General features: G+C 62.8%; 52 protein-coding genes and 4 tRNA genes (1 of these 56 cut by a window edge). 24 read left to right on the top strand and 32 right to left on the bottom strand.

What is annotated here, in order from left to right; genetic code table 11:
• Both AAHB08_RS17635 and cyoE read left to right on the top strand, forming a co-directional pair.
• Positions 1–683 carry the 3' portion of a COX15/CtaA family protein gene (locus AAHB08_RS17635; RefSeq protein WP_342059649.1) on the top strand. It extends 334 nt beyond the left edge of the window, so 683 of the gene's 1,017 nt are visible here — the last part of the coding sequence; its start codon lies off the left edge, out of view; its stop codon occupies positions 681–683.
• Complete coding sequence (gene cyoE / locus AAHB08_RS17630) at positions 680–1,585, top strand: heme o synthase (protein WP_342059648.1); 906 nt, start codon at positions 680–682, stop codon at positions 1,583–1,585. The genes AAHB08_RS17635 and cyoE overlap by 4 nt, the downstream gene beginning before the upstream one ends.
• A gap of 75 nt (positions 1,586–1,660) precedes the next feature.
• Here cyoE and AAHB08_RS17625 read toward each other — a convergent pair whose 3' ends face one another.
• The 7 genes from AAHB08_RS17625 to nhaC all read right to left on the bottom strand — a co-directional run bounded on the left by AAHB08_RS17625 (position 1,661) and on the right by nhaC (position 9,961).
• Positions 1,661–3,091: a gamma-aminobutyraldehyde dehydrogenase gene (locus AAHB08_RS17625; RefSeq protein ID WP_342059647.1), complete on the bottom strand. Its 1,431-nt coding sequence runs from the start codon at positions 3,089–3,091 to the stop codon at positions 1,661–1,663.
• A gap of 29 nt (positions 3,092–3,120) precedes the next feature.
• On the bottom strand, positions 3,121–3,948 hold the full coding sequence (locus tag AAHB08_RS17620; RefSeq protein ID WP_342059646.1) for an ABC transporter permease: 828 nt from the start codon (positions 3,946–3,948) through the stop codon (positions 3,121–3,123).
• Positions 3,938–4,906 (bottom strand): ABC transporter permease, encoded by a 969-nt coding sequence (locus tag AAHB08_RS17615; RefSeq protein ID WP_139433913.1) that lies wholly within the window; start codon positions 4,904–4,906, stop codon positions 3,938–3,940. Before AAHB08_RS17615 ends, AAHB08_RS17620 begins: the two co-directional genes overlap by 11 nt.
• Complete coding sequence (locus AAHB08_RS17610) at positions 4,903–5,916, bottom strand: ABC transporter ATP-binding protein (RefSeq protein ID WP_342059645.1); 1,014 nt, start codon at positions 5,914–5,916, stop codon at positions 4,903–4,905. The genes AAHB08_RS17615 and AAHB08_RS17610 overlap by 4 nt, the downstream gene beginning before the upstream one ends.
• A 263-nt stretch (positions 5,917–6,179) precedes the next feature.
• Complete coding sequence (locus AAHB08_RS17605) at positions 6,180–7,325, bottom strand: ABC transporter substrate-binding protein (protein ID WP_342059644.1); 1,146 nt, start codon at positions 7,323–7,325, stop codon at positions 6,180–6,182.
• A gap of 197 nt (positions 7,326–7,522) precedes the next feature.
• Positions 7,523–8,446 carry a LysR family transcriptional regulator gene (locus tag AAHB08_RS17600; RefSeq protein WP_025328378.1) on the bottom strand — a complete coding sequence of 308 codons (924 nt, stop codon included), beginning with the start codon at positions 8,444–8,446 and terminating at the stop codon, positions 7,523–7,525.
• Positions 8,447–8,551: 105 nt separating this feature from the next.
• Positions 8,552–9,961 (bottom strand): Na+/H+ antiporter NhaC, encoded by a 1,410-nt coding sequence (nhaC, locus tag AAHB08_RS17595; RefSeq protein ID WP_139433917.1) that lies wholly within the window; start codon positions 9,959–9,961, stop codon positions 8,552–8,554.
• A gap of 304 nt (positions 9,962–10,265) precedes the next feature.
• On the opposite strand from nhaC, the gene AAHB08_RS17590 reads away from it, so the two are divergent.
• A complete protein-coding gene (locus AAHB08_RS17590; RefSeq protein WP_041206801.1) occupies positions 10,266–10,475 on the top strand; it encodes a hypothetical protein in 210 nt (69 codons plus the stop codon).
• Between the two features lie 7 nt (positions 10,476–10,482).
• Here the strand turns inward: AAHB08_RS17590 and AAHB08_RS17585 are convergent, their stop codons facing one another.
• The 8 genes from AAHB08_RS17585 to rsmC all read right to left on the bottom strand — a co-directional run bounded on the left by AAHB08_RS17585 (position 10,483) and on the right by rsmC (position 15,325).
• On the bottom strand, positions 10,483–10,749 hold the full coding sequence (locus AAHB08_RS17585; protein ID WP_139433918.1) for a late competence development ComFB family protein: 267 nt from the start codon (positions 10,747–10,749) through the stop codon (positions 10,483–10,485).
• Between the two features lie 103 nt (positions 10,750–10,852).
• A tRNA-Leu gene (locus AAHB08_RS17580) sits at positions 10,853–10,938 on the bottom strand.
• A gap of 71 nt (positions 10,939–11,009) precedes the next feature.
• Positions 11,010–11,095: transfer RNA gene (locus AAHB08_RS17575), tRNA-Leu, on the bottom strand.
• Between the two features lie 46 nt (positions 11,096–11,141).
• Positions 11,142–11,227, bottom strand: a tRNA-Leu gene (locus AAHB08_RS17570).
• 51 nt (positions 11,228–11,278) lie between these two features.
• A tRNA-Leu gene (locus AAHB08_RS17565) sits at positions 11,279–11,364 on the bottom strand.
• A 116-nt stretch (positions 11,365–11,480) separates the two neighbouring features.
• Positions 11,481–12,941: a glycogen synthase GlgA gene (glgA, locus tag AAHB08_RS17560; RefSeq protein ID WP_342059643.1), complete on the bottom strand. Its 1,461-nt coding sequence runs from the start codon at positions 12,939–12,941 to the stop codon at positions 11,481–11,483.
• Entirely contained in the window at positions 12,931–14,190 is a 1,260-nt protein-coding gene (gene glgC, locus AAHB08_RS17555) for a glucose-1-phosphate adenylyltransferase (protein WP_264358400.1), read from the bottom strand. The genes glgA and glgC overlap by 11 nt, the downstream gene beginning before the upstream one ends.
• A 106-nt stretch (positions 14,191–14,296) precedes the next feature.
• Positions 14,297–15,325 carry a 16S rRNA (guanine(1207)-N(2))-methyltransferase RsmC gene (gene rsmC, locus AAHB08_RS17550; protein ID WP_342059642.1) on the bottom strand — a complete coding sequence of 343 codons (1,029 nt, stop codon included), beginning with the start codon at positions 15,323–15,325 and terminating at the stop codon, positions 14,297–14,299.
• A 278-nt stretch (positions 15,326–15,603) separates the two neighbouring features.
• Between rsmC and dapA the strand changes: the two genes are divergently transcribed.
• From dapA to AAHB08_RS17535, 3 genes are all read left to right on the top strand, one after another.
• Positions 15,604–16,476, top strand: a complete 873-nt coding sequence (dapA, locus tag AAHB08_RS17545) for a 4-hydroxy-tetrahydrodipicolinate synthase (protein ID WP_042648184.1) — start codon at positions 15,604–15,606, stop codon at positions 16,474–16,476.
• 95 nt (positions 16,477–16,571) lie between these two features.
• Positions 16,572–18,212, top strand: a complete 1,641-nt coding sequence (locus AAHB08_RS17540) for a GGDEF domain-containing protein (RefSeq protein WP_202047284.1) — start codon at positions 16,572–16,574, stop codon at positions 18,210–18,212.
• A gap of 159 nt (positions 18,213–18,371) precedes the next feature.
• Complete coding sequence (locus AAHB08_RS17535) at positions 18,372–18,962, top strand: HAD family hydrolase (RefSeq protein ID WP_342059641.1); 591 nt, start codon at positions 18,372–18,374, stop codon at positions 18,960–18,962.
• Between the two features lie 135 nt (positions 18,963–19,097).
• Here the strand turns inward: AAHB08_RS17535 and hfq are convergent, their stop codons facing one another.
• Positions 19,098–19,457 carry an RNA chaperone Hfq gene (gene hfq, locus AAHB08_RS17530; RefSeq protein WP_005327536.1) on the bottom strand — a complete coding sequence of 120 codons (360 nt, stop codon included), beginning with the start codon at positions 19,455–19,457 and terminating at the stop codon, positions 19,098–19,100.
• Positions 19,458–19,780: 323 nt separating this feature from the next.
• On the opposite strand from hfq, the gene AAHB08_RS17525 reads away from it, so the two are divergent.
• Genes AAHB08_RS17525 through AAHB08_RS17515 form a run of 3 tightly spaced genes read left to right on the top strand, consistent with a single transcriptional unit; the run spans position 19,781 to position 23,260 of the window.
• Positions 19,781–21,052, top strand: coding sequence for a paraquat-inducible protein A (locus tag AAHB08_RS17525; RefSeq protein WP_342059640.1), 1,272 nt, complete (start codon positions 19,781–19,783; stop codon positions 21,050–21,052).
• The gene (gene pqiB, locus AAHB08_RS17520) at positions 21,045–22,691 is read left to right on the top strand and encodes an intermembrane transport protein PqiB (protein WP_171273185.1); all 1,647 of its coding nucleotides are present in this window, start codon (positions 21,045–21,047) and stop codon (positions 22,689–22,691) included. The genes AAHB08_RS17525 and pqiB overlap by 8 nt, the downstream gene beginning before the upstream one ends.
• Positions 22,691–23,260 carry a PqiC family protein gene (locus tag AAHB08_RS17515; protein ID WP_342059639.1) on the top strand — a complete coding sequence of 190 codons (570 nt, stop codon included), beginning with the start codon at positions 22,691–22,693 and terminating at the stop codon, positions 23,258–23,260. Before pqiB ends, AAHB08_RS17515 begins: the two co-directional genes overlap by 1 nt.
• A gap of 65 nt (positions 23,261–23,325) precedes the next feature.
• Here the strand turns inward: AAHB08_RS17515 and ompA are convergent, their stop codons facing one another.
• Together ompA and AAHB08_RS17505 are read right to left on the bottom strand one after the other, a co-directional pair.
• Positions 23,326–24,357, bottom strand: coding sequence for a porin OmpA (ompA, locus tag AAHB08_RS17510; RefSeq protein ID WP_342059638.1), 1,032 nt, complete (start codon positions 24,355–24,357; stop codon positions 23,326–23,328).
• Between the two features lie 300 nt (positions 24,358–24,657).
• Positions 24,658–25,665 (bottom strand): SGNH/GDSL hydrolase family protein, encoded by a 1,008-nt coding sequence (locus AAHB08_RS17505; RefSeq protein WP_342059637.1) that lies wholly within the window; start codon positions 25,663–25,665, stop codon positions 24,658–24,660.
• A gap of 237 nt (positions 25,666–25,902) precedes the next feature.
• Here AAHB08_RS17505 and AAHB08_RS17500 point away from each other — a divergent pair, with 237 nt between their 5' ends.
• Positions 25,903–26,283, top strand: coding sequence for a YgiW/YdeI family stress tolerance OB fold protein (locus tag AAHB08_RS17500; protein WP_202047278.1), 381 nt, complete (start codon positions 25,903–25,905; stop codon positions 26,281–26,283).
• A 64-nt stretch (positions 26,284–26,347) separates the two neighbouring features.
• Here AAHB08_RS17500 and mltC read toward each other — a convergent pair whose 3' ends face one another.
• The 5 genes from mltC to AAHB08_RS17475 form a co-directional block, all read right to left on the bottom strand.
• Positions 26,348–27,448, bottom strand: a complete 1,101-nt coding sequence (gene mltC / locus AAHB08_RS17495; protein WP_139433929.1) for a membrane-bound lytic murein transglycosylase MltC — start codon at positions 27,446–27,448, stop codon at positions 26,348–26,350.
• 179 nt (positions 27,449–27,627) lie between these two features.
• Positions 27,628–27,900 carry an oxidative damage protection protein gene (locus tag AAHB08_RS17490; protein ID WP_139433930.1) on the bottom strand — a complete coding sequence of 91 codons (273 nt, stop codon included), beginning with the start codon at positions 27,898–27,900 and terminating at the stop codon, positions 27,628–27,630.
• Complete coding sequence (gene mutY, locus AAHB08_RS17485) at positions 27,897–28,970, bottom strand: A/G-specific adenine glycosylase (RefSeq protein WP_202047277.1); 1,074 nt, start codon at positions 28,968–28,970, stop codon at positions 27,897–27,899. Before mutY ends, AAHB08_RS17490 begins: the two co-directional genes overlap by 4 nt.
• Positions 28,971–29,177: 207 nt before the next feature.
• Positions 29,178–29,864, bottom strand: coding sequence for a GspB family T2SS assembly factor variant ExeB (gene exeB, locus AAHB08_RS17480; RefSeq protein ID WP_342059636.1), 687 nt, complete (start codon positions 29,862–29,864; stop codon positions 29,178–29,180).
• Complete coding sequence (locus AAHB08_RS17475) at positions 29,864–31,507, bottom strand: ExeA family protein (protein ID WP_342059635.1); 1,644 nt, start codon at positions 31,505–31,507, stop codon at positions 29,864–29,866. The genes exeB and AAHB08_RS17475 overlap by 1 nt, the downstream gene beginning before the upstream one ends.
• Before the next feature lie 219 nt (positions 31,508–31,726).
• On the opposite strand from AAHB08_RS17475, the gene AAHB08_RS17470 reads away from it, so the two are divergent.
• On the top strand, positions 31,727–32,965 hold the full coding sequence (locus AAHB08_RS17470; RefSeq protein WP_342059634.1) for a multifunctional CCA addition/repair protein: 1,239 nt from the start codon (positions 31,727–31,729) through the stop codon (positions 32,963–32,965).
• Between the two features lie 104 nt (positions 32,966–33,069).
• Here the strand turns inward: AAHB08_RS17470 and AAHB08_RS17465 are convergent, their stop codons facing one another.
• The gene (locus tag AAHB08_RS17465) at positions 33,070–34,335 is read right to left on the bottom strand and encodes an inorganic phosphate transporter (RefSeq protein WP_106885734.1); all 1,266 of its coding nucleotides are present in this window, start codon (positions 34,333–34,335) and stop codon (positions 33,070–33,072) included.
• A gap of 25 nt (positions 34,336–34,360) precedes the next feature.
• Positions 34,361–35,041 carry a TIGR00153 family protein gene (locus AAHB08_RS17460; protein WP_025328355.1) on the bottom strand — a complete coding sequence of 227 codons (681 nt, stop codon included), beginning with the start codon at positions 35,039–35,041 and terminating at the stop codon, positions 34,361–34,363.
• Positions 35,042–35,210: 169 nt separating this feature from the next.
• On the opposite strand from AAHB08_RS17460, the gene AAHB08_RS17455 reads away from it, so the two are divergent.
• On the top strand, positions 35,211–36,155 hold the full coding sequence (locus AAHB08_RS17455; protein ID WP_342059633.1) for a CYTH domain-containing protein: 945 nt from the start codon (positions 35,211–35,213) through the stop codon (positions 36,153–36,155).
• An 80-nt stretch (positions 36,156–36,235) separates the two neighbouring features.
• Here the strand turns inward: AAHB08_RS17455 and AAHB08_RS17450 are convergent, their stop codons facing one another.
• From AAHB08_RS17450 to hslR, 7 genes are all read right to left on the bottom strand, one after another.
• Entirely contained in the window at positions 36,236–36,706 is a 471-nt protein-coding gene (locus tag AAHB08_RS17450; RefSeq protein WP_139433935.1) for a glycine zipper 2TM domain-containing protein, read from the bottom strand.
• Positions 36,707–36,837: 131 nt separating this feature from the next.
• Positions 36,838–37,290: a GNAT family N-acetyltransferase gene (locus AAHB08_RS17445; protein WP_342059632.1), complete on the bottom strand. Its 453-nt coding sequence runs from the start codon at positions 37,288–37,290 to the stop codon at positions 36,838–36,840.
• A 162-nt stretch (positions 37,291–37,452) separates the two neighbouring features.
• Positions 37,453–39,255, bottom strand: a complete 1,803-nt coding sequence (locus AAHB08_RS17440) for an aminopeptidase P family protein (protein WP_342059631.1) — start codon at positions 39,253–39,255, stop codon at positions 37,453–37,455.
• 33 nt (positions 39,256–39,288) lie between these two features.
• Entirely contained in the window at positions 39,289–39,954 is a 666-nt protein-coding gene (locus AAHB08_RS17435) for a GntR family transcriptional regulator (RefSeq protein ID WP_139433938.1), read from the bottom strand.
• A gap of 173 nt (positions 39,955–40,127) precedes the next feature.
• Positions 40,128–41,753 (bottom strand): phosphoenolpyruvate carboxykinase (ATP), encoded by a 1,626-nt coding sequence (gene pckA / locus AAHB08_RS17430; protein WP_139433939.1) that lies wholly within the window; start codon positions 41,751–41,753, stop codon positions 40,128–40,130.
• 149 nt (positions 41,754–41,902) lie between these two features.
• Positions 41,903–42,787 carry an Hsp33 family molecular chaperone HslO gene (gene hslO / locus AAHB08_RS17425; RefSeq protein WP_202047270.1) on the bottom strand — a complete coding sequence of 295 codons (885 nt, stop codon included), beginning with the start codon at positions 42,785–42,787 and terminating at the stop codon, positions 41,903–41,905.
• A gap of 105 nt (positions 42,788–42,892) precedes the next feature.
• Positions 42,893–43,291 carry a ribosome-associated heat shock protein Hsp15 gene (hslR, locus tag AAHB08_RS17420; RefSeq protein WP_342059630.1) on the bottom strand — a complete coding sequence of 133 codons (399 nt, stop codon included), beginning with the start codon at positions 43,289–43,291 and terminating at the stop codon, positions 42,893–42,895.
• A gap of 217 nt (positions 43,292–43,508) precedes the next feature.
• Between hslR and exeC the strand changes: the two genes are divergently transcribed.
• From exeC to exeN, 12 genes are all read left to right on the top strand, one after another.
• Positions 43,509–44,360 carry a GspC family type II secretion system variant ExeC gene (exeC, locus tag AAHB08_RS17415; protein ID WP_330847517.1) on the top strand — a complete coding sequence of 284 codons (852 nt, stop codon included), beginning with the start codon at positions 43,509–43,511 and terminating at the stop codon, positions 44,358–44,360.
• A gap of 21 nt (positions 44,361–44,381) precedes the next feature.
• Positions 44,382–46,436 carry a GspD family T2SS secretin variant ExeD gene (exeD, locus tag AAHB08_RS17410; RefSeq protein ID WP_202047267.1) on the top strand — a complete coding sequence of 685 codons (2,055 nt, stop codon included), beginning with the start codon at positions 44,382–44,384 and terminating at the stop codon, positions 46,434–46,436.
• A complete protein-coding gene (exeE, locus tag AAHB08_RS17405) occupies positions 46,436–47,941 on the top strand; it encodes a GspE family T2SS ATPase variant ExeE (protein ID WP_342059629.1) in 1,506 nt (501 codons plus the stop codon). Before exeD ends, exeE begins: the two co-directional genes overlap by 1 nt.
• 1 nt (position 47,942) lies before the next feature.
• A complete protein-coding gene (gene exeF / locus AAHB08_RS17400) occupies positions 47,943–49,163 on the top strand; it encodes a GspF family T2SS innner membrane protein variant ExeF (RefSeq protein WP_025328343.1) in 1,221 nt (406 codons plus the stop codon).
• 232 nt (positions 49,164–49,395) lie between these two features.
• Positions 49,396–49,827 carry a GspG family T2SS major pseudopilin variant ExeG gene (exeG, locus tag AAHB08_RS17395; protein WP_202047265.1) on the top strand — a complete coding sequence of 144 codons (432 nt, stop codon included), beginning with the start codon at positions 49,396–49,398 and terminating at the stop codon, positions 49,825–49,827.
• 44 nt (positions 49,828–49,871) lie between these two features.
• Positions 49,872–50,435, top strand: a complete 564-nt coding sequence (gene exeH, locus AAHB08_RS17390; protein ID WP_342059628.1) for a GspH family T2SS minor pseudopilin variant ExeH — start codon at positions 49,872–49,874, stop codon at positions 50,433–50,435.
• Positions 50,432–50,845, top strand: a complete 414-nt coding sequence (gene gspI, locus AAHB08_RS17385; RefSeq protein ID WP_429108488.1) for a type II secretion system minor pseudopilin GspI — start codon at positions 50,432–50,434, stop codon at positions 50,843–50,845. Before exeH ends, gspI begins: the two co-directional genes overlap by 4 nt.
• Positions 50,846–50,994: 149 nt before the next feature.
• On the top strand, positions 50,995–51,639 hold the full coding sequence (gene exeJ / locus AAHB08_RS17380) for a GspJ family T2SS minor pseudopilin variant ExeJ (protein WP_342059627.1): 645 nt from the start codon (positions 50,995–50,997) through the stop codon (positions 51,637–51,639).
• An 89-nt stretch (positions 51,640–51,728) separates the two neighbouring features.
• Positions 51,729–52,754, top strand: coding sequence for a GspK family T2SS minor pseudopilin variant ExeK (gene exeK, locus AAHB08_RS17375; RefSeq protein WP_342059626.1), 1,026 nt, complete (start codon positions 51,729–51,731; stop codon positions 52,752–52,754).
• Positions 52,755–52,868: 114 nt separating this feature from the next.
• Positions 52,869–54,053, top strand: a complete 1,185-nt coding sequence (gene exeL / locus AAHB08_RS17370) for a GspL family type II secretion system protein ExeL (RefSeq protein WP_202047261.1) — start codon at positions 52,869–52,871, stop codon at positions 54,051–54,053.
• Positions 54,050–54,541, top strand: a complete 492-nt coding sequence (exeM, locus tag AAHB08_RS17365) for a GspM family type II secretion system protein ExeM (RefSeq protein ID WP_106885752.1) — start codon at positions 54,050–54,052, stop codon at positions 54,539–54,541. The genes exeL and exeM overlap by 4 nt, the downstream gene beginning before the upstream one ends.
• Positions 54,542–54,638: 97 nt before the next feature.
• The gene (gene exeN, locus AAHB08_RS17360) at positions 54,639–55,397 is read left to right on the top strand and encodes a GspN family type II secretion system protein ExeN (protein WP_342059625.1); all 759 of its coding nucleotides are present in this window, start codon (positions 54,639–54,641) and stop codon (positions 55,395–55,397) included.
• The last annotated feature ends 8 nt before the right edge of the window (positions 55,398–55,405 follow it).

Here is a 55,405-nt window from a genome sequence, read left to right as displayed (position 1 = left end):
TTGGGCAGGCGGCGCTGGGCATGTGGACGGTGACGCTGGCGCTGCACCCTCTGGTGGTGACCACCCATCTGCTGGGTGGGTTCGCCATCCTGACCCTGCTCTGGCTCTATCGGGTCGAGCTTGCGCGCTCCCCCGCGAACGCGCCCGTCTGCCGCGGTCAGGGCTTGCCCTGGCTGGGCAATGCGGCCTGCGGCGTGCTGCTGCTGCAGATAGCGCTGGGGGGCTGGACGTCGGCGAACTATGCGGCCATGACCTGCGTCGAGCTGCCTCTCTGCCAGGGGGGCTGGCAGGCGCAGTTGAACTGGGAGGAGGCCTTTCATCTGCCGCTCGGCCACGCCAGCTATGAGTTCGGGGTGCTGAGCAAGGAGGCGCGCCAGACCATCCATATCGCCCATCGTCTGGGAGCCCTTGCCACCGCCCTGCTGGTGGGGGGCTTTGCCCTCGCCCTGATCCGTCAGGGGGCCCCGTTGCGCTTCCTGGGGGGGCTCTTGCTGGCCCTGCTGCTCGTGCAAATTGCCTTGGGGCTGGCGAATGTCCACCTGGCCCTGCCGTTGGCCAACGCCCTCGCACACAACCTGGTGGCGGCGCACCTGCTGGTGTGTTGTGTGCTGGCCCGTGGGCGACTCTCCCGCCCCCGGCTTTCCCCTTCGCTGTCGCCTGAGGCGATCAGGAGTCAGACATGAACAGCAAGCCCTTGGCCCGCTTCATCGACACCCGGCTGCTGCGGGACTACTACCAGCTGACCAAGCCCAAGGTGGTGGCCTTGCTGTTGCTGACCGCCTGGGTCGGCATGCTGCTGGCCGAGCCGACCCAGGGCTCCCTGGACGAGATGGTGCTGGGGCTGGCGGGGATAGGGCTGCTGGCGGCCGGGGCGGCGGCCATGAACCACTCTCTGGATCACGGCATCGATGCCCAGATGCGCAGAACGCGCTGGCGACCGGTCGCCATGGGGCGGATCGGGCCCAAGTCTGCGATGGCGTTTGCACTCTGGCTGGCGTTGATGGGCTTCGTCCTGCTCTATCGGGGTGTGAATCCCCTGACCGCCTGGCTGACCCTGGCCAGCCTGTTTGGCTATGCGGTCGTCTATACCCTGCTGCTTAAACGGGCCACGCCACAGAACATCGTGATCGGCGGGCTGGCGGGCGCCATGCCACCGTTGCTGGGCTGGACCAGCATCACAGGAGGGCTCTCGGCCGAACCCTGGCTGCTGGTGATGATCATCTTTACCTGGACGCCGCCCCACTTCTGGTCCCTGGCCATCCACCGGCGTGACGAGTATGCCGGTGCGAACATTCCCATGCTGCCCGTCACCCACGGCATAGCGTTCACCAAGACGGCCATCCTGCTCTATCTGCTGATCCTGACCCTGGTCTGCCTGCTGCCCTACCTGATCGGCATGTCCGGGCTGCTCTATCTGATCGGCAGTCTGGCGCTGAACCTCGGGTTCTGCTGGCATGGCTGGTTGCTGAAGTATTCGGAGCGCCCCGGTCAGGCGATGCGCACCTTCCGCTTCTCCATCTATCACCTGATGTTGCTGTTCGGTCTGCTTGTTCTGGATCACCACTGGCTGTGGCGGTTGTCGTAGGAGGAGGTATCTGGCGGGGGATTTGGGTCGTTGTTTACGCATTCAGGCTGGCCCCGGGGCCAGCCTGAATCATGTTCAGAGCTTGACCATGATGTGGCGCGGTACAGTGTAATCCTCCAGCGCGTAGAGGGAGAGATCCTTGCCGTAGCCGGACATCTTCATGCCGCCGTGGGGCATCTCCGAGGTGAGCATGAAGTGGGTGTTGATCCAGGTGCAGCCATATTGCAGGTGGCTGGCCACTTTGCTCGCCAGACTCAGATCCCGGGTCCAGACCGAGGAGGCGAGGCCGTAGTCCGAATCGTTGGCCCACTGCACCACCTGTTCGGCGTCGCCAAAGCGGGTCACCGACACCACGGGGCCGAACACCTCCCGGCGCACGATCTCATCCTCCTGGCGGGCATGGGCTATCAGGGTCGGCTCGAAGAAGAAGCCGTTGCCGGCGCGGATCTTGCCGCCTGTGGTCACCTCAACATGGCCGCTGCTCTGGGCACGCTCCACGAAGCTGGCGACCCGGTTGCGCTGGCGGTCCGAGATGAGCGGTCCCATCTCCACCCCCTCCTCGCGCTGGCTCCCCACCTTGATGGAGGCCACCGCCTCCGTCATGGCGGCGACGAACTTGTCGTAGATCTTGCCCTGGGCATAGATGCGGCAGGCGGCGGTGCAGTCTTGCCCTGCGTTGTAGAAGCCGAAGGTGCGAATGCCCGCCACCACGGCTTCCAGATCCGCATCGTCGAAGATGATGACGGGCGCCTTGCCCCCCAGCTCAAGGTGGGTGCGCTTCATGGTGCGGGCGGCGCTCTGCAGTATCTTCTGGCCGGTGGCGATGTCACCGGTCAGCGACACCATGCGCACCAGCGGGTGCTCCACCAGCGGCGCCCCCACGCTCTCGCCCCGGCCGCAGACGATGTTGATGACGCCGCGCGGGAAGAGCTCGCTGGCGAGCTCGGCCAGGCGCAGGGCGGTGAGCGGGGTCTGCTCCGAGGGCTTGAGCACCACTGTATTGCCTGCCGCCAGCACGGGGGCCATCTTCCAGGCCGCCATCATCAGGGGGTAGTTCCAGGGGGCTATGCTGCCCACCACCCCTATGGGATCGCGACGGATCATGCTGGTGTGTCCCTCTATGTACTCCCCCGCCAGCGGTCCCTGCAGGCAGCGGGCCGCTCCGGCGAAGAAGCGGAAGCAGTCCACCACAGCCGGCAGCTCGTCATTGAGCACCGCCAGATAGGGCTTGCCGCAGTTGAGGGACTCGAGCGCCGCGAACTCCTCGGCATGGCGCTCGATGGCATCGGCCAGGCGCAGCAGCAGGGTGCTGCGGCTTGCCGGGGTGGTGCGGCTCCACTGGGCGAAGGCGCGCTGGGCACCGTTGACCGCTCGGTTCACCTGCTCGAACGACGCTTCGGGCACGGAGGCTATGAGCTCGCCGGTGGCGGGGTTGAGGATGGGCTCGGCCTGGCCGTCACCGGTGACGAACTGGCCGTCGATCAAGAGTTGGGTAGAGAATTTCATGGTTGCATCCTTGCGCAGGCGTTGAGTCGTTATTTGCCACTGCCGGCGACGTCCTGGCCGTCGCGGGTGAGGTAGTAGGCAAGCAGAATGGGAATGGTGGTCACGGCCACTATGATGAGGGCCACCACGTTGGTGACGGGCCTATCCCGTGGACGGATCAGCTCCTGATACATCCAGATGGGCAGCGTGGTCTGCTGGCCCGCGGTGAAGGTGGTGACTATCACCTCGTCAAAGCTGAGGGCAAAGGCCAGCATGCCCCCCGCCAGCAGCGCCGTGGCGAGGTTGGGCAGGATGACATAGCGCAGGGTCTGGAAGCCGTCGGCCCCGAGATCCATCGACGCCTCGATCAACGACTGGTTGGTGCGGCGAAAACGGGCCAGGGCGTTGTTGTAGACCACCACCACACAAAAGGTGGCGTGGCCGATAACGATGGTCCAGAAGCTGAACGGGATCTCCATCATGCCGTAGGCAGAGCGCAGCGCTATACCGGTGACTATGCCGGGCAGTGCGATGGGCAGCACCAGCAAGAGCGACACCACCTCCTGGCCGAAGAAACGGCTGCGGGCGATGGCCCCTGCCGCCAGGGTGCCGAGCACCATGGCCGCCAGGGTCGCCAGCCCCGCCACCTCCAGCGACAGCTGGATGGCGCGCCACACGTCGGGGCGGTTCAGGGTCACCTCGAACCACTTGAGGGTGAGCCCGGGGGGCGGGAACTGGTAGCTCTTGCTCTCGCTGGTGAAGGCGTAGAGGAAGATGAACAGGATCGGGAAGTGCAGAAACAGCAGCCCGCCGATGGCGGCGTATTTGAGCAGGCCGGAAGGTTGCTGACTTTGACGCATGGATTGATTAGAGCGCATCGAAGGCCCCCAGGCGTTTTGCGATCGCCAGATAGACGGCGATGATAAGGATGGGCACCAGGGAGAAGGCGGCGGCGAAGGGCAGGTTGCCCGCCGTGCCCTGCTGCATGTAGACCACCTGACCTATGTACATGGTCGAGTTGCCTATGATGCCGGGGATGATGTAGTCCCCGAGCGTCAGGGAGAAGGTGAAGATGGAGCCCGCCACCACGCCGGGCAGCGCCAGCGGCAGGATCAGGGTGCGGAAGGTCTGGGCCGGGGTCGCCCCCAGATCGCTGCTCGCCTCCAAGAGGGATCGCGGGATCCGCTCCACCGCCGCCTGGATGGGCAGGATCATGAAGGGCAGCCAGACGTAGACGAAGACGATGAAGGTGCCGAGCCGCGAAAACGACAGCGAAGGGCCGCCGATCACCGGCAGGGAGAGGATGCCGTCCAGCAGCCACTCCAGCCCCAGGCTGTCCGCCAGCCAGCTCACCACCCCCTCCTTGGCCAGGATCAGCTTCCAGGCATAGACCCGCACCAGATAGCTGGACCAGAGCGGCAGCATGATGCCCACATAGAACAGCGCCCGGGTCTTGCCGCTGGTGTAGCGCGCCATGTAGTAGGCGATGGGGAAGCCGAGCAGGGCGCAGGCCAGGGTCACCAGCAGCGACATGCCGACGGTACGGCCGATGACGTCCAGGTTTTCCGGCCGCAGCAGGGCGATGAAATTTTGCAGCCCCAGCTCGTGGCGCACCTGACCGCTGAACTCGTCCAGCCCGAAGAAGGCGTTGGAGAGCAGCATCAGCAGGGAGCCCACATAGATGATGCCGAGCCACAGCAGGGGCGGTCCCAGCAGTATCCCCAGCAGCAGGCCGGGACGGCCGTAGAGCAGGGTGGAGAGGCGCCGCAGCGGCCGCAAGCGTGCAGGTTCGATGGCGTGGCTCATGGCTAGACTCGCACTGTGGGGGAGGCTCATGGCTGAGCCCCCGATCCTGAGGCGCTCAGGCGGTGGATGGCCTGCTCAGGCCAGCTGAGGCTGACCCGGGTACCACGGGCCAGGCGGGCCTGCCCCTCGTTGGGATGGTTGACGATAAGCTCGAGCTGCTCACCGAGGTCGACCCGGTAGCGCACGAAGGGGCCGAGGTACTCCACCTCGCGGATCTCGCCGGACCAGCCCGGCATGCTGGCCTCGGTGAGCCGGATCCGCTCCGGGCGCACCATCATCTGCCGTGCATCGCCGCACAGGCGTTTGGCCTGCTCACCCTCGAACAGGTTGACTGTGCCGACGAAGCGGGCCACAAACGGCGTCGCCGGGGCATCGTAGATGGTATCCGGCGCGGCTATCTGCTCGATCTTGCCCTGACTGAAGATGCAGATGCGGTCGCTCATGGAGAGCGCCTCCTGCTGATCGTGGGTGACGAAGATGAAGGTGATACCGAGCTGGCGCTGCAGCGCCTTGAGTTCGAGCTGCATCTGCTCGCGCAGCTTGAGGTCCAGCGCACCCAGGGGTTCGTCCAGCAGCAGGATGCGCGGTTGGTTGATGAGGGCCCGGGCGATGGCGATGCGCTGGCGCTGGCCGCCGGAGAGCTGCCCTGGCTTGCGGTTGCCGACACCGGGCAGGCGCACCAGATCCAGCATCTCGTCCACCTTGCGGTGACGCTCCGCCCTGGGCACTCCCCTGATCATCAGGCCGTAGCCGATGTTGTCCCGCACATCCATGTTGGGAAACAGGGCGTAGTCCTGAAACACGGTATTGAGGTTGCGATCATAGGGCGGCACCCGGGAGCAGGGCTCGCCGAACAGGCGGATCTCCCCCTCGCTCGGGTACTCGAAGCCGGCGATCATCCGCAGGCAGGTGGTTTTGCCGGAACCGCTCGGCCCCAGCAGGGTGAAAAATTCTCCGGACGGGATCTGGAAGGAGATGTCGTCGACCGCCTTCACCTCGCCATAGTGGCGGCTGACCCGGTCAAATTGTACGGCTGTCATGGCACGTCCTTGTCACTAGAGGTGCGGGCCGGACTCCTGTCCGGCCCAATATCGGCCTTGATTCAGCAGCCTCAGCGGCCACCCAGGATGGCGATATGGTCCGAGACCCAGCGGTAGTGCAGAGGACACGCGGGTCCTCCGCTGGCTGCCGTGCTGAACCACCCGCCTCAGCGGCCACCCAGGATGGCGATATAATCGGAAACCCAGCGGTAGTGCAGAGGACACGCGGGTCCTCCGCTGGCTGCCGTGCTGAACTACCCGCCTCAGCGGCCACCCAGGATGGCGATATAGTCGGAAACCCAGCGATAGTAGGGCACGCAAGTCCCCTGGCTCTTGCACTGGGAGACGGGGGTGCGCCAGAAGTGCACCTTGTCGAAGTTGTCTATGCCGTTGGTCTTGCAGCCTTCTTTGCCCAGCAGGGCATTGCCCTCGCAGGCGGCAGGCACCACGGGCACGGAGCCGAACCAGGAGGCGAGATCCCCCTGCAGCTTGTTGTTGAGGGAGTGCTCCAGCCACTTATAGGCACAGGTGAGGTTCTTCGCCTCGCTGTGCACCATGCTGGTGTCGGCCCAGCCGGTGACGCCCTCCCTGGGCACAGTGGTGGCGATGGGCTGCTTGTCGGCGATCAGGGCATTGGCCTGGAACGGCCAGGAGCCGGAGGCCACCACCCCCTCGTTCTTGAAGTCATCTATCTGGACGAAGGCATCGTGCCAGTAGCGCCCCACCAGTTGGCGCTGCTTGCGCAGCAGATCGAGAGAGGCCTTGTACTGCTCCTCGTTCAGCTCGTAAGGATCCTTGATGCCGAGCGCCGGCTGGTGGGTCATCAGATAGAGGGCGGCATCGGCGATGTGGATGGGGCCGTCGAACGCCTGCACCCGCCCCTTGTTGGACTTGCCGTCCGGCAGGGTCTGCTCCTCGAACACCACGCCCCAGGAGTCGGGCGCCTTGGGGAATACCTTGGTGTTGTACATCAGGATGTTGCCGCCCCACTGGTAGGGGACGCCGTAGTGCTTGCCCTCCACAGTGTGCCAGGGGGCATTCTGCAGGCGGGGGTCTATCTTGCTGTAGCTCGGGACAAGCGCCAGATTGAGCGGTTGCACCTTGCCCCCCGCGATGAGGCGCAGGCTGGCGTCGCCGGAGGCAGTCACCAGATCGAAGCCCCCCTCGTTCATCAGGGCCACCATCTCGTCCGAGGTGGCGGCCGTCTTGACGCTGACCTTGCAGCCGGTCTCCTTCTCGAAGCCGGTCACCCAGTCGTAGTTCTTGTCGGTTTCACCACGCTCCACGTAGCCGGCCCAGGCCACGATATTGAGCTGGCCTTCACCCTTGCCGAGCTCGGTCGGGGCGGCCTGGGTCTGGCCTGCCAGCAGGGCGGGGATCAGGGCCAGGGTGAGGGGGGTCAGTTTCATCTTGCTCTCCTTGCATGATCTGGAGCCATGCGATGCCGCAATGGCGCTTAACATCCTGTTAACCAGTCATGAGCGTAGGAGAAGGCAGTGGTAATGAGAATTTCAATTTTTAACGCCAGAGGTATCTGCCAAATCTATATCGAGTGCAGATGAATCTTATTTTGATGGCGGCGCAACGATCACCCTGAGGGCGCTGGCTAGCGGGAGGCCGGCTGGCGGGCCCGCAGTCGGCTCTGATCCCGCGCTATGTCGATGAACTCGCGGGCGGTCCAGTCTAGCCGCGAGCCGCGACGCCACACCAGGCCGATGTCGATGGCAGGGATGGGTTCCTTGATGGGGCGGGCCTCCACCCGCTCCTGCTCCAGCGACCAAGGGCGATAGGCAAAATCCGGCAGCAGGGCGACCCCGAGCTGGCTCGCCACCAGGCTGCGCACCGCCTCCACCGAGGCGGTGCGCAGCACAGTGCGGGGGGAGATGCCGTAGCGGCGCAGGCCGGCCCCGATGATCTGATCCAGCTGATCGGCAGTGAGGGAGATCATGGGCTCGTCACCCAATGCCTTGAGGGAGAGGGTCGATTCCGCGCAGAGGGGGTGATTGGCGGCGAGCCAGAGCCGCAGGGGGGAGCGGGTCAGCAGCTCGGTATCGAACGCCTCCTGGCGTATGGTGCGGTTGGTCATCAGTATCCCCACGTCCACCTCGCCGTTGACGATCTGATGCTCCAGAAACGGCTGCTCGTCCTCCTTCACCTCGATGCGCACCGCCGGAAAGGCGCGGCGAAAGCGGCCTATGGCCTCCGACAGGTAGTAGCCGGCCACCAGCGTCGTCACCCCTATGGTGAGCTGCCCCTGATCCTGCTGGGCCACCGCCTTGAGGGACTGGCCGGCTTCGGTCATGGCACCGAGAATGCGCCTGGCATGGAGCAGGAACTGGTGGCCCTGGGCCGTCAGGGTGACACCACGCGGGTTGCGCTCGAACAGGGCGGCACCGAGCTCGGTCTCCAGCTCGCGGATGGCGCTGGTGACCGCCGACTGGGAGATGTGCAGTTCGGCGGCGGCGCGGCTCACGGAGAAGCTGTCGGCCACGGCCACGAAGTAACGGATTTGGCGAAAGGTAAAATTCATCTGGGCATCCTGCCACGGGCGACGAGGTTGGCTGCCAGCTTAACCCCGAACTTCCCCCAAGCAAAAGGCGCCGTGATGGCGCCTTTATCATTATTTTTCCTGCTGTTAGCGGGAGCTGGCCGCCTCTATCACCGGCACCCGGTTCACCGCCTTGCCCAGATAGGCGAGGGTGATGGTCACTATGATGCAGGTGAAGCTGAGCCACATGTATGGCAGGTAGTCGAGTGTGGCCACCCCCAGTACCCCTGCCATGAAGATGCCGTTGTCGCTCCAGGGCACCATGCCGCAGGTGAGGGTGCCGCCGAATTCGGCGTTGCGGGAGAGGTTCTTGCGCGCCAGTCCCAGCCGATCGTAGTTCTTGGCCATGATCTTGGGGGTCAGGATCAGGGACACGTACATGGCGGAGCCGAACACGTTGGCCAGGAAGGCGGTGCCTATGGTGTGGCTGGTCAGGCTGCCGACGCTGTTGATGCGCTTCTCGAAGGCGCTGGCGATCACCGCCAGTATGCCGACCTTCTCCAGCAGGCCGCCAAACCCCAGGCCGAAGATGATGACGGCCACCGAGCCCAGCATGGACTCCATGCCGCCGCGACCCAGGATGTTGTCGATGAAGTCGACGCCTGAGGTGATGGCGAACGGGCTGTAGGCGGAGTGCATCGCCTTGACCGGGTCCATGTCCTGGAAGGCGATGGCCCAGACAAGGCCGAGCAGGGCGCCGAAGCTGATCACAGGGAACGCGGGTTTGCGGTTCGCCAGCAGGCCCAGCACCAGGATCACCGGTACTATGGCCAGCGGCGTGATGTTGAACTGCTTGTCGAGGGCCTCCATCACCAGATTGACCTGCTCCAGGCTGACGTTGCCGGAGTACTGCATGCCGACCACGGTGAACAGGGCCGCCGTGATGACATAGGAGAAGAGGCTGATGGGCAGCATCCCCTTGATGTGCTCCACCACATCGACGTTGGACATGGTCGACGCCAGCACCACGGAGTCGGAGAGGGGGGAGAGCTTGTCACCGAAGTAGACGCCGGAGAGCACGGCACCGGCCACCAGGGGGGCAGGCACTCCTAGGCTGTGACCTATGCCCATCATGGCGATCCCCGCCGTGGCGGCAGAGCCCCAGGAGGTGCCGGTAGCCAGCGAGGTGAGGGAGCAGATGATCAGGGTCGCCAGCAGGAAGATGGAGGGGTGTATCACCTTGAGGCCGAAGTAGATGATGCTGGGGACTATGCCGCCGGCGATCCAGGTGCCCACCAGGGCACCGACGGAGACCAGTATCAATATGGCTCCCATCCCCTTGGCGACGCCGTCGACGGCCGCCTGCTCCAGGGACTTGTAATCATGGCCTAGCCGGATGCCGAGCCCCATGATGACGAACCAGGCGATGAACAGTGCCAGCTGGATCGGCAGATCGAGCACGCTGGTGAACGAAAAGGCCAGGGCCAGGAAAATGGCCAGGCAGGCAAAGACCTGCGCCATGCCAGGCAATCGGATGTGGTTTTGTTGGTTTTGCATAGATACTTCCTAAACTCTTGCTCGCCAAGGTCGGTCCCTCTCGTCCTGTGGATACACGTATCCCGAGGGGCCGGCCCAAAAAGAGGCCGCAATCTACCACAAACCCGGGGCACGAAATCCCAACTTATTTAGCAAAAATGCATTAATGTTTGATAAATCTACTCATTAGTTGATCTCATCGGCGCTTTTTTTGAATATCAGGCCGAGACAGGGCAAATAGCCAAAACCCATAGAGAAGTCCGATTGCACTCTCCATAATCACAAACGATAATCGTTATCGTTTGGTTCTATGGGTAGCATCATCATGATCTGGATAGTGCGGTGTCTCTTGCTGGCAGCCTTGCTGGCGGTGTTGGGCTGGGGTCAGGACAAGGCATACGGCCTGTGGAGTCTGGGCTTCTTGCTGGCCGCCTGGGTCATGCTGGAACCCAGGCTGAGGCCAGCGCTGATCCTGCTGCCGGTCGCGGGCATGACGGGGGTCGTCACCCTGCTCTGGCAGCAAAGCTGGCTATAGGAGCCGTTCAGCGGGAAGGGACGGCCTGGATCTTGTCGTAGGCCAGGCGCAGTGAGGTCATGACCTTCTGCTCCATCTCGGTGCGTTCGACATCCGTGGTGAAGTAGATCATGTCGACATTGTGGCGTATGTAGTGAGAGGGGAGCTGGTTCAGGGTCAGGCAGCAGAGATCGGCCAGCTGGTAAGGGGTCAGTGTCTGGTTAAGCCCTTGTTTTTCTATCTCTTTGAGCACCAGATGCTCATAGAAGTTGTGAATGTCGGTATCCAGGATCATGGGAAAACCCCTGTGGTGGCATGGCATCCTCAACAGCATAGCCATGGCAGGGGCAAAAACAAAAGGCCCGTCACTTTCGTGATGGGCCTTTTTGCATGATGAATGGTGCGAAGAGAGGGACTCGAACCCTCACATCCGTGGGACACTAACACCTGAAGCTAGCGCGTCTACCAATTCCGCCACCTTCGCACACTGATTTTCTCCAGCTGGTTTTTAAATGCGGTTGGAGCGCATTGCTCTGTGTTTACATGTCAGAATCATGGTGCGAAGAGAGGGACTCGAACCCTCACACCCGGGGGGCACTAACACCTGAAGCTAGCGCGTCTACCAATTCCGCCACCTTCGCACATTCGGGTTATCAGTCTGGATTTACATGCTGTCTGATAAAAGCATGGTGCGAAGAGAGGGACTCGAACCCTCACATCCGTGGGACACTAACACCTGAAGCTAGCGCGTCTACCAATTCCGCCACCTTCGCACATTGTCATCAATCTTGTTTTACATGCCATCGATGAAGCATGTTGCAGTATGGTGCGAAGAGAGGGACTCGAACCCTCACATCCGTGGGACACTAACACCTGAAGCTAGCGCGTCTACCAATTCCGCCACCTTCGCATCACTGCGGTGGGGGATTCTATAGAGTTTTGGGGGGGCGTCAACAGCCAAAGGGGACTTTTTTCGCTGTTGACGGATAAAGCCGTATCAAGGGCACAAAACTTCAGCAATCTGGGTCACGCCGGGGCCAGTGCGTCCTGATACATCTGCTCGTACAGGGGGACGGAGTTGGCCCAGTCGAAGCGGGTGTGCATGGCATTTTGCTGCACGCGAGCAAACCGCTCGGGTTCCTGCAGGTAGTGGAGCAGGCTGCGGCGCATGGCATCGAGCAGGGTGCTGGCGGTGGGATCGTTGAAGCAGAAACCGGTCGCCTTGGCGGGATCGGCATCCCAGTCCACCACAGTATCCTTGAGTCCGCCGACGGCTCTCACCAGCGGCAGGGTGCCATAGGCCAGGCTGTACATCTGGTTGAGGCCGCAGGGCTCGAACAGGGAGGGCATCAGGAAGAAGTCGGCGCCGGCTTCCACCAGGTGGGCCAGACGGTCGTCATAGACGTTGATGAAGGCGAACCTGTCGGGATGTTGCTGGGCTATGGTCTGCAGCTGGGCGGCGAGGGAGGGATCGCCGGAACCCACTATCACCACCTGCACCTGGTGCTGCAGGAACTTGTCCAGCGCCGGGATGAGCAGGTGCACCCCCTTCTGCTCGGTCAGACGACACACCATGCCATAGATGGGCAAGTTGCCGACGGGCAGCCCCGTCTCCTGCTGCAGGGCCCGTTTGCAGGTGTGTTTGCCGGCCAGGTGGTCGGCGTCATAGGTGGCGGGCAGCAGAGGATCGAAGGCGGGATCCCAATCCTGATAGTCACAACCGTTGAGGATGCCGCGCAAGTCGCTCGCCCGTTGCTGGAACACGCTGGCCATGCCGTGAGCCCCCAGGTGCGTCAGCAGCTCGCTGGCGTAGTTGGGGCTGACCGCATTGATCTTGTCCGCGTAGAGCACGCCGCACTTGAGCAGGTTGATGTGACCGTAGTCGTAGTTGATGCGCTGCTCGTAGTCCTGGATCTCCGGCACGGCCCAGAACTGCTGGCGATCGAACACACCCTGGAAGGCCGCATTGTGGATGCTGATGACCGACCGGGTGTGCTGGAAGAAAGAGTTGTGAGCGTGGCGCGTCTTGAGCAGCAGCGGCAGCAGGCCGGTGTGCCAGTCGTTGCAGTGAACTATGTCAGGGGCGAAGTTCAGCTGCTCGCAGGCGTGCAGGGCAGCCGCCGCCAGGAAGGCGAAACGCTCGCCGTTGTCGGGATAGGCCTGATTGTTCTCGGCATAGAGCTGTGGCCGCTCGAAATAGGGCGGGCAGTCGAGCAGATAGACGCAGATCCCGTCCAGTTCCAGCTGATAGATGCGATAGCTGATGTCGTCCCGCCCCTGGGGGGTGGGCAACCAGCGCGAGGCGAGGAGGGTGGCTTCGTCCCGTCGCTTGAGTGTCTTGTAGAAGGGCAGGATGATGCGAACGTCGTGGCCCTCCCGGGCGAGATGCTGCGGCAGGGCCTTGGCCACATCCGCCAGGCCCCCGGTCTTCACCAGCCCCTCAACCTCCGAGGCTACAAACAGGACTTTCAGTGGGTTAATAGCCAACTCTTGCTCCCTTAGGTACCACGACGATACCGCCTTCGGATACGGTAAATCGCTCTCTGTCATGGTCCAGATTCTCACCGATCACGGTGCCGGGTGCAATTTCAACGTTTTTGTCGATGATGGCGCGTCGAATTGAGCAGCCTTCACCTATTTTCACATCCCCGAGCAGCACGGATTCGCTGATGTGGCTGCAGGGGCCTATGTTGCAGCGGAAACCCAGGATGGAGCGCTGGATCTGGCTGCCCTGAATGAAGCAACCGCCGGAGATCAAGGAGTTGGCAATCTTGACCTTGCAGTCATCGGTGTCGATGAAGGTGGCGGGGGGCAGGGGCGGGTAGTGGGTGTGCAGCGGCCACTTGCGATTGTAGAGGGAAAAGGGGGCGTCGTCGGCCACCAGATCCATATGTGCCTGCCAATACGAATCGAGGGTCCCCACATCGCGCCAGTAGACGTTGGGCTTCTCACCCGGGATGACGTTGGTGCTGTAGTCGTAGACATAGACGGGGGCGCGGGGGAACAGGCTGGGGATGATGTCCTTGCCGAAATCGTGGCTGGAGTTCTCCTCGGCGGCATCGCGCTTGAGCTCGCGGTAGAGCGCCTCGGTCTCGAAGATGTAGTTGCCCATGGAGACCAGTGCCTGGGTGGGATCCCCGGGGATGGGCTTCGGATGCCTGGGTTTCTCTTCGAAGCCTATCATGCGGCCCTCCTGATCCACCTCTATCACCCCGAAGGCGCTCGCCTCCTCGATGGGCATGCGCAGTGCAGCCACGGTCAGGGCGGCGGCCTTCTGCTTGTGGAAGCTCACCATCTGGCTCACATCCATCTTGTAGATGTGGTCGGAGCCGAAGATGCAGACGTGCTCGGGGTCGGAGATCTCGATGAAGCGCAGGTTCTGGTAGATGGCATCGGCGGTGCCGTCATACCAGCGTTTGCCCATCCGCATCTGGGCCGGAATGGGATCGATGAAGCGATCCGTGATGCCGACTATGTTCCAGCCCTTCTTCATGTGCAGGTAGAGAGACTGGGACTTGAACTGGGTAAGCACATAGATGCGCAGGAAGTCGGCGTTGACGAAGTTGTTGAGCACGAAGTCGATCAAGCGGTAGCTGCCGCCAAAGGGGACAGAGGGCTTGCTGCGGGTGGTGGTCAGTGGCTGGAGTCGGGTTCCTTCGCCGCCTGCCAATATCATGGTGAGTATGCCTGCCATCGTATTTCTCTCCCTGAATTCATACTTTGAAAAGGTTTTCATGTTGCCGCGAAAAAACACCCCTAAAGGGGTGGTAAACGTTTTCTTGGTACCTTAGCAGATCCCGTCTGGCACTCTCTACTTGTTTTATTACAACCGTTGCACTTATTTAGGCTTTGCTCAGATACACCTTGAATTTGCCATCGCCGGCGATCACTTCGGTTCGTTTGAAGTGCGTCTCCAGTATAGGTTGGTAACGCAGGAAGGCATTGGCGACTATGGTCAGGGCGCCATCGGCGGTCAGAAACTCGGGGGCCCTTGCCAGGAAGGTTTCGGTGGCGGCATAGAAGGTCTTGAGCCCGGCATGGAAGGGGGGATTCGAGACGATATGTTGGAATCTTTCGGCAATATCTGAATAGACATCAGAGGCATAGACCCGCCCGCTCAGGCCGTTGACCGCCAGGGTGCGGCGACTTGACTCCAGCGCCAGGGCGCTGATGTCCACCATGTTCACCGTCAGTGCCGGGTTGCGTTTGGCCAGGATGGAGCCGATGACGCCGGCACCACAGCCAAAGTCGAGCAGCTTGCCCGTCATGGGGGGCAGGCTCGCCAGCAGCATCTGGCTGCCGAGATCCAGACCGTCGGCGCTGAAGACCCCCGGCAGAGCCATGACGGTCAGCTCGGTATCGCCGGCCTGGCACTCATAGCGGCTGAACCAGGCATCCAGCTCGAAGGGGGCGACCGGCTTGCCGAGCTCGCCATGATAGAGAGAGCAGCGGCGGGCGGAGTCGCGCTTTATCGGCTTCTCGCCATAGGGGGCCAGCAGCTTGTCGGCCCCGTTGATGCCGCCCCGGTTCTCGCCGGCGAGTAACAGATCGGCACCGCTTTCGAGCAGCGGCGCCATCATGGCCAGCAGATATTGCGCCTCGGCCTTGGCCTTGGGCAGCAGCAGCAGCAGGGCATCGAAACGAGGGGCACCGCCGAGCTGGTGATCGAACAGGATGCGCTCACCCAGGGCTGCCTGCTGGCTCAGGAAATAGCAGTAGTCTGTGGTGAAGACCGTCAGGGAGTCGGCCAGCTCGGCCAGCTGACGAGGGTAATCATCTTCCAGGGCGCCACACACCAATAGCCGTTTGCCGACAAAGAGGGCTTGATTACGTTCCAGCATCTGGCTGACGGCACTGACAGGACGGCTCATTGGGACTCTCCACGCTTTTTTGGGCGGCCATTATACATGGCCGCTTTCGCCTTGACATTTATGCTGTGTTCCCGAAATATGCCCAGACACCTTATTTATCCAGAGATGATGCAATGCGGTCATGCGTATCGAAACGAAAGCATAAACACAGCCTGACATTCGGGCCTGCTGGCGTGCGCGCGTAACCTCTCATCTCTGAGACGATTCAAGCCCCGGTAGCGACCCCCGTACCGGGGCTTTTTATTGACCAATCCATCTGTTTAGGAGAAGGAAATCCCATGTTTCAAGGTTCGATAGTTGCCCTGATCACCCCATTTCGACAGGGCCAGCTGGACGAGGCCGCACTGGCTCGCCTGGTGGAGTGGCACATAGAGCAGGGGACCCATGGCATAGTGCCGGTCGGTACCACGGGGGAGAGCCCGACCCTGACCCACGACGAGCATTGCCGGGTGGTGGAGCTGGTGGTCAAGCAGGTGGCGGGACGGATCCCTGTCATCGCCGGCGCGGGGTCCAACAACCCGGTCGAAGCCATCGAATACACCCGTTTCGCCGAGCAGATGGGGGCGGACGCCACCCTGCATGTGGCCGGTTACTACAATCGCCCGAATCAGGAAGGCTTGTTCCACCACTTCAAGGCGGTCCATGACGCCACCACCAAGCCCATCATCGTCTACAACATTCCGCCCCGCGCCATCGTCGATGTGCAGCCGGCGACCCTGGCCCGCCTCGCCGAGTTGCCGCGCATCGCCGGCGTGAAGGATGCCACCGGCGATCTGGCCCGCCCCTGGACCGAGCGCCAGCTCATCAAGAAGCCGTTTGCCTGGCTCTCCGGTGAAGATGCAACCGCCGTCGCCTACAACATTGGCGGTGGTCAGGGCTGCATCTCGGTGACCGCCAACGTGGCCCCCAAGCTGGTGGCCGAGGTCCAGAACCTGACCCTGGCCGGCGAGTGGCAGGCCGCCCGCGAGCTGCAGGACAAGCTGATCCCGCTGCATCAGGCCATGTTCGCCGAGCCGAGCCCGGCGGGCGCCAAATACGCTGTCTCCCTGCTGGGACTGTGCAGCGAGGAGTGCCGTCTGCCGGTGATGCCGCTGTCTGACGCCACCCGCGAGCGGATCCGCGCCGCCATGCAGGCATTGAATCTGTTGTAAAAACTGGGCTCTGGATCTCGCTTTTGACTGCCCGGTCAATTAATGGCCAGGCTTTGCCGATATACTCGCTTGGATACAACCAAGGATGATTTGGCATGCAAGAATGGGATCCGGAGCACTTCACCAGTTTTGAACATCTCTGTGAAGTGACCTTGGCCGCGGTCAGAGAAAAGACCGAGGCCGAGCAGATCTATCTGTGGCTGCGGGCGCCGACGCCCCAGCTCTATCACTACAGGCCCGAGCAGGGCTTGCTCTGTCTGAGCGCCGACCTGCTCAGCTCCCTCGACCTGCCCCTCCTCTTCATAGAGCGCTCCCTCGATCTTGGCCAGTTGCTGGTGGAGCCCATCGCGCCGACCAGCGCCATCTGGGAGAGCGTCGAGCCTGAGGTCCCGCGCCTGCGTGCCTGCTTCCCGCTCAAACGCCACAAGGGGCTGGAGGCCGTGGTCTATCTGGAAACCCGGCGTCGCCTCGATCGTCTGCCAAGGCGTCAGCAGCAGAGCATACAGCTGCTCATGCACTACCTCGCCGCCGAGCTGGAGAGCCGGCGGCTCGCCGGTCAGGTCGATCTGGAGCGGGATCAGCGGATCCATACCCAGGCCGACCTCGTCCGCAGCCAGGCCCTGCAGGACTCCTTCCTCAGCATGCTGCAGGCGCTGCACCAGGTGGGGGTCAAGCTGTCGCGCTGTGACAGCGAGGATCGCCTGCTGCACGATGCCGTGGTGCTGGCGCGCCAGGAGCTGCAGTTCGATCGCATCGCCATCTTCCTGACGGACAGTGAATTCAAGACCATGCACGGGACCTGGGGCACCAACGAGGCGGGCGAGCTCATCGACGAGCGCCATTTCATCAGCGCCATTCCGGATCACCCCACGGTGCAGGAGGCGCTGCGCCGCAAGGACTATGTGCTGGTGCTGGAAGATACTCCGCTCTACTACGAGAAGCAGGAGGTGGGGCGCGGCTGGAATGCCATGGTGTCGCTCTGGGACGGGGGCACCCCCATCGGCTGGATCGCCGCCGACAACCTGCTCTGGCGTCGTCCGCTCAAGGCGTATCAGAGCGAGATCTTCAAGCAGTATGCCGCCGTGCTCTCCCAGTTGCTGATCCGCCAGCGCACCCAGGCGGCGCTCGAGCGTTTCAACCGTGACCTGGAGCTGCGGGTGCAGGAGCGGACCCGGCAGCTGGCCGACACCAACCGGGCGCTGGAGGAGGCCAACCGGCGTCTCTCCCTGCTGTCGCTGGAGGATCCCCTGACCGGGATCGCCAACCGCCGTCAATGGGACATCACCATGGAGCGGGAGTGGGAGCGGGCGCGTCGCCATCAGGGGGTCTTGGCGGTGCTGATGATAGACGTGGACGAGTTCAAGTCCTACAACGACCACTTCGGCCACGGCAAGGGGGATCAGTGCCTGCAACGGGTCGCGGCCCTGCTGCAGGAGACGGAGCGGCGGCGCACCAATCTGGTGGCCCGCTATGGCGGCGAGGAGTTCGTGATCCTGCTGTGCGCCCCGCAACCCGGGGAGGCGGAGCGACTGGCAGAGCAGATCCACCAGGGACTGGAAGCCCTGCAGATCTCCCATCCGGCCTCCCGGGTGGCGACCATGCTTACCGTCAGCATCGGCTTCAGCTATCTCATCCCCTCCTCGGACAAGGGGTGGCAGACCCTGACCGAACAGGCGGATCAGGCGCTCTATCACGCCAAGTCGCAGGGGCGGGCCTGTACCCTGGCCTATCGCTGACCCGGGCCTGCTTCTCTCACCTTCACCGCTGCCTCAGGGCGGCGGCCCTCTTGCCCGGCATAAATGTGGTGGCAAGCGTTTCTCGCCCTCTGACGCATGGCGATGGGGTCGGGGTCTGGCTAGAATGGGGGCCCATTTTTCACAGACAGATCCTGCACCATGACCCTATCCGGATTTCAAGGCCTGGTCTTCGACCTCGACGGCACCCTGGTTGACTCCATGCCTTTGCACCTGGCCGCCTGGGAACATACCGCCCGCGAGTTTGGCTTTCAGTTCGATGCCGACTGGTTTTATGAACTAGGTGGCATGCCCAGCCGCAAGATAGCCTTGCTGGTGGCCGAGGTGCAGCAGATCGCGCTGGACCCGCTGTTGGTGACGCGCTGCAAGACGGAGCACTATGTGACCAACCTGCACAAGGCGACCCCCTTCCCGGCCATGCTGGATCTGGTCAGGCGCTATCACGGCCGGATCCCCATGGGGATAGGCACGGGATCACCTCGTATCAATGCCGAGGCGGTGCTGCGCAATACCGGGCTGGATCGCTACTTCTCCGTGGTGGTGACCGCCGACGATGTGGCGCTGCACAAACCCCACCCGGATACCTTCCTGCTGGTGGCACGGCGACTCGGGGTCGAGCGTGAGGGCTGTCTGGTGTTCGAGGACACGGGCATAGGGGCGCAGGCCGGTGAGGCCGCGGGCATGCAGGTGTGCATGGTCAAGGAAGGGAAGCCGGTCGGATTGACCTACTGAGCAAACGGGCTGGCCGTCGAGGCTGGCTGGGGGAGAAGACCCACTCTCATACGGGACAGGCATGACATGAGAGTGGGGATGTGCGTCGTCACCGATTGACGCAGCGGCAAGCTCAGAGTCAGGAGGAGGCGAGCATCACTGCTCGCTGCTACCGCCCTGATTGTCGTCATAACGGCTCGGACCGCCGTGGGGGCGCGGGGCCATGGAGACCCGTGGCTTGCGGGCGCGCTGGATGCTGACCTGGGGGCGGCCGGAGTGCATGGCGATGGTGGAGATCTTGGCCTTGTAGACCAGTTGCTGATTGCCATGAGCATCGGTCAACAGCACGCTGTACTGGTCGAAGCCACTGATGGTCCCCTCCAGCTTGATGCCGCTCACCAGGAAGATGGCGACCTGACTGCGGTTCTTGCGCAACCAGTTGAGGGCAGAATCTTGCCCGTTCCCAAGGGAGAAAGCCTGCTCGATGGTGGAGTAGCTTGGGGATTCAGTTGTCATAAATTATTGTCCCGCGGAAAAAAAGTGGCGTTTGATTGTGCTAAATGGTCACAGGCTTGTCAAAGTCATTCTCACCCCGTCGCCAAAGCATCGGTGAACGGGGGCTGCGGTGTGGGAGCTTGCGCAAATCTGCAGATAAATATGCCCCTCTTTCCTTGATGCCGGGTCGGACGATGTCACCAGCCCCCTTTCCAGGCCATGGGCTATGCCCATCTATCTCCCGTCCCTTAAGGCTCTGTACATGAACAGGGCTGGTGGTTAGCGGCGGTGGCTGCAATAATTGGCGCCTCTGGCCGTTCGCGGCCTCATGCTGGGGTCCTATCTTGCATCCGGTTTCACACCAACACCCAATTACCTATACCCATGACGCGACCGCGTGCGAAGAGTGTGACCTGCTGGTGCCGGCCACCGAGCTGGCCATGGGGGAGACGAGCAGTTGTCCCCGTTGTGGTCACGTCTTGAGCCGATACTTGCCGCAGCAGGAGCGCAGGCCCATCGCCTACGGCTTTGCGGCGCTCATCATGTTCGTGCTCTCCAACGCCTTCACCTTCATGTCCTTCTCGGCCAAGGGGGTGGGGCAGGAGATGACCTTCCTGCAGTGCATCACCACCCTGGTGGATCAGGGCTATCTGTTTCTGGGGGCCGTGCTGAGCCTGACCCTGATCGGCCTGCCACTGGTCTATATCGGCTCCATCATGCTGGTGCTGTGGCGGCTCGACAAGGATCTGCACAGCAATGCCCTGCGCTCTCTCGGCCGACTGCTGTGCCGGATCAAGCCCTGGCTGATGGTGGATGTCTTCCTCATCGGGGTGCTCATCTCCCTGGTCAAGCTGATGGGCATGGCGGACGTCAAGATGGGGCTGTCGTTCTGGGCCTTCGTGGGCTACACGGTGCTGCTGATCAAGATGATCTCGTCCCTGGACCGGATGTGGCTGTGGCAGCGGCTGTTCGGCCCGACCGAGGCGAGGGAGCTGGATCCCGAGGCCAGCGCCCTGGCGTGCGGGCTGGTGGGTTGCCACATCTGCGGCGCGCTCAATGACGGCGATGCCCACAGCTGTTCCCGTTGCGGCGATCGTCTGCATCACCGCAAGCCGGGCGGCCTGAACCGCACCTGGGCACTGCTCATCACCTCGGTGATCCTCTATATTCCTGCCAACCTCTATCCCATCATGGACACCGTCTTTCTGGGGGACGACAGCCCCTCGACCATCATGGGGGGGGTGGTGTTGCTCTGGGCCATGGGTTCATACCCCATAGCCGCGGTGATCTTCTTCGCCAGCGTGGTGGTGCCTCTGGTGAAGATACTGGCACTACTGTGGCTCTGCTACATGGTGCAGCGTGGCCGGGTCGGCTCTCCCCTTGGCAAGCTCAAGCTCTATCGCATGACCGAATTTGTGGGGCGTTGGTCGATGATCGACGTCTTCGTGGTGGCCATATTGGCTGGCCTCATCCGGCTCGATAATCTGATGACCATCTACCCGGGCCCCGCGGCCATTGCTTTTGCCGGGGTCGTTTTGATCACCATGGTGGCCGCCATGAGTTTCGATTCCCGCCTGATCTGGGATTTACAACAAGGAGAGCGCGAACGTGAGTGAGCGTAAGACGAGGTGGAAACCGGGCTCTGACTTTATGAGCTCGGCCGCCGCTATCTGGATGGTGCCGCTGCTGGCGCTGTTCATCGGAGTCTGGATGCTGTTCCAGCACTGGTATTCACAAGGCCCCAGTTTCACCCTGACGGTCGCTACCGCCGAGGGCATAGTGGCGGGCAAGACGGTGATCCGCTCCCGCGAGGTGGAAGTGGGTCGCATTGAGGCGGTGGAGCTCAGCGATGACTACAGCCATGCGGTGCTCAAGGCCCGTCTGACCAATGCCGCCGCTGGCATGCTCAAGAAGGACAGCCAGTTCTGGGTGGTCAAACCCAGGGTCGGGCGGGAAGGGGTGTCGGGTCTTGGCACCCTGCTCTCCGGGGCCTACATCGAACTCGCTCCGGGCAAGAAGGGCAAGGCGCGCGGTGAATACGCCATGCTGGACAAGCCCCCGCTCGCCTCGGTGGACGCCAAGGGGCTGAGGCTCTCCCTCAGCAGCCGAGATGCGCGTGCCCTGGGGATCGGCTCCCCCATCAGCTATCAGGGCTTCACCATAGGCCAGATAGAGGAGGCCAAGTTCCTGCCCGAGAAGAGCGAGATGCAGTACCAGCTCTTCATCAATGCCCCCTACGACATCCTGGTGAGCAGCAACTCCCGCTTCTGGCTGACCCCGGGTTTCGAGGTCTCCATGAGCAGCGAGGGGATGAAGGTGAAGATGGATTCGCTCGAGAGCCTGCTGGACGGCGGCATCACCATGGGGCTGCCACCGGGCTGGACACCCGGTGAGCCGGTCAAGCAGATGGACAGCTTCACCCTGTTCCAGGACGAGGCGAGCGTGCTGGCCGGTAGCCTGGATCAGTTCATCGACTACGTCTTCCTGTTCGAGGACAACGTGGGTGGCCTGCACCCCGGGGCGGCGGTGCAGTATCGCGGCATCCGGGTCGGCACCGTCATCTCTGCCCCCTACCTCATCGACGACAAGGGGGTGCAGATCTTCAAGAGCCGGCAGATCCCCGTGCTGGCCCGCATCGAGGTACAGCGCCTCTCCCATCGCTACGCCAATGCGGAGCGGGAGCAGTGGCGTGCCCTGTTCAGCAAGCAGTTCAAGGAAGGGTTGCGGGCCAGCCTCAAGACGTCCAGTCTGCTGACCGGCGGCAAGGTGGTGGATCTCAATTTCTATCCGGATGCCCCGGCCTATGAGCCCATCAAGCTGGCAGGCTATCAGGTGTTCCCGACAGTGCAGGCCGGGCTGGATCAGATAGAGCGCAAGGTGAACCTCATCCTCGACAAGTTCGTCGACATGGACATGGCCACCACGCTGACGCAGGTGAATACCACCCTGGCGACTCTGGACAAGACCCTCAAGCACATCAAGGCGGTGAGTGCCAATCTGGAGCAGTTCACCGGTCAGCGTTCGACCCAGCAGTTGCCCGAGTCACTCAACCAGAGTCTCAAACAGCTGCAGGAGACGTTGCAGACCTATGATGCCGGTTCCCAGACCAACCAGGAGCTGCGTCAGTCGGTGCAGTCTCTCAATCAGCTGATGGGGGAGTTGCAACCCCTGGTCCATTCCCTGAACGAGCAGCCCAGTTCGCTGATCTTCGACCGCTCCCGTCCCCAGGATCCTGAGCCCAAGCGAGGAAAATGATGAAAAAACGGATGATGACCCTGGCCTTGCTGGGCCTGCTGGCAGGATGCAGCGCCGCCCCGACGGCACTGCACTACTACTCGCTGGATGCGGAGATCCCGCAGTCGAACGGCATCACGGCGCAGCCCCGGCACCAGTTGGTGCTGCGTCCCGTCGTCCTCTCAGGCCAGCTGGATCGGATGAGTCTGGTCTATCAGCTGGAGGGCAAGGAGCTGCACTTTGCCGAGTACCATCGCTGGGCGGGTTCGCTGGATGCCCAGCTGAACCAGCTCACCCTGAATGGCCTCTCCAGCAGGCTGCCGGGCTGGGTGATACGGCAGGACGGGGCCCGCAAGGGGCCCGTGCTGACCATCTCGGTCGAACGCTTCCAGGGGCGGCACGATGGTCGCGCCCTGCTGAGCGGCCGCTGGCGCTTGCTGACGGAGGAGGGGGTGGTGCTGCGGGACGTGCCCTTCCAGCAGGAGCGGGTCTTGCCGGCCGATGGTTATGGCGTCCTGGTCGACGAACTGGGACTGGGCTGGCAGCAACTGCTCGATCAGATAGCGGCGGATGTGCGTACCCGCGGCTGAACGGGACAATGAAAAACGGGAGGCCTGGGCCTCCCGTTTTGTTATCCATTGCGGGTGGGGTGAGGTTATTGCTGAACCTCGGAGACCCCCTGCACCTTGACCTCAACCCGGCGATCCGGGGCCAGGCAGACGATCAGCTCATTCTTGGTGCCGCTGCTGCAGCTGTCGCCGGTGACCGGTGAGCTCTCGCCACGACCTTCCACGTTGACCTTGCCGGCGGGCAGTCCCTTGCCAACCAGATAGTCGGCGACGGTCTGTGCGCGCTGCTCGGAGAGCTTCTGGTTATAGGACTCCGAGCCGAGGCGGTCGGTGTAGCCGATGACGGTGGCCGAGCCATCCTTGGGTCTGGCTGCTTCGATATCGCTGTAGAGGGTATCCAGCGCCTGACCAGCTTCCGGCTTGAGCGTCGCCTTGTTGAAGTCAAACAGCACATCCGAACTCAGGGTGAACTGCTTGTCGACCATCACGGGCTCGGGGGCCGGCGCCGGGGCGGCGACCGGCATAGCTTCCGCTACCTGACCGAAGCGGTAGACGGCGGCCAGTGAGAGCAGGCCGTTGTCCATGCGCAGGCCGGTGTCGTCACGGCTGCCATAAGGAGAGCTGTACTGGTACTCGAGGCGGGCAGCCCAATCCAGGTTGAAGGCGTATTCGGCACCGAGTGCACCGACGAAGGTGAAGTCGTTGTCACTGTCCAAGTTGTCGCTGCTGGTCCAACCATAACCGCCACCGAGGCGACCATAGAGATCCAGGTTCTCTGCCACCGGGAAGCCGAGCTTCAGGGTCAACTGGGCCAGTTGCGCCTCAACGGAGTCGTTGAAGACGGCGGAATTTCTGGTGCCGTTGTACTTGAGCTTGCCGAGGTAGTCGTAACCGAGCTCGATCCCCAGGTTCTGGTTGATCTGGTAACCGGCGAAGACACCGGCCCCCACCTCATCGTCGTCCTTGTCTTCGGTGGTGATGCTGTTGCTCTCGTCGACGCCATAGAAGTTGGACCAACCCAGTTTGGCACCGCCATACCAGGTGTTGTCTTGTCCGGCTGCCTGAGCGTTGGCCGCAAGCAAGCCTGAAACCAGCAAGGTAATCAGTGTTTTGTTCATATGAAGCCTCTGCAATTTGTCTGTGGGGGAGATCGAACCTTGTGTCGTCTCACCTCATGGGTTGGGCCTGTATCCAGCCACAACATGTTTAAACCTAGCTCGCTTTTTAAAATCCACAAGCAACTGATATAAAACATATTGTGATAACCATCTGCATCATAGAGGAGTCGGCTGATGACTGTAGGGGCATGACCCGATTCTGTGATGAGTGTCATACGAGTTTCATTTGTTCGTTGTGGGAAACAACTGACTCCAATAAAGAGGCCGACGTGAAGTCGGCCTCTTGCATCAGTCTGCTCATCACTGGGGGATGAACTCGTACTCCCGTTCGATGAAGGTGGCGGCGCGCTCGCTCAGGGCGGCGTGCACGGCCGTGGTCGGATGGACCTGATCCCAGAACATCTTGCCTTCACAGTCGAGCTCGCTGGCGCTGCGGCGAGCCATCGGGCTGGCAACGGCCTGAGCCAGCAAGGGGTTGCCGGCGATGGCGAGGCGCTCCTGCGCATTGAAGGGAGCAAGCTGGCTGTCGGTGGCGGCGCTGCGGGAGGAGAACGGCTTCCACACATAGCCCCCGCCGTAGCAGGCGTTCTCGGTATCGCTCAGGCCGAAGTACTGCGGATCCCGCAGCATCTCGGCGAACTGCTTGTCGATCTCGAACAGCTTCACCATGCCGGTAGGGGCCAGCTGGCGTGCCAGGTTCAGCAACAGCTCGTTGTGATAGCGGGAGACATGGCTGGCCGCCTCCACCACCTTCTGGCTGCGGGCCGAGGGGTTCTGGCCCAGATCCGGCAGGTTGAACAGCAGGATCTGCTTTGCCCCATGGAGCACCATGCGGTTGGCCGAGTCGCTGATGACGTCGCGCACCCGCCTGGCGTCCAGCTCGGTATTCCAGCCGTAGGCCAGATAGTCGTTGGCGCCGACCCAGAGGATCACCAGATCGTCCTCCTTGAAGCTGTCCTTCTCCAGGAACTGGGTGATCTCGTAGTCCAGGTTGTTGATGACCTGGTACTTGGGGTTCCAGGAGATCTTGTTGTAGGCCACCGCAGTGGCGCCCCCTTCCGCCTCGTTGACTATTTTCAGCCCCGGGAACGGCTGGGTCAGCCGCTCCAGCCAGACGGGGCCGTTGGAGAAGCGGCCCTGATAGTAGGGCGGGCTGGAGGGGAGATAACCGCGCATCTTGCCGTACATCTTGCCGGTGTCGGAGAGACTGTCGCCGAACATCACTATGCGGGAGAAGGGGGGGCGCGTCTCGGCGGCATGGGCCGTCAGGGCGAAGAGTCCCAATAAACACAGAAGCCATTTGTTCATCTTGCTGTTCTCATGGAGTGGATGCAGGCGCTGCCTGCGGGCTGTTCCTCGAAGGCAAGGGGCTGGGGACCCCTGTTGCCAGGCTGCACGGTATCCACTCGAATACAATCTTGCAGCAAGCCATGGGCATTAAATCGATTGCGGTCACACTGGCCTCCCCTGGATGGGGGAGGCTTCACGTTTGTTTCACGCCGGCCCGGGCAAGATGCCTGCATACCCAATGACAGGAGCGTGAAAATGAACAAAGCAAAGGTAATCGGCCTGGTGGCCCTGATGTCCGTCTCTTCTTTCGCCATGGCGGCCTACACAGGCCCCCAGGAGCAGAACAAGGTCTCGGTCGCGCAGTTGAAAGACGTGGCAGATGATCAGTGGGTGACCCTGGAAGGCAAGCTGGTCAAGCACCTTGGCGGCGAGAACTACAGCTTCCGCGATGACAGCGGCGAAGTGGAAGTGGAAGTGGACGGGGACGTGTGGCGCGGCGTCGAAGTGGGCCCGAACGACCTGATCCGCATCCGCGGCGAGGTTGACCACAGCTGGAACAAGACAGAGGTCGAGGTCGAGCATCTGGAAAAGGTCGGTGCCGCTCCCCAGAGCAAGGGCGGCTTCATCGCCAAGTAAGTTTGCAGACCATGCTGATGGGAAGGGCGCTAGATAAGCGCCCTTCCTGTTTTTGTGGCTGCCGTCAGCCGGCCCGGACGGCGACGGTGCGCTTGAACCCTTTCTCGGCCTGATTGACCTTGTAGAGGTAGCGACGGGCCTCCGCCTTGGGGTGCTGCTCGGTCAGCACTTGATAGACAGCCTCGGGGGAGAGCCGGTTGATCATGTCAGGGGCCGCCTTGCGGTTGCTGGAGAAGGTGTTGAGCACCCCGCCCGCACCACCGTTGTAGGCGGAGATCACCGCATAGCGACGGGATTGGGGATCCTGGATATCCGCCAGATAGACGGTCTGCAGCAGGTGCAGATAGGCAGTTCCCACGTCTATGTTGTAGGCCGGATTGAACAGATCTTCCCGGGTTGGTTGACCGTTCTTGCCCTTGACCCGCACATAGACGTCCCGTCCGGCGGTGGCCGGGATCACCTGCATCAGGCCATAGGCATTGGCATGGCTGACCGCATAGGGGTTGAAGCTGCTCTCTGTCTTGATCACCGCATAGATGAGGCTCTCGGCGACGCCGTACTTGCGGGAGGCCTCGCGGATGATGCTGGCGTACTTGTAGCCGCGCTTGTCCTCATGGTTGGCCACCATGGGGATGTCGACGAAGAAGATGGTGCGGATGCCGAGGGTGCGCTTCTTCATCGCGCTGGCCAGCAGGTAGTCGGCATAGCGCTCCGCGCGCCAGCTGGAACGGATGGCCTGACCCTGGGTGTCCAGCACCTGGCCATAGAGGAAGGGCTCGCCACCCGGCATGATCTCTCTATCCGAGTAGAGATCCACTTCCGCCGGATCGTCCGGGGTCAGCAGCGTCTCTATGATGGCGCGGCGCAGGTGGGCGCGGGGATCGATGCCCGAGACAGTCTCCACCATGATGTGGCCGCTGGAGAAGTCGACGTGGGCCCGGCTCTTGTATTGATCCGTGTATTTGACGTAGTCAAACTTGCCCGCAAACAGTGCCTCGCGTCCCCATATTTCGTTCACGTTATGGGAGAGCGCACTGATCATGTGTTCGAAGCCGCGGATGTCCTTGCCGTTGACCAGATCCTCGTCTTCTGCCCCGGGTTTGGGAGAAGAGGAGCAGGCAGAGAGAAACAGCAGGGCGCACAGCAGCCAAAAAATTCGACCCATAAGATCCTCAAACTGGGCGGTGGGGCCGCCCGTCACTCATTTGCCTTGAACCAGAAGAGGGCCAGCCGTCGAGGGCCGCTCAGCCTGGATCACAGGGACAACTCATTGGCACCGGGGCGGGAGCCGCATGGTCGCAGATGCCGGGCTTTGGCACTCTGCGCCCTGCTCGCCGACCCGGATTACTGGCTGGGAGGGGTGTAACCGTCGATGGCCACTTCACCCGCTTCAAACAGGTAGCTCACCATCTCCTTCTCCAGTAGCTGGCGATGCTCGAGATTCATCATGTTCAGCTTCTTCTCGTTGATCAGCATCACCTGTTTCTTCTGCCATTCGGTCCAGGCTTCCTTGCTGATGTTGTCGAAGATCCGCTTGCCGAGTTCACCGGGATAGAGTTGGAAATCCAGGCCAGGAGCCTCTTTTTTCAGACGCTGGCAAAATACGGTACGGCTCATGTTGACCTCTGTGGTTGTAAGTCCGGGTAGGCGAGCAGGCGGGCCGTGGCGGCCGCCAATCCCACCTCGGCAGGATGGCGTAAGTTATACCAGAGTCGGGAATCCGCTTCCATGAGCAAGGGGGGGGGCGGGGCAGCCATTTCGATCAGCAAGGGCCGAATATCGAGGTGGAAGTGACTGAAAGTGTGGCGAAATCCAGCGAGCTCCCGGTAGTCGGTCTCATCGAGTCCCAGCCCCTGCAGGCGCCCTTCGATCTCGGCCAGGGACGCCACCTGGGGGAAGCAGTAGAGGCCGCCCCAGATCCCCTGGGGGGGGCGCTTCTCCAGCAGCAGCTGGTCGCCGTGGCGAATGATCAGCATGATGCCGTTGCGGGCCGGAATGCTCTTCTTCGGTTTGCTGTTGGGGTAGGCGGTGGGGTTGCCCTGCGACAGCCCCTGGCAATCGGCCTGCACCGGGCAGCGATCGCAGGCAGGCTTGCTGCGGGTGCAGACGGTGGCCCCCATGTCCATCATGGCCTGGTTGTAGTGGGCCACACCGAGCCTTGGGGTGAGGCGGGTCGCCAGCTCCCAGAGATCGTTCTCCACCTGCTTCTGCCCTGGCCAGCCCGGCAGCGCCAGCCAGCGGGTGAGCACCCGCTTGACGTTGCCGTCCAGAATGGCGTGGGGCTGACCGAGGGAGAGGGAGAGCACGGCGCCAGCGGTGGAGCGACCTATCCCGGGCAGGGCCATCACCTCGTCCAGTCGCTCCGGAAACAGGCCGCCGTGCAGATCGCGGATCTGCTGGGCCGCCTTGTGCAGGTTGCGGGCACGGGCGTAGTAGCCAAGCCCGGTCCAGTGGTGCAGCACCTCGTCGATGGGGGCGTCGGCCAGCGCCAGCACATCGGGGAAGCGGGCCATGAACCGCTGATAGTAGGGGATGACGGTGGCGACCTGGGTCTGCTGCAGCATGATCTCGGAGATCCAGACCCGGTAGGGGGTCTTGTCCTCCTGCCAGGGCAGAGTCTTGCGGCCGTGGATCTGGTACCAGTCCAGGATCCGGGTGGCGAAAGTGCTGTTATCTGAATTGCTCACATTATTCTCATACTATTGATTCAAAAAACTAAATTGACCAACGTGTAGCAGTCTTGGCGCTGATACCAGTACAACGCCCGGGTGGTGAAAGTGCTGTTATCTGAATTGCTCACGGGGTTCTCATGTTTTGATTAAAAAGGGGAGCTCTCGGGCTCCCTCTTGAACTGCCGGCCAGGCCCGCAGGCCCGGCTTGCCATTGTGGTTCGTTCAGCCGCGCCAGTCCTGCAGCGCCTTGAGGCTGACATGCTGACCGCCGACCTGCAGGATGATGTAGTCCTGGGCGATGGCGACTAGCTGCACCCCGGGGGCGACCTCACTGCCCTCGTGCAACTCCCGCCCGTTGAGCACCACGGCGCGTTTGGCCGGGTCGGAGGAGAAGTTGTGGGCACCATAGGTCAGGGGAGGCACCTGCTGTTTGAGCGCGGGATCCAGGGCGCTGATCGGCATGGCGCCGGCCTGGGGCTGGGCCTGGGGCGCCGTCTCTTCCACCAGGGGGGTGTTGTTGAGGGCCATCATGATGCGCTCTGCCAGGCTCTGGGTGCCGTTGCCGGCGGTCGCCGTCGCGGGGGCCGCAGCAGCGGGTTTGGGCTGCACCACGGGCTCAGGCAGGGGCGGAGGCAGCGGGCGGGTGATCATGGGTCTGGGCTCGACCCGCACGAAGGGAGGCGTCACCACCTCCTTCACCTCGATCTGCTGTTCTATGGGCTTGAGATGATAGAGGTGCCAGCCATAGTTGGCGGCCGCCCCCATGATCAGGGCAAGGGGGGCCAGCATCCACCAGATCCAGCGGCGGTTCGGTTCCTCTTCCTGGCCCACGGGCAGGCCCATGAGGGGCATGTGGGGAGTGAACTGGGATTGGTCGGCGCGGCGCAGGGCCTTGAGAAGGGTAGACATCAGGAGGCATCCTCCATCAGGGGATCCATGGCGTCGTCCGCCACGGCATCCAGATCGACAGGGGTGCTGGCACGCAGGGATTCATCCTCCAGCCTCGGCATGGGTTCACCGGCCACGGCATTCAGGCGCAGCAGGGTATTGCTGCCGGCGATGCCGTCCGGGGTCAGCCCCTGCTCGCGCTGGAACTGCTGCAGCTTGCTCTTGAGGGTGGCATCGAAGCGGCTCACCTTGCGATCCGGTTGCTGCATGGCGCGGCTCAGCGCATTGTCCAGCCACTGGGCCTGGGCCGCGCTGGCATTGCTGCCTATCAGGGGTACGCCGCCCTTGGGCATGCGCCACAGCAGGGTATAACTGCCCCCCCAGGCATCGGACAGCCACTGCCTGTCCACCTGCCAGCTCTGATTGCCGATGAGCAGGGAGGCCTTGTCCGGCCCCAGGCTGACCAGGGTGGCGTAATAGAGTCCTCCCGTTTCATCGGTCAGGCTGATGAGGGCGGGATATTGCAGGGCCTGCAGCTCGGCCAAGGTGGCTTCCCCCTCCTGGCAACGCAGACCGGCGCGGGGGGCGTCGTCACAGGTCGCTTCCTCCAGCTCGGTCTGGTAGCCCCACACCCTGTAAAGGTTCTGCATGGCCACGTCGGGTGAAATCGCCTGATTGATGGCGCGGGTCAGCTGTTCCAGCTGCTCCGGCGTCTCATCCACCTTGACCGGCACCTCCACCTTGACCAGGGGGCGAGCAGGGAAGACGCCGAAGAACTGCCAGCCCCACCAGCCGGCGGCGACCAGCAGGGCGCCTGCCAGGGTCACGGTGAGGCCGGACTGCCAGCTTCCCTCGTCACGAATGCCGCTCACTTCATAGGCCGCCAGGCTGATGTCGCCGTGGGCTATCTTGTGGCTGCCGCGGGCGAAGGCGGCGATCAGGGCGCGGTCGCAGATGAGGTTGATGAGACGCGGGATGCCGCCGGAGAGGCGGTGCAGGGTCTGGATTGCCCTGGGGGTGAAGATGGGTTGGACACAGCCCGCCACCTGCAACCGGAAACGCACATAGGCGTCCACATCCTGACAGGAGAGTGGCAGCAGGTGGTAGCGGGCCGTGATGCGCTGGGCCAGCTGGCGCAGCAGGGGCTGGCGCAACATCTGTTGCAGCTCCGGCTGGCCGATGAGCACCACCTGCAGCAGCTTCTTCTCGTCGGTCTCCAGGTTGGTGAGCAGGCGCAACTGCTCCAGCACGCCGGGGAGCAGATGCTGGGCTTCATCCACCAGCACCACGCTGCGCTTGCCCGCCGCCAGGTTGGCCAGCAGGTGATCGCGAATGAGATCGAACAGCTGCTTGAGGCTGGCCTCCTCGGCATAGGGCAACTGGAACTCGTCACAGATGGCCGCCAGCAGATCCCGCTCGGTCAGGGAAGGATTGAGGATGTAGGCGATCTCGGTCTCGGCGGGCAGTTGCTGGAGCAGGCAGCGGGAGACAGTGGTCTTGCCCGTGCCCACTTCCCCCGTCAGCAGCACGAAGCCGCCGCCGTCCTGCAACCCGTAGTTGAGGTGGGCGAGGGCCTCCCCGTGGCGTTCGCTCATATAGAGATATTTGGGGTTGGGCGAGATGGAGAACGGGGGCTCCGACAGACCGAAGAACTGTGTGTACATAAGGATCCATTCCATTGTTATGGCGGCAGGTTAAAGCCTCCCCAGAGGGATGTCAAAGACCCGGATACCATAAGAGGGGCATCCCGGTCACCGGCTCAAACGGCAATGAGACGCGGGGTCGAATGATCAGAGGGTAGTCGCTCTTCCCGAGCCGGGATCCGTCGTGTCTGTCGGCCAAAAGCGGTATCATCGAGGCAGGTTTATCGATGGAGAGTGCGCGTGCAGATTTATCTGGTTGGGGGGGCGGTCCGTGATCGCCTGTTGGGCTTGCCCCAGGGGGACAGGGATCACCTGGTGGTCGGTGCCACTGTGGAAGAGATGCTGAGCCTGGGGTTCACTCAGGTCGGCCGCGACTTTCCGGTGTTTCTCCACCCCAGCACCCAGCAGGAGTACGCCCTGGCGCGCACAGAGCGCAAGCAGGGGCAGGGCTATACCGGTTTCGTCTGCCACGCCGCCCCCGAGGTGACGCTGGAGCAAGATCTGCTGCGCCGGGATCTCACCATCAACGCCATCGCCGAAGACGAGAGCGGGCAACTGCACGATCCCTACGGCGGCCTCCAGGATCTGGAGGCGCGGCTGCTGCGCCACGTCTCCCCGGCCTTCGCCGAGGATCCCCTGCGCATCCTGCGGGTGGCCCGCTTCGCCGCCCGTTTCCATGAGCAGGGCTTCGCGGTGGCCCCCGAGACGTTGGCGCTGATGCGGGAGATGATCGACGCCGGCGAACTCGCCCACCTGACCCCGGAGCGGGTCTGGAAGGAGCTGGAGAAGGTGCTGCTGGGACGGACCCCCAGGGTCTTCTTCGAGGTGTTGCGCGACTGCGGTGCCCTCAAGGCGCTCTTCCCCGAGCTGGACGCCCTGTTCGGGGTGCCGGCCCCCGCCAAGTGGCACCCTGAGATAGACACCGGCATTCACACCCTGATGGTGCTGGATCAGGCCTGCCAGCGCTCCCCGGATCTGCCGGTCCGCTTCGCCGCCCTCTGCCACGACTTTGGCAAGGGCCTGACCCCCCCTGCGTTCTGGCCGAGCCACCACGGCCACGGCCAGAAAGGGTTGCCTCTCATCCGGGACTTCTGCGAGCGGTTCAGGGTGCCGAACGACTGCCGCGATCTGGCCCTGCTGGTGAGCGATCTGCACACCCACATCCACATCGCCTTCGATCTCAAGCCGCCGACTCTGCTCAAGGTGTTCGACAAGGCGGATGCCTGGCGCAGGCCGGAGCGCTTCGCCCAGCTGCTGGATGCCTGCCGCGCCGACTTCCACGGTCGTACCGGTTTCGAAGAGAAGGTCTACAGCCAGCCGGACTATGTGGCCCAGGCCCTGGCGGCGGCCCAGGCGGTACCGGTCAAGGAGATAGTGGCGGCGGGTTTCAAGGGGGAGGGGATCCGCGAGCAACTCGCCAAGCGGCGGCTCGATGCCATTAGCCGGGTGCGCGACGAGTGGACCTTTATCGAGGAATAAGCGCTTCTGCAGGGTCGATGAGCGAAGCGTCATCGACCGTTTGAGGCAACGCAGAGACATAAAAAAGCCCGAGTCACCGACCCGGGCTTTTTGCTGTTAGGTGCTTAAGAGAAGCAGGCCTGCAGCACGTAGAAGATGGCGATGGCCAGGATGGCGCCGGCGGGCAGGGTGATGACCCAGGAGACCACGATGTTGCGCAGCACGCCCAGGTTCAGGGCGGCGATGCCACGGGCCAGACCCACCCCCATCACGGCACCGACCAGAGTCTGGGTGGTGGAGATGGGCAGACCCGTGCCCGAGGCGATCACCACGGTGGCGGCGGTCGCCAGCTGGGCGGCGAAGCCACGGCTTGGGGTCAGGTGGGTGATGCCGGTGCCGACGGTGGCCATCACCTTCTCACCCATGGTGGCCAGACCGATGACGATACCTATGCCACCAAGGGGCAGTATCCACCAGGCGATGTGGGAATTGCCGGTGATCTGGCCGGCACTCTCGACTGTGGATACCACGGCGGAGAGCGGGCCTATGGCGTTGGCCACGTCGTTTGAGCCGTGGGCGAAGGCCATGGCACAGGCGGTGATCACCATCAGGATGCCGAACACCTTCTCCACGTTGGCGAAGTGCATCTTGTTGTCATCCTGCGGGTTGTACTGCTGACCGCGAATGTAGAACCAGCCGCCGATGGAGAGGGTCACCGAGATGGCGATGGAGAGCAGGATGCCCTCGCCGTCGCTCAGGTGCAGACCGACGTGGGTCAGACCCTTCTTGATGGTCACCAGGCAGATGACCAGCGCGGTCAGGAACATGTAGAAGGGGACATAGCGCTTGGCGTTGGCCAGCGGGTTGTCGGTGTTGAAGATGAGCTTCTGCACGCTGATGAACATGAAGTAGGCGATGATGCCCGAGATGGCCGGTGTGACCACCCAGGAGCCGACTATGCCGCCAAACTTGCTCCACTGCACCGCTTCCGGGCCGACGCTCACCACGGCGAAGCCGACGATGGCCCCTATGATGGAGTGCGTGGTGGAGACGGGCCAGCCGAAGTAGGAGGCCAGGATCAGCCAGAGGCCGGCGGCCAGCAGGGAGGCTATCATGCCGAGCACCAGCAGATCCGGGGTATCGGTGAAGGCATTGGTATCTATGATGCCGTTGCGGATGGTCGCCGTGACTTCGCCACCGGCCAGATAGGCACCGGCGAACTCGAAGATCATGGCGATGATGATCGCCTGACGTATGGTCAGAGACTTGGTGCCGACCGATGTGCCCATGGCGTTGGCGACGTCGTTCGCACCTATGCCCCAGGCCATCAAAAAGCCGAACAAGGCCGCCACGAGCACCAGGGTGGTGCCGTAATTTGCGATAATGTCCATTAGTAGTGTTTACCCAGTCAGTCGATTACGAACGAGCCAGCATCAGTTCCAGACGGGCGCCAACGCGCTCGGCCTGATCAGCCAGGTCACCTACCCATTCGAGGATCTTGTAGAGGAACATAACGTCGATCGGATTGTACTTGTGCTCAACCGCTTGCAGCTGTTGGCGCAGCCCGATCTGCATGGTGTCAGTATCGTCCTCGATAAGATCCAGCTGGTGGATCATCTCGGCAACCATTTCAACTTCACGTCCTTTAAAGCCGGTTTCGAGCAGCTCATCGAGTTCTCCGATAGCTTTTTCGGCTTGGGCGGTCGCATCGATACAACGTTTGAGATAGGCCATGAAATCGGCTCGCATCTCGGTGGGGAATTCCATCTTGCGGCCAAGCATGCGGCCGGAAATATCCTTGGCACGATTGGCAATCTTGTCCTGCTGAGTCAGCAGTTCCAGCAGATCGGTACGGGCGACCGGCAGAAACAGACCGCGAGGCAGTTTGAGGCGAATTTCGCGTTTGAGAATATCCGCTTCTTTTTCCAGCTGGGCTATCTGTTGCCGGATTTTTTCGGCATCTTCCCAACGGTCTTCGGCAACGGCATCAAAGAAGGGAACCAGCTGCTGGGAGCACTGGTGAACCTTGACGATATGCTTCTGCAGCGGCTTGATGGGGGACTTGGCAAAAAGACCCAAAATAGTATTTACTGGCATGGCCAAACCTGTGTCGGTGAAAAAACACTCGATACGATTTTATGAGGGGCGCAGGATAACCGAACTGTGCCATCAATAAAACCGTGAATTAATCCTTATCTATCGCTGGCATTATATCCTCGCGACCCGGATCATGCCCCCCAAAGTTGCCTGCCTGCCCGGAATGACTATGCAAACTGAGATCGAGATAAAGTTTTTCGTCACCAGCAATATTCAAGAATCTCTCTCCAACTTTCTGAATTCACTTGAAATTATCTCCTATGAGCAGGTTAGCCTCGGCAATGTCTATTTCGATACGCCCAAGCTGGATTTACGCCGGCTCGACATGGGATTGCGGATCCGCCGCAGCGACCAATTTTCCGAACAGACCATCAAATGTCGTGGCCAGGTGGTCGGCGGGCTGCACGCCAGACCCGAATACAATGCCCCGGTGAGCGGGGATCTGCCGACCCTGTCCGCCTTCCCTGATGCCATCTGGCCGGGTCTGACCGTGCGCGACGAGATCCAGTCTGCTCTGGTGGCACAATTCAGCACCGACTTCCTGCGCCGACACTGGCTCATCGCCTTCGAGGGGGCCCAAATAGAGCTGGCCTGGGATAGAGGGGAGATCGTCGGCACCCTGGGGCGCACCGACATCGACGAGCTGGAGCTGGAGCTCAAGTCCGGCGAGGCGAGGGCCCTGTTCGGGCTGGCCGCGCGCCTGGCGGAGCTGGGGGGCGTCAGGTTGGGGGCCCAATCCAAGGCGCAGCGGGGCTATCGGCTGGCGGGGCTCGGCAAGCCCCTGGCGGCGCAGCCCTTGCCGGATGTCGGCGGGCTCGATGGCAAGGCCTGCATCACGCTCGGCCTGCAGCTCTGGCAGCATCACGAGCAACTCTGGCTGGAGTGCGGGGATGAGGAGCGGCCGCTGGCGCTGCAAGGGATGCTGCAGGGTTGCGACCTGGTGGTCGAGGCCGCCGAGAACCTGGCGCCGGTCCCTGCCTGGTTGCCCGCTCTTCGGGGGCAGCAGCGTTTGCTGGCGGAGGCGGGGGAAGAGCGGCTGTCGGCCCTGCTGCACGGCGCCGATCTCGTGGGCCTGCAACTGGCCATTGCGGCCTGGCTGCACCTGGATGCTTGAGGGGCCAGGTTTGCACTGAATGCAAAAAAGGTGAGCCCAGGCTCACCTTTTTGTTTGCTGATGGAAAGCGTCCGTCGGGATCAGTTCACCACGGCCACGTTGATGCTGCCATTGCCCTGGGTCATGCGGACCCGGGCGCCGGGCACGAAGGTGGGGCTGGCCTTTTGCACCACGACGATGGATTCGCCGTTCTCTTTCTTGATCTCGAGCTCGACGCCATCCACCTGGTTGAGCTTGTCACCGGCAGCCTTGCCGGCGGCGGCGCCCGCGATGGCCCCCCCGGCGGCGGCGATGTCGCTGCCGCGACCGCCCCCTATGGTGCTGCCGAGCAGGCCACCGACCACGGCGCCGCCTATGGTGCCGATCAGGGAGTTCTCATCGGCTTGGATCTTGACCGGGCGGGTGGAGATGATGGTGCCGTAGCTGACGGTCTGAACCTGCTTGGCGCGATCCTTGGTGTAGACATCGCCGGAGTAGACGTCGCTGTTGGCGCAGCCGGTGATGGCGGTGGTGGCGGCCAGCAGGGTGACGAGAGCAATACGTTTCAACATGATGGGCCTCCTGGGCGGGCATCGGGTTAATCGGTTTGATGCATTCCACTCTACGCCAACCGGATTGTGCATTAAACCCGCAAAGTGTAACCAATTATGTGGCCTGAACGGCGGTCAGTCCCCGATGCGGGTCAGCTCAGGGCCTTCTCCAGCAGCAGGCGATCCTCCCCGGGGCCGAAATAGCCGGGCTCCTCGGCCAGCAGGACGTAGCCGAGGCGCAAGTAGAGGCGCTGGGCCGGATTGACCGGATCCACGGTCAGCCTGACTCGTGCCACCTGCAGCTCTGCCAGTGCCTGCTCCACCCGCAGCATCATGCGCTCGGCTAGGCCAAAGCCGCGGGCCTCGGGCCGCACCGCGAGAGAGAGCAGCCAGCCCTGCGACCGATCCTGACCCAGGCCTCCCAGGGCATAGCCCAGCAGCCTGCCCTCCAGCTCCGCCACGACCAGCAAGGCGGGCCACAGATCCATGGCCTGACGGAAGAAGAAGGCGGGGTAGACATCCTCCCCGAAGACGTCGGCGTCGATCTGCCAGATGGCGTGCATGTCGGCGTGGGTGGCAAGGCGTAATACGGGGGACGAGTGCATCAGGGCTCCTCTCATCGAGTTTCTGCTGCGGGGCAGCCAAAAAAGGAGGCACAGGGTAGAAGGCCAGAGGAGTCGATGCAAGGGGGTCGGCTGTGGCAGACCACGGATAAAGAAACAGGGCCCGCAGGCCCTGTTTCACCGGACAACCTCGATTGTCTGCGATCAGATGAGGCGGGTCGCCTGCTCCAGCCAGGCGAGATCCTCGCCCTCCAGCAGCGGGCTCAGGCGGCGGTAGACCTCGGCATGGTAGTCGTTGATCCAGCGGAACTCGGCCTGGCTCAGCAGGCTGCGATCGATGAGACGGATATCGAACGGCACATAAGTCAGCCGCTCGAAGCCCAGCATCGCCAGCTCGCCCAGCTGCTCCAGCTCGGTCACCACCACCAGGTTCTCGCAGCGGATGCCGAAGCCGTTTTCCCGGTAGTAACCCGGTTCGTTGGAGAGCACCATGCCCGGCTGCAGGGCCACCAGGCTGCCCTTGGGGGCGATGCGCTGCGGGCCTTCGTGCACGCTCAGGAAGTGGCCGACCCCGTGCCCTGTGCCGTGGTCGTAGTTGTAACCGGCTTGCCACAGGGGCATGCGGGCCAGCACGTCGAGCTGGATGCCGGCGGTGCCGCGGGGGAAGCGGGCCTGATCCAGGGCGATGTGACCCTGCAGCACCCGGGTGAACATGGCCTTGTGCTCGTCGGTGACCTCACCCACCTTGACGGTGCGGGTGATGTCGGTGGTGCCGTCCAGATACTGGGCGCCGGAATCCACCAGGTAGATGCTGTCCTGACCGAAGGGGCGCGGGGTGCCGTTGGTGTGACGGTAGTGGCACATGGCGGCGTTGGGGCCCAGCGCCGAGATGGTGTCAAAGCTCGGCTCGACGTAGTGATCCTGCTCGCGGCGGAAGGCTTCCAGGCGATCGGCCAGGGTGCCCTCATCCATATCCTGATAGTCGCCGGAGGCGATCAGGCGATCCAGCCAGGCGAGGAAGCGGGTGACGGCGACGCCGTCGCGCAGATGGGCGCGCTGCATGCCGGCCAGCTCCACGGCGTTCTTGCACGCCTTGGGCAACATGGTCGGATCCTGCCCTGCCACCAGGATGGCGCCCGCCTCTTCCATGGTGAGCTGGGTCCAGGCGTTGGCGGTGTTGGGGTCGGCCAGCACCTTCTGCTGATCCTCGCCGATGCGCTGCAGCACGTCACCCAGCTTGTCGATGGGGTAGACGGAGACATCCTGCCCCACGTGGCGGGTGAAGGCGATGCAGTCGATCTTGTCGGTGTCGACGAAGAAATCCATGCTGGTGTTGGCGTAGAGCACGGCGAAGCCCAGCACCACCGGCAGCCGCTCCACGTCGCGGCCGCGCAGGTTGAGCAGCCAGTTGATGGGCTCGGCCTGGGTCAGCAGCACCGCATCCAGCCCACGCTTGCGCAGGTCCGCCGCCAGCAGCTCGCGCTTGGCCTGGCTGGACTGGCCCGCCAGCTCCTCGCTGTAGAGGATGACAGGGGTCTTGGTCGGGGCGGGGCGATCGCTCCAGTGCAGATCGATGGGGTTCTCATCGACCCGAACCAGCGCTATGCCGCGCTCGGCCAGTATTGGCTTGGCGCTCTGGTACCAGGCGAGGCTGTGCAGGCGTGGATCGAAGCCGACCCGGGCGCCGGACGGCAGTTGATCTGCCAGCCACTGGACGTGGGGATCTTCGTTCAGGTGAAGAAACTCAAACAGCTCGGCCGGTGCCTGCATGCGGGCCTGCACCGTATAACGACCGTCGACGAACAGGGCCGCCCGCTGCGCCATGATGATGGCGAGGCCGGCGGAGCCGTTGAAACCCGTGATCCAGTCCAGCCGCTCGGCGTAGGCGGGAATGTACTCCCCCAGGTGCTCGTCGTCGTGGGGAACGATGAAGGCGTCCAGTTCCAACGTGGCCAGAGTGGCCCTGACCTGGGCGACGCGGGTTTCAATAATCTCGAAATGATTCATGTCGTTATTGCCAGATTGTGATGATGTGAGTGTTCACTGATTGTGGCCGCTTGCCAGGATCTGTCGGATCGACTGGCCTGCTGCCTCGATATGTTGCTTGAGCAGGACCACGGCCTCGTGCTTGCGGCGGGCGCGGCACAGCTCCAGCAGTCGGGCGTGTTCGCGCTCGGCCTTGTCCACGCCGCCCTGGGCGAACAGCAGCTCGAAGCGTACGTAGCGATCGCAGCTCAGATTGATCTGGGCGATGAGATCCAGTGCCTGGGGACGATTGGCTGCCTGATAGAGGGTGGCGTGAAAACTGTGGTTCAACTCGGCCCAGTGCTCGATCTGGGTGCCGGACTCCAGCGCCAGATCAAACTGGGCCAGGATGGCTTGCGCCTTGGCGAAGGTCTCCTCCGTCATCAGGTCGACGGCGTGGAACAGGGTATCGGCTTCCAGCAGCGCCCGCAAATAAAAGAGCTCCTCTATGGCCGAGGCGTCCAGCATGGTGACCACGGCGCCGCGATGGGCCTCGAACTTCACCAGCCCCTGGGCCTCCAGCTGCATCAGCGCCTCCCGCACCGGAATGCGGCTCACCGCCAGCTCCTTGGCGATGGCGTCTTGGCGCAAGGGGGCGCCTGCCGCAAACTCCCCACGCAAAATCCGGCCGCGGAGGTTCTCCATCACCATCTGGGTACGGGTCTTGTAGGGTAGGGTCATGCTTGAGTCACAGGCAGGTTGCAAAATTGTATATTGTATAAAGTTTGACTGAATCTAACGCGCAACCGCCTGCAAGGCAAGGCTTGGCAGGATCCATATGCCGCGCATCGGCCAAAAAAATACCGGCCAGCTGGGCTGACCGGTATGGGGTTGTCACCTTGGCGGGACGCAGCTTACAGCTGCGGGCCCGCAGCAACCAGGCGTTTGCCTTCGTCGTTGTCGGTGAAGCGCTCGAAGTTCTTGATGAAGCGCTGGGCCAGATCCTGGGCCTTGGCGTCCCACTCGGCCTGGTCGGCATAGGTGTCGCGCGGGTCGAGGATGGCCGGGTTCACGCCCGGCAGCTCGGTCGGCACTTCCAGGTTGAAGACAGGCAGCACCTTGGTCGGCGCCTGCTCGATGGAACCATCCAGGATGGCGTCGATGATGGCGCGGGTGTCCTTGATGGAGATGCGCTTGCCGGTGCCGTTCCAGCCGGTGTTCACTAGGTAGGCTTCCGCCCCTGAGGCTTCCATCCGCTTCACCAGCTCCTGACCGTACTTGGTCGGGTGCAGGCTGAGGAAGGCGGCGCCAAAGCAGGAGGAGAAGGTCGGCGTCGGCTCTGTGATGCCGCGCTCGGTACCGGCCAGTTTGGCGGTGAAGCCAGACAGGAAGTGGTACTTGGTCTGCTCCTTGGTCAGCTTGGCGACCGGAGGCAGCACCCCGAAGGCATCGGCGGTCAGGAAGATCACCTTGTTGGCATGACCCGCCTTGGAGACCGGCTTGACGATGTTCTCGATGTGATAGATGGGGTAGGAGACCCGGGTATTCTCGGTCTTGGAGCCATCGTCGAAGTCGATGGTGCCGTCGGCCGCGACCGTCACGTTCTCCAGCAGCGCGTCGCGACGGATGGCGTTGTAGATATCCGGTTCGGCCTCTTTGGAGAGCTTGATGGTCTTGGCGTAGCAGCCCCCTTCGAAGTTGAACACGCCGTGGTCGTCCCAGCCGTGCTCGTCATCGCCGATCAGCTGGCGCTTGGGATCGGTGGAGAGGGTGGTCTTGCCGGTACCGGAGAGGCCGAAGAAGATGGCCACGTCCCCATCCTTGCCCACGTTGGCGGAGCAGTGCATGGAGGCGATGCCGCGCAGGGGCAGGAAGTAGTTCATCATGGAGAACATGCCCTTCTTCATCTCGCCACCGTACCAGGTGCCACCGATGAGTTGCATCTTCTCTGTCATGTTGAAGGCGACGAAGTTCTCGGAGTTGAGACCCTGCTCCTTCCAGTTCGGGTTGGTGCACTTGGCACCGTTCATCACCACGAAGTCCGGTTTGAAGGTTTTCAGTTCTTCTTCGCTCGGGCGGATGAACATGTTCTTCACGAAGTGCGCCTGCCAGGCCACCTCTGTGATGATGCGTACCGCCAGACGGGTGTCAGGGTTGGCGCCGCAGTAGCCATCCACCACGAACAGGCGCTTGCCGGAGAGCTGTTTGGTCACCAGAGATTTCAGATGTGACCACACTTCCGGGGTGATTGCCTTGTTATCGTTCTTACCCTGGTCAGACCACCACACAGTATCCTGGGTGGTGCCGTCCTTGACGATATATTTATCTTTTGGGGAACGGCCGGTGAAGATGCCGGTGTTGACATTGACGGCACCGAGTTCGGTGACGACGCCACGTTCGAATCCTTCCAGGTCTGGGCGGGTCTCTTCTGCGAAAAGCTGCTCATAGGAGGGGTTGCGAACGATTTCCTGGCTGTTTTTGATACCGTATTGGTCCAGCTTCAGTTGTTGGGCCAGGGTGGGTTCTACCACGATAGTCATTATGTTCTCCTGGGTTCAGAGGTGTGTAGGGTTCTATCTGACGTCCATGCTACCACCTAGGTGGTAGTTTTTAGCGATCGCCATCAAACTTTATAAAATAGGGTATTTTTTTGTTATTTAAGTTAAAGGCGGGTTTTGCCCGCCTTTATTTAGTGTAACTTGTTTGCATCATTACCGGGAGCCCCGCTGAACAGGGTTTCGATGTCTATTCCATCAAATTGGTAGTGAGCGCCGCAGTAATCGCAGTGCATGTCGATCTTGCCGAGCTCCTGCACCATGGCCACCGCCTCCTCCTTCTCTATCTGCAGCAGAGCCCCTTCGCAGCGAGCGCGGGAGCAGGTGCAGCGGAACTCGATCGCCTGGGGATCGAACACCCGTACCTTGTCCTGATGGTAGAGGCGGTAGAGGATCTCTTCGGCCTCCAGACCGAACAGCTCTTCATCCTTGATGGTGCTGGTGAGCTGGATCAGGTGGTCGAAGTCGGCGCCGTGATCCTCGCTCCGGGCGGGCAGCTCCTGCAGCAGTATGCCTGCGGCGCGGGGCTGGCCCTGGTGGTGGCCGGTGCGGATCCAGAGCTTGGTGGCGAGTTGCTCGGACTGGGCGAAGTACTGCTCGAGGCAGGCCGCCAGGGTGTCGGCCTCCAGGGCTATGATGCCCTGATAGCGCTCGCCCTCTTCAGGGGTGATGGTGATGACCAGCTGGCCGTTGCCAATCAGGCTCTGCAGCTTGTCGTCGGTCGGCAGTTCGCCTTCATAGCGAGCCACGCCGCGCAGTTGCTGGTTGTGATCGCCGTTGATCACCGCCAGACGCACCGGGCCATCCCCTTGCAGCTGCACGGTGATGGAGCCTTCGAACTTGAGGGTGGCGGTCAGCAGGCTGGTGGCGACCAGCAGTTCACCCAGCAGTTTCTGTACCTGTACCGGGTAGTTCTGGGCATCGACGATGTGACGATAGGTACTATCCAGCTGGACCAGCTCCCCCCGGACTTCGTACTCTTCGAACAGATAGCGATACAGGAGATCTTGGTTACTCATCATGCTTTCCTAGGGTTTTCTGGGGGAAAAGATAAATACATTGTTAAACAGGTGGTTAGGAACTAATTTCCGCACCTGTCGTCATAAAGGGGCCACAAGGGCGAGTCAGTATTGCTTGACCTTGATCAGCTGGCGTCGCTCCTGCTTGTCGGGGCGGCGCTCCGGACTTGGGGCGAACTGGCTGTTGAAGCGCCGTGCCTCGCTGTTCTGGGCCCGTTTCTTCAGGCTCTCTTCGGTCTCTTCATAGAGCAGCTGAGCCAGGGGGGCGGATTTGCGCTGCTCGCTCAACTCGAGCACCCGCACCTCCCGTTCATCCTGGCCCTGCCAGAAACGGACGAGGGCGCCGACCTCGACGGCCTTGCCCGGTTTGCTGCGCTGGCCGTTATAATGCACCTTGCCGCCGTCGATCTGATCCCGCGCCAGGCTGCGGGTCTTGTAGAAGCGTGCCGCCCACAGCCACTTGTCGAGGCGGACCTGAGTGCTGCTTTGTGCTGGATTCGACATGGATCGGCTCCGGGATGGCTGAAAAGGGAGCCTGATTATACCAGAGGCAGGGCCCGGGATAGAAACAGGGGGAAGCGGGGTGTGACGGAATCTGAATTTTCACAGCTTCATCCCATCCGGTCGGTTGTCTCTGGGTCCATTGCCGTACACAATAGCTAAACGATTTGGATGCCAGAATATATTGATAAACATGACGCTACCGTTCAGGGATGACTTGTTGGGCTCCCTTCTGGCTCGCTGCAAGACAGTGCCACTCTCCCGTTTCAGCCAGCCTCTGTTCTGGCTGCTTCTGCTGTTGCTGGCCCAGCAGTGCGCCGTGCTCACCTGGCGTCTGTTCGATCTCACCCAGTCCCCCCGACCTCTGCCCTGGCAGCCTGCGGTCACTCCGGGTCAGGGCGCCGGACCTGCCCGCCTCGATCTCGCCAACCTCAGCCGGCTCTCCCTGTTTGGCAAGGCGCAGCAGCCGCAGGCCGACAAGGTGGCCCAGGCGGCCCTGATCGATGCCCCCAAGACCCAGCTCAATGCCCAGCTCAACGGGGTGTTGGCCAGTACAGAACCAAGCAAGTCCATCGCCATCATCGCCCACAACGGCCTGCAGAACTCCTATGGCATAGGGGATTACATCGACGGTACCCAGGCCAGGATCCGTCAGGTGTTTGCCGACAGGGTCATCATCGCCCGGGACGGCCGTGACGAGACCCTGATGCTGGATGGGGAAGAGTACGGCAAACCGCTGCCCAAGGTGACGCGGCAGGGGGCCGAGCTCTCCTCCGTTCGCAGCGAGTTGATGAGCAATCCTGGCAAGATCACCGATTATCTCAATATTTCTCCGGTCCGGGTGGATGGTCGCATGGTCGGCTATCGCCTCAATCCGGGCAGCAATCCCGAAGTGTTCAATCAACTCGGACTGGTCGCCAACGATCTGGCGGTCAGCATAAATGGCCTGGATCTGCGTGATAACGCACAGGCCATGCAGGCGATGCAGCAAGTGGCGGGTGCCACGGAAATGACCGTCACCGTCGAGCGGCAAGGACAGCTCTACGATGTCTATGTCGGCTTGTCAGAATAATGAATTGGAGTAACACCAAGAATGATAAATAAAGGGAAGGGCTGGCGTCTGGCCACAGTGGCGGCAGCCTTGATGATGGCTGGCTCTGCCTGGGCCACCGAGTATTCCGCCAGTTTCAAGAATGCCGACATCGAAGAGTTCATCAACACGGTCGGCAAGAACCTGAACAAGACCATCATCATAGAGCCCTCGGTGCGCGGCAAGATCAACGTCCGCAGTTACGATCTGCTCAATGAGGATCAGTACTACCAGTTCTTCCTGAGCGTGCTCGACGTCTACGGTTTCGCCGTGGTGCCCATGAACAACGGCGTGCTCAAGGTGGTGCGCTCCAAGGATGCCAAGACTTCGGCCATCCCCGTGGTGGACGACACTAACCCAGGCGTGGGGGACGAGATGGTGACCCGGGTGGTGCCGGTGCGCAACGTCTCGGTCCGGGAACTCGCCCCCCTGCTGCGCCAGCTCAACGACAACGCCGGCGGCGGCAACGTGGTCCATTACGAGCCCTCCAACGTGCTGCTCATCACAGGCCGCGCCGCCGTGGTGAACCGCCTGGTAGAGGTGGTGCGCCGGGTGGATCGCGCAGGCGATCAGGAGATGGACGTCATCAAGCTCAAATATGCCTCCGCCGGCGAGATGGTGCGGCTGGTGACCAACCTCAACAAGGATGGCAACAACCAGGGGGCCAACGCCTCCCTGCTGCTCTCTCCCAAGGTGGTGGCCGACGAGCGCACCAACTCCGTGGTGATCAGCGGTGAGCCCAAGGCCCGCGCCCGCATCATCCAGATGGTGCGCCAGCTCGACCGAGACCTGCAGAGCCAGGGCAATACTCGGGTCTTCTACCTCAAATATGGCAAGGCCAAGGATCTGGTGGACGTGCTCAAGGGCGTCAGCTCCAGTATCGAGGCGGACAAGAAGGGTGGTGCAGCCACCGGCGGCGGTGCCAGCATAGGTGGCGGCCAGCTTGCCATCTCCGCCGACGAGACCACCAACGCCCTGGTGATCACCGCCCAGCCGGACGTCATGGCCGAGCTGGAGCAGGTCATCGCCAAGCTCGACATCCGCCGCGCCCAGGTGCTGGTGGAGGCGATCATCGTCGAGATCCAGGACGGTGACGGCCTCAACCTCGGGGTGCAGTGGGGCAACGCCAATGGCGGCGGCACCCAGTTCACCAATACCGGTCTGCCCATCGGACCCGCCATCATCGCGGGCAAGGATTACAAGGACAACGGCAACACCGACGGGCTCGAAAACCTGCTCGGTGATTTCAGCGGCATGGCGGCCGGTTTCTACAAGGGGGACTGGGCCATGCTGGTGACGGCGCTCTCCACCAACACCAAGAACGACATCCTCTCGACCCCGAGCATAGTCACCATGGACAACAAGGAAGCCTCCTTCAACGTCGGCCAGGAAGTGCCGGTGCAGAGCGGCTCCCAGAGCTCCACCACCAGCGACCAGGTGTTCAACACCATAGAGCGCAAGACGGTGGGCACCAAGCTGGTGGTAACGCCCCAGATCAACGAAGGGGATTCGGTGCTGCTCAACATCGAGCAGGAGGTCTCCAGCGTAGCCCAGACCCAGGCGACGGGTACCGCCAACCTGGGCCCCACCTTCGACACCCGTACCGTCAAGAACGCCGTCCTGGTGAAGAGCGGCGAGACAGTGGTGCTGGGCGGCCTGATGGACGAGCAGACCAAGGAGCAGGTCTCCAAGGTGCCAATATTGGGGGATATCCCGGTGCTGGGCTACCTGTTCCGCTCCACCTCCAACACCACCGCCAAGCGCAACCTGATGGTCTTCATCCGGCCGACCATATTGCGCGATGCCAACGTCTATTCCGGGGTCTCCAGCAACAAGTACACCCTGTTCCGTGCCGAACAGTTGAACCTGGCGGCCGAGGAGGGGTACGCCACCTCGCCGCCCCGTCAGGTGCTGCCGGCCTATGGTCAGGACGTGATGCTCTCCCCCGAGGTACAGAAGCAGATTGAACTGATGAAGGCCCAGCAGCAGTCGACCACTGTGGTGAGACCCATAGTGCAACAACCGGTGCAACAGCCGTTCGTGCAGAGCAAGCCCTGATGGCCGCCTACCAGCTCGATGGCAGCGAGCTGCCGGCCCCCTTGCCGGAACTGCCGTTTGCCTTCGCCCGCAACTTCGGGGTGATCCTGACCGAGCGTCAGGGGGCCCCCGTGCTGCTCTGTCGCCAGGATGTGGCGCCGCAGACCCTGCTGGAGGTGCGCCGGGTGGCGGGGTGTTCCTTCGTGGTGGAGCCGCTGGGTCATGACGAGTTCGAGACGCTGCTGATGGCCCACTACCAGCGCGACTCCTCCGAGGCGCGCCAGCTGATGGAGGATCTCGGCAACGAGATGGACTTCTTCGCCCTGGCCGAAGAGCTGCCCCAGAGCGAGGATCTGTTGGACGCCGACGACGACGCCCCCATCATCCGCCTCATCAACGCCATGCTGAGCGAGGCGATCAAGGAAGAGGCGTCCGACATCCACATCGAGACCTTCGAGCGGGCCCTGGTGATCCGCTTCCGCATCGATGGGGTGCTGCGGGAGATCCTGCGCCCCCATCGCAAGCTCGCCTCCCTGCTGGTGTCGCGCATCAAGGTCATGTCCCGCATGGACATTGCCGAGAAGCGGGTACCCCAGGATGGCCGCATCTCATTGCGCATCGGCGGCCGCGCCGTCGACGTGCGGGTCTCCACCATGCCGTCAAGCTACGGCGAGCGGGTGGTGCTGCGACTGCTCGACAAGAACAACGTGCGCCTCGAGCTCAAGCAGCTCGGCATGACGCTGGCCAATCGCAACATCATCAGCGATCTCATCCGCAAGCCCCACGGCATCATATTGGTGACGGGCCCGACCGGCTCGGGCAAGTCCACCACCCTGTATGCTGCGCTCTCCGAGATCAACTCCCGGGATCGCAACATTCTCACGGTGGAAGATCCCATCGAATATGACCTGGAAGGGGTCGGCCAGACCCAGGTCAACACCAAGGTGGACATGACCTTCGCCCGGGGCCTGCGCGCCATACTGCGTCAGGATCCGGACGTGGTGATGGTAGGGGAAATCCGTGACCTCGAAACCGCCCAGATCGCGGTGCAGGCGTCGCTGACCGGCCACCTGGTGATGTCGACCCTGCACACCAACACCGCCATCGGCGCCATCACCCGGATGCGGGACATGGGGATAGAGCCCTTCCTGCTCTCCTCGTCCCTGCTGGCGGTGCTGGCCCAGCGGCTGGTGCGAACCCTCTGCCTGGATTGCCGTACCGCGCACCCGATCACCGAGCAGGAGCGCCTCGCCATGGGGCTGGATCTTCCGCCGGATCAGCAGATCTGGCGCCCCGTGGGCTGCGAGCAGTGCAACCACACCGGCTATCGTGGCCGGACTGGCATCCACGAGCTGGTGGTGGTGGACGAGGCGGTGCGCGAGGCGATTCACAGCGCCAGCGGCGAGCTCGCCATCGAGCGGCTGATCCGGGGCCATACCCCCAGCATACGCCGCGACGGCATCGACAAGGTGCTCCAGGGGCAGACCAGCCTCGAAGAGGTGCTGCGCGTGACCCGGGAAGACTAGGATGGCTGCGTTCGAATACAAGGCCCTCGACCCCAGGGGCAGACAGAAGTCCGGGGTGATGGAGGGGGACTCCGCCCGTCAGGTGCGCCAGCTGCTGCGTGAGCAGGGGCTGACCCCCCTCGAGGTGAACGAGACCACCGAGAAGGCGAAGCGGGAGGCCAATCGCTTCGTGCTGTTTCGCCGCGGTGCCTCCACCTCGGAGCTGGCCCTCATCACCCGCCAGCTGGCGACCCTGGTGGGGGCCGGGTTGACCATAGAAGAGGCCCTCAAGGCGGTGGCCGAGCAGTGCGAGAAGGCCCACCTGCGCAGCCTGGTGGCCACGGTGCGCAGCAAGGTCGTAGAAGGTTACTCCCTGGCCGATTCGCTCGGCGCCTTCCCCCATGTGTTCGATCAGCTGTTTCGCTCCATGGTGGCGGCCGGCGAGAAGTCCGGTCACCTGGAGAAGGTGCTCAACCGCCTCGCCGACTACACCGAGCAGCGCCAGCACATGCGCACCAAGCTGCTGCAGGCGATGATCTACCCCATAGTCCTCACCCTGGTGGCCGTGGGCGTCATCTCCATACTGCTCACCGCCGTGGTGCCCAAGGTGGTGGCCCAGTTCGAACACATGGGCCAGCAACTGCCCGCCACCACCCGCTTTCTCATCGGCACCAGCGAGCTGATGCAGCACTATGGCCTCTGGTTCCTGTTGCTGCTGCTGGTGGGTGGGTTTGTCTGGCGCTGGTGGCTCACGGATGCCGGACGGCGCCGCCACTGGCATCAGGTGGTGCTGCGCCTGCCGGTCATCGGCCGGGTCAGCCGGGGCCTCAACACCGCCCGTTTCGCCCGCACCCTGAGCATCCTCAACGCCAGCGCGGTGCCGCTGCTGGAGGGGATGAAGATCTCGGGGGAGGTGCTCTCCAACGACTTTGCCCGCCACCGCATCGGTGAGGCCACCGAGCGGGTGCGCGAGGGGACCAGCCTGCGCAAGGCGCTGGATGAAACCAAGATTTTCCCGCCCATGATGCTGCACATGATCGCCTCCGGCGAGCAGAGCGGCGAGCTCGACAGCATGCTGGAGCGGGCGGCGGACAACCAGGACAGGGAGTTCGAAACCCAGGTGAACATCGCCCTCGGGGTGTTCGAGCCCATGCTGGTGGTCTCCATGGCCGGGGTGGTGCTGTTTATCGTGATGTCGATCCTGCAGCCGATCCTCGAGCTCAACAATATGGTGAATTTATGATGCTGGCGTGCGGGTGACGTCGGTCGATCCTGCGGTCAACTCGCTCGAACTGAACAGCATGGTCAATTTGTGAGTGAGGTTCGGATGTCCGAATACGCGACCCTATTCGAACCTGCAAAGCCAGTCGATCTCGCAGGTTCGATTAGCCGCACGGCGGCGTAATCGGACGAGCGCGGTTCAACAATCAATCTCTGATGGCTCATGCCATCTCAATTCGTTAGGAGCTGTAGTCATGCAAAAGCGTCGTCAATCGGGTTTCACCCTGCTGGAAGTCATGGTGGTCATCGTGATCCTGGGGATCCTGGCCAGCCTGGTGGTGCCCAACCTGATGGGCAACAAGGAGAAGGCGGATCAGCAGAAAGCGGTCTCCGACATAGTGGCGCTGGAAAATGCCCTCGACATGTACAAGCTGGACAACAACCGCTACCCGACCACAGAGCAGGGTCTGGATGCCCTGGTCAACAAGCCGACAGCGTCACCCGAGCCGCGCAGCTACCGGGACGGGGGCTACATCAAGCGCCTGCCGCAGGATCCCTGGGGCAACCAGTACCAGCTGCTGAGCCCGGGCCAGTTCGGCAAGATCGACATCTTCAGCATGGGGCTGGACGGCGAAGCCGGGACAGATGACGACATCGGCAACTGGAACCTGAAGGACTTCCAGTAAGTGATTTGCCGCCCCGTTTGCTCCGCCTTGCTGGAGCAGCCTGAATGAGGGCTGCGCCATCTGCTCGTCGTCAGACTGGCTTTACTCTGCTGGAGGTCTTGCTGGTCGCCATGTTGATGGGGCTGGTGGCCACCGCCGTCGTCCTCAGCATGGGGGGCGCCCGGGGGGACAGGGAGCTGGACAAGCAGGCGCGTCGCCTCATGGCGACCCTGCAACAGGCGCAGGAGTATTCGGTGATGGATGGCCGGCTGCTGGGATTGAGAGTCGAGGAGAACGGCTGGCAGTTTATGTCCCGCAATCCCAAGGATCGCAAGTGGCAGGCACTGACCGGGGACAAGCTGCTGGGGCCGGTGCAACTGCCGGAGGGGATCACCCTGGCCGTCGAGCTGGAGGGTTTCAGCTGGCGCACCGAGTCGGATGAGAAGAGCGAGCAGGGCCGCGACGAGAAGGAGCGCACGCCCCAGATCTTCATCTTTCCGGGGGGGGAGCTCACCCCCTTCGTGCTGACCCTGAGCCAGCAGGACGAGGATCTGAGCTACCTGCGCACCCTGAAGGGGGACGAGTTCGGTCGCCTCTTCCTGCAAGAAGACGAAGAGGAAGAAGAGTGACGGGCAGGAGCGCAGGTGGCGAGCGAGTTCGCCGCGTCACGGGCGGGCCCGCCAGGGCGCGCGGCATGACGCTGCTGGAGGTCATGGTGGCGCTGGCGGTGTTCGCCATCGCCGGCCTTGCCGTGATGAAGACCGCCAGCGAGCATCTCTCCGGCCTCAACTACCTGGAGCAGAAGACCCTGGCGACCTGGGTGGTGGAAAACCGGCTGGTGCAGCAAAAGCTAGAGGGCAAGTGGCCGGGAGACAGCTGGGTGGAAGGGGACGAGGAGATGGCCGGACAGACCTGGTACTGGCGCTATCGTGGCGTCGCCACCAGCGACAACAACTTCAAGGCCCTGGACGTGGAGGTGCGCACCGCGCCCAAGGCAGAGAGCCCGGTGGCCATGATGCGGACCTATATCAGCCGATGATCCAGAGCAACACCCGCCTTTCCCGCCACCGTGGTTTTACTCTGCGTGAGAGGTTGCTGCGGCCATCGCCCATGTCGGTGACCTCAGGCCGACGCGCTGTCCGCCAGGCTGGCTTTACCCTGCTTGAGAGGTTGCTGCGGCCATCGCCCATGTCGGTGACCTCAGGCCGGCGCGCTGTCCGCCAGGCCGGCTTTACCCTGCTTGAGATGCTGGTGGCCATCGCCATCTTCGCCAGCCTCAGCATGGGGGCCTATCAGGTGCTGCAGGGGGTGCTCACCAGCGACGAGGTGGCCAAGCGCAAGGAGGTTCGCCTCTCCGAACTGCAGCTCGCCTTCAACCTGCTGGAGCGGGACATCACCCAGATGGTGCCGCGCAGCGGCCGCATCGATGGCGAGAACAACAAGGTGCTGCTGGCGGCCTCCCGCTTCGGCCAGCAGAGCGATGACTGGGGCATGGCCTTCATCCGTGGCGGCTGGCTCAATCCGGACGGCATGCTGCCGCGTTCCGGCTTGCAGCGGGTAGGCTGGCGACTCAAGGAGCAGACCCTAGAGCGGCTGAGCTACCTCTACCCGGATCCCGCGATCGGCACCGAGCCGCGGATTCAGCCCGTGCTGGCCGGGGTGACGGCCCTGCGGCTCTATTTCTACGACAAGGGCGCGTGGAAGGAGGAGTGGACCCAGCGCGACCTGCTGCCCTATGGGCTGGCGGTGGAGCTGGATCTGGCGGATTACGGCACCATTCGCCGTCAGTTCCTGATTGGAGCCGGTGGCCAGAGGGCTGAAAATGGTAATTGATCGTCGTTTTTCCCTGTCCGTCATGGAAGATGACGGTACCCTTGGCCGTCGCCAGTTCCTGATAGGAGCCGGTGGTCAGAGGGCTGAAAATGGCAATTAAGCGCAGCCGGGGCCCATTCCGTACCACACCCGGCCGGCAAGGGGGCATGGCCCTGCTGGTGGTGCTGCTTATTCTGTCGGTGATGGTGATCATCGCCAGCAACATGAGCGGCCGGTTGCAGCTGGAGCTGCGCCGGACCAGCAACCTCACTGCTGGCAAGCAGGCCTGGTGGTATGCCATGTCGGCGGAGGCACTGGTGATCAAGGTGCTCAACCAGGACTTCAAGGATGACCCCGATGTGGTCAACCTGGGCCAGAACTGGGCACGGCAGGATGCCGTCTTCCCGGTGGACGACGGCACCCTGTCCGGGCGGGTGCGGGATCTGCAATCCTGCTTCAACCTCAACAGCCTGAGCCTGGCCCTGAAAGAGGGGGAGAGCGGCGATGATCTCGATGCGCAGCCCTATCAGTTCAAGGCGTTCCGGGCGCTGCTCGAGGCGCTGGAGGTGGATGAGTACGAGGCGGTGCAGCTCACCGACGCCATCCGCGACTGGACCGACAAGGATACCCAGCTGGTCTCGAGCAACGGGGCCGAGGATGCCTATTACGAGGGGCTCAATCCCCCCTATCTGGTGGCGAACCAGTGGCTGCTGGGAACGGACGAATTGCGGGCCGTGCGTGGGGTGAGCAGCGAGCTCTACGCCCGGCTGGCCCCCTATGTGTGCACCCTGCCAAGCGACAAGCTGGTGGTGAACATCAACACTATCAAGCCGGAGCAGGCGGCCCTGCTGGTGGGGCTCTATCAGGGCAAGATAGGGCTGGACGACGCCAAACGGGTGCTGACCAACCGCCCCAAGAAGGGGTGGAAGGAGAAGAAGGAGATGACGGATGAGCTGTCGGTGCAGCCGGGCAGCATCACGGGGCTGGACGGCGCGCTGGACATCAAGAGCAGCTTCTTCGAGGCCCGTCTGCTGGCCGAGGTGGGTGATGTGCGGGCCCGGCTGGAGACCGTCTTCCAGCGCGGCAAGGACAACAAGCTGGTGATGTTGCGCCGTCTGAACGACGGTGCAGAATAACAGGGAGATGGCCGGCCTCTGGCCTGTCTGTCCCGCCCCTAATCTGGACTGCAGCCGATGGCTGCGGCCCGCCCATCGACGAGGATGCTGGCGGGCATGGCAGGAGAATCATTTGTGAGCGAGAGTCTGGTCATTCGTCTGGGGACCAATGCGCAGCAGCCGGTGCATTGGCTGGTGTGGTCGACGCAGGAGCAGGAGATCATCGCCTCCGGCACCCTGGCCTCGGCCCATGCCCTGGGTGAGCTGCAGGAGCGTGCCGGTGGCCGCCCCGTGGTGACCCTGGTGCCCGGCAGCGATCTCATCTTCCGGCGGGTCAGACTGCCGGGCAAGTACAGCCGTCAGGCCGCGGCGGCCTTGCCCTATCTGCTCGAGGAGCAGATCGCCTCCGACGTGGACGAGCTGCATCTGGTGGTGCTGGCTCATCAGGGGCAGGACGTGGATCTGATGGCGGTGGACAAGGGGAAGATGCAGGCGTGGCTGGCGTGGCTGCAGCAGGCGGGGCTCAAGACCCTGCAACTGCTGCCGGACGTGCTGGCCCTGCCGCCCGCCGCCGAGGGGTGGTCTGCCCTGCAACTCGGCGCCGAGTGGCTGATCCGCCAGGGCCCAGTCCAGGGGATAGTCGCCGACGAGCCGCTGCTGGCCATGCTGCTGGCGGCCCAGCCCGAACCCGTCACCATCCATAGCCATACCCCGGCTCCCGCCATCGCGGCCGCCAACTGGCAGGCGGCGGATCCCGAGCTGCCCATGCTGCTGCTGGCGAAAGGGGCGATCGCTTGCCAGGCGAACCTGTTGCAGGGGCCCTATCGACCCCAGACCGAATACGGCCGCTACTGGCTGCAGTGGCGCAAGGTGGCGGTGCTGGCGGGGATACTGCTGCTGGTGGCCCTGGCCCAGCGCGGGGTACAGCTCTATCAACTGACGGAGCAGGACAAGGCCCTCAAGGCGGAGATCCGGCAGGTCTATACCCGGATCTTCCCGGGGGAGACCCGGATCGTCAACGTCCGCAGCCAGATGAGCCAGCACCTCAAGTCCCTGGGGCAGGCCCCGCAGGGTGGGGTTCTGCTGCTACTGACCGAGCTGGCGCCTGTGTTTGCCGAGGTGCCCGGTCTCAAGCCCGAAGTGATGCGTTTCGACGCGGCCAGGGGCGAGCTCAGGTTGCAGGTCACGGCCCCCGGTTTCACCGAGATAGAGCGTTTTCGCGAGTTGGCGGGCAAGCGCTTCGAGGTGCAGCAGGGTGAGGTGCGAAGCCATGAGGGCAAGGTGGAAGGGGCGCTGGTGCTGAAGGGGAAATCATCATGATGGACAAACTGCAAGGCTGGTGGCGTGGCATCAGCCCCCGCGAACAGCGGCTGGTGGCGGTGGGGGGTTGTGCCCTGCTGATCGGGCTCTGCTACTGGGTCATCTGGCAGCCCGTCGCCAATCGCATCGACGAGCGGCAGCGGCAGGTGGCCAACCAGCAGCAGACGCTCGCCTGGTTGAAAGAGAAGGGGCAGGAGGTGCTGGCGATGCAGGGGGGCCAAGGCCGCCAGATCGACACCAGCGGCACCCTGGACGGGGTGGTGAACCGCACCGCCTTCAACCAGAAGATCAAGATAGCCAGGCTGCAACCCCAGGGGCAGGAGTTGCAGGTGTGGATAGACACTGTCCCGTTCGAGGATCTGCTGCTCTGGCTCGCGACCCTCTCCGATCAGTACGGCGTCCAGGTGCAGATCATCGAGGTGGCCCGGGAGGGGCTGGCTCCCGGCCTGGTCAAGGTCAGGCGCTTGCAGTTGAGCCGCCCCCAATGACACCAAGCGTAATGGGCGCCGCCCGGTTTTTGGCATGGCGCTCAATGTTGGCTCCTGGCTTGGCCCGGGCCGGATCCTTGCAGTCGAGTCCTGTTCTATGAAACAAAAAGTCCTGATCGCCACCCTGTTTCTGGTGGCCTATCTCGGTTTCCTGCTGGTGAGGTTGCCAGCCACTCTGGTGGTGCGCCATCTGCCGCTGCCCCCCAACCTGGTGCAGCTGGAAGGGGTGAGCGGCACCCTCTGGAGCGGCCAGATTGCCCGGCTGCAATATGCCAGCGAGTCCCTGACCCAGCTGCGCTGGGATCTCGACGGCTGGTCCCTGCTGCGCCTGGCGCCCGAGGTGTCGGTGCGTTTCGGCGATCGCGCCGGCCTCAACGGTCAGGGAGTGATCGGCTGGAATGGCGCTGCCTTCGGTCGTGACATCACCCTCAACGCCCCCGCTCCCTGGGTGCTGGCGCGGGTGCCCACGCGCCTGCCCTTCCCCCTGACGACGGCGGGTCAGCTGCAACTGAAGGTCGATCAGTTCGCCCAGGGCAAGCCCTGGTGTGAGGAGCTTTATGGCAACCTCAACTGGTACGGCGCCGAGGCCGACACCCCGGCGGGCAAGCTGCTGCTGGGGGATCCCGAGCTCAAGCTGACCTGTCTCGACTCCCGTCTGGTGGCCGAGCTCAAGCAGGGCTCCGAGGCGGTGCAGGTGCAGGGCAAGCTGGAGTTGCAGGCCAATCGCCAGTATCTGTTCCAGGGCACCCTCAAGCCTGGGCCCGAGCTGCCGGATCAGATGAAGCAGGGGCTGCACTTCCTCGGTCAACCCGACGGTCAGGGCCGCTTCCCGCTGCGCTATCAGGGCCGGATCTAACGCCATCC

The organism is Aeromonas sp. OTU364, from assembly GCF_038440395.1.
Taxonomy (GTDB): Bacteria; Pseudomonadota; Gammaproteobacteria; order Enterobacterales; family Aeromonadaceae; genus Aeromonas.
The sequence above is the reverse complement of the archived record's forward strand: the minus strand, read 5'-3'. Positions and strand labels throughout refer to the sequence as shown.

Excerpts from the sequence above, each read along its gene's own strand:
- exeH (WP_342059628.1), top strand. The coding sequence starts at position 49,872 with ATGAGGGCTGCGCCATCTGCTCGTCGTCAGACTGGCTTTACTCTGCTG.
- dapA (WP_042648184.1), top strand. The coding sequence starts at position 15,604 with ATGTTTCAAGGTTCGATAGTTGCCCTGATCACCCCATTTCGACAGGGC.
- AAHB08_RS17540 (WP_202047284.1), top strand. The coding sequence starts at position 16,572 with ATGCAAGAATGGGATCCGGAGCACTTCACCAGTTTTGAACATCTCTGT.
- exeG (WP_202047265.1), top strand. The coding sequence starts at position 49,396 with ATGCAAAAGCGTCGTCAATCGGGTTTCACCCTGCTGGAAGTCATGGTG.
- hslR (WP_342059630.1), bottom strand. The coding sequence starts at position 43,291 with ATGTCGAATCCAGCACAAAGCAGCACTCAGGTCCGCCTCGACAAGTGG.
- AAHB08_RS17600 (WP_025328378.1), bottom strand. The coding sequence starts at position 8,446 with ATGAATTTTACCTTTCGCCAAATCCGTTACTTCGTGGCCGTGGCCGAC.
- AAHB08_RS17620 (WP_342059646.1), bottom strand. The coding sequence starts at position 3,948 with ATGCGCTCTAATCAATCCATGCGTCAAAGTCAGCAACCTTCCGGCCTG.
- AAHB08_RS17450 (WP_139433935.1), bottom strand. The coding sequence starts at position 36,706 with ATGTTGAAACGTATTGCTCTCGTCACCCTGCTGGCCGCCACCACCGCC.
- AAHB08_RS17435 (WP_139433938.1), bottom strand. The coding sequence starts at position 39,954 with ATGACCCTACCCTACAAGACCCGTACCCAGATGGTGATGGAGAACCTC.
- exeN (WP_342059625.1), top strand. The coding sequence starts at position 54,639 with ATGAAACAAAAAGTCCTGATCGCCACCCTGTTTCTGGTGGCCTATCTC.
- pckA (WP_139433939.1), bottom strand. The coding sequence starts at position 41,753 with ATGACTATCGTGGTAGAACCCACCCTGGCCCAACAACTGAAGCTGGAC.
- AAHB08_RS17505 (WP_342059637.1), bottom strand. The coding sequence starts at position 25,665 with ATGAACAAATGGCTTCTGTGTTTATTGGGACTCTTCGCCCTGACGGCC.
- AAHB08_RS17455 (WP_342059633.1), top strand. The coding sequence starts at position 35,211 with ATGCAAACTGAGATCGAGATAAAGTTTTTCGTCACCAGCAATATTCAA.
- cyoE (WP_342059648.1), top strand. The coding sequence starts at position 680 with ATGAACAGCAAGCCCTTGGCCCGCTTCATCGACACCCGGCTGCTGCGG.
- exeM (WP_106885752.1), top strand. The coding sequence starts at position 54,050 with ATGATGGACAAACTGCAAGGCTGGTGGCGTGGCATCAGCCCCCGCGAA.
- mltC (WP_139433929.1), bottom strand. The coding sequence starts at position 27,448 with ATGGGTCGAATTTTTTGGCTGCTGTGCGCCCTGCTGTTTCTCTCTGCC.
- AAHB08_RS17610 (WP_342059645.1), bottom strand. The coding sequence starts at position 5,916 with ATGACAGCCGTACAATTTGACCGGGTCAGCCGCCACTATGGCGAGGTG.
- exeE (WP_342059629.1), top strand. The coding sequence starts at position 46,436 with ATGGCCGCCTACCAGCTCGATGGCAGCGAGCTGCCGGCCCCCTTGCCG.
- ompA (WP_342059638.1), bottom strand. The coding sequence starts at position 24,357 with ATGAACAAAACACTGATTACCTTGCTGGTTTCAGGCTTGCTTGCGGCC.
- AAHB08_RS17460 (WP_025328355.1), bottom strand. The coding sequence starts at position 35,041 with ATGCCAGTAAATACTATTTTGGGTCTTTTTGCCAAGTCCCCCATCAAG.
- AAHB08_RS17615 (WP_139433913.1), bottom strand. The coding sequence starts at position 4,906 with ATGAGCCTCCCCCACAGTGCGAGTCTAGCCATGAGCCACGCCATCGAA.
- AAHB08_RS17585 (WP_139433918.1), bottom strand. The coding sequence starts at position 10,749 with ATGATCCTGGATACCGACATTCACAACTTCTATGAGCATCTGGTGCTC.
- AAHB08_RS17535 (WP_342059641.1), top strand. The coding sequence starts at position 18,372 with ATGACCCTATCCGGATTTCAAGGCCTGGTCTTCGACCTCGACGGCACC.
- exeK (WP_342059626.1), top strand. The coding sequence starts at position 51,729 with ATGGCAATTAAGCGCAGCCGGGGCCCATTCCGTACCACACCCGGCCGG.
- exeJ (WP_342059627.1), top strand. The coding sequence starts at position 50,995 with ATGTCGGTGACCTCAGGCCGGCGCGCTGTCCGCCAGGCCGGCTTTACC.
- AAHB08_RS17515 (WP_342059639.1), top strand. The coding sequence starts at position 22,691 with ATGAAAAAACGGATGATGACCCTGGCCTTGCTGGGCCTGCTGGCAGGA.
- AAHB08_RS17465 (WP_106885734.1), bottom strand. The coding sequence starts at position 34,335 with ATGGACATTATCGCAAATTACGGCACCACCCTGGTGCTCGTGGCGGCC.
- AAHB08_RS17500 (WP_202047278.1), top strand. The coding sequence starts at position 25,903 with ATGAACAAAGCAAAGGTAATCGGCCTGGTGGCCCTGATGTCCGTCTCT.
- hfq (WP_005327536.1), bottom strand. The coding sequence starts at position 19,457 with ATGACAACTGAATCCCCAAGCTACTCCACCATCGAGCAGGCTTTCTCC.
- hslO (WP_202047270.1), bottom strand. The coding sequence starts at position 42,787 with ATGAGTAACCAAGATCTCCTGTATCGCTATCTGTTCGAAGAGTACGAA.
- AAHB08_RS17625 (WP_342059647.1), bottom strand. The coding sequence starts at position 3,091 with ATGAAATTCTCTACCCAACTCTTGATCGACGGCCAGTTCGTCACCGGT.
- AAHB08_RS17440 (WP_342059631.1), bottom strand. The coding sequence starts at position 39,255 with ATGAATCATTTCGAGATTATTGAAACCCGCGTCGCCCAGGTCAGGGCC.
- rsmC (WP_342059642.1), bottom strand. The coding sequence starts at position 15,325 with ATGAGCCGTCCTGTCAGTGCCGTCAGCCAGATGCTGGAACGTAATCAA.
- glgC (WP_264358400.1), bottom strand. The coding sequence starts at position 14,190 with ATGAAAACCTTTTCAAAGTATGAATTCAGGGAGAGAAATACGATGGCA.
- exeD (WP_202047267.1), top strand. The coding sequence starts at position 44,382 with ATGATAAATAAAGGGAAGGGCTGGCGTCTGGCCACAGTGGCGGCAGCC.
- nhaC (WP_139433917.1), bottom strand. The coding sequence starts at position 9,961 with ATGCAAAACCAACAAAACCACATCCGATTGCCTGGCATGGCGCAGGTC.
- AAHB08_RS17475 (WP_342059635.1), bottom strand. The coding sequence starts at position 31,507 with ATGTACACACAGTTCTTCGGTCTGTCGGAGCCCCCGTTCTCCATCTCG.
- exeB (WP_342059636.1), bottom strand. The coding sequence starts at position 29,864 with ATGTCTACCCTTCTCAAGGCCCTGCGCCGCGCCGACCAATCCCAGTTC.
- exeF (WP_025328343.1), top strand. The coding sequence starts at position 47,943 with ATGGCTGCGTTCGAATACAAGGCCCTCGACCCCAGGGGCAGACAGAAG.
- AAHB08_RS17445 (WP_342059632.1), bottom strand. The coding sequence starts at position 37,290 with ATGCACTCGTCCCCCGTATTACGCCTTGCCACCCACGCCGACATGCAC.
- AAHB08_RS17490 (WP_139433930.1), bottom strand. The coding sequence starts at position 27,900 with ATGAGCCGTACCGTATTTTGCCAGCGTCTGAAAAAAGAGGCTCCTGGC.
- AAHB08_RS17605 (WP_342059644.1), bottom strand. The coding sequence starts at position 7,325 with ATGAAACTGACCCCCCTCACCCTGGCCCTGATCCCCGCCCTGCTGGCA.
- AAHB08_RS17590 (WP_041206801.1), top strand. The coding sequence starts at position 10,266 with ATGATCTGGATAGTGCGGTGTCTCTTGCTGGCAGCCTTGCTGGCGGTG.